Below are 57,671 nucleotides of genomic sequence, written 5' to 3' on the forward strand. Positions count from 1 at the left end.
AGTTCCGAGACGAGTGCCTCAACACCCACTGGTTCCTGAGCTTGGCGGATGCTCGCCGTCTGATCGAGGCCTGGCGTCGGGACTACAACCAGGTACGGCCCCAAAGCTCGCTCGACGGCGAACCGCCAAACGAGTACGCTCGGGACTTACAGAACTCGTGCTACCAAAATGGTCAGCAGGTCAGCACCTCAAGGGTTGTCTGGAATGACGGCACGATCAAGCAGGAGTTTTGATGATTCAGAAGAAACAAACGACTAGAAAATTACATGCGCGAGTCTTGGAATTGTGGCCCGAAACTGTAGATCTTGCCGGCGCCTACCGGACAACCGGCGAAGGGGTCTTCTTCCCGGCACTTGCTAGGTTGATGGGTGAACTGAATTTTCAATACTATGAGGACGAGCCTTTTGATGCGGCGCTGTGGGCGTTCTCCAAGATTGTCCAAAGAGAAGCTAGGCGTCTCTCAATGATGAATGAGCACACTCTGAAACCAGGCCAATTGTCATTCGAGGAGTTTGAGTCCACTTTACGGGCAGACCTCGATACAGACGAATGGAGACCTGTTTTGGAAGATGTGGCATTCTCAGGTAACCTTGATGGGAGCGGATAGCCTCACTCTTCCACATGCATGCATTGCCGTCAACAACTTGCACCACGGGTCGGGGTACAAGTTGAGTCTGCGAAGGAACGTAGGGACTTGGAGACAAGCGCAGAGAATGAACTACTTCATCACGGACGACGAGCCGACGGCGCCGCCTACTAACCCTTTTGGCGAGCAGGTCGGCTGGGTGCAACCCTCCGACGAGCGCATGCGGTTTACTGGGCATGAGCGGGACCTGCATGGACCGGGGCAGTTGGATGACCTCGACTACATGCACGCCCGGTATTGCAAACCCATGACGGGGCGGTTATTGAGTGTGGACCCTATGGACCGAAATCCCCGGAATCCGAAGAGTTGGAACCGCTACGGCTAGGTAATGGGCAATCCTCTGAAGTACACAGAGCCTCCGTGATTTCGGCAAATCAAAATATGCTTATAGATAGATCCGATACGAAAAAGGAAAAAATGGCTATTGAGATCAAAGTCAGCTTCAGAATTATGGGACACGACATTGAACCCAGAGAAATATCACACCTCCTTGGTCTCGAGCCAACTATGTCTCACAAGCGCGGCGACGTTCGCATCGGAAGGACTGCTGAGCGCTACTCAGCGTACTCCGAAGGTCTTTGGTCGTGGTGTCCGGATACTGCCAAGACTGCCCCCTTGGCCGATCATCTCCGTGCCTTGATAGATGCTCTAGAGGCCAAGGAGGAAGCGCTGCGGCAGCTGCGGGGAATGGGCTTGCGAACGGATGTCTTTATTGGCGTTTTCGGTTCCGACGGTAACTTCGGATTTGCTCTGAACTCAGAAGTTCTTGAGCGGTTAGGACAGCTGAGAGTTGCTCTCGATTTCGATATCTATGACGTTTATGCGGTCTCGTAATGGAGCTGCTCCGGCCTGCACCGTTCTAGTATTGCCCTGACAGTCGCATTCCTGCGGGCTCGCCTAAGCCGCGTAAGCTTGCACGGATCGATGGACAGTTTGGTTAAGGGGTAGTAGCTCGTTCCGTCATCACCGAAGAAACGGGGGATATCGTTTGCGGTGAGGAGACTGAAGTAACTGATGAATCCATAGAGAGTTCAAGACCTGACAGCGGTGCTGCCGACAGCGTCTTGGCTGTTCTGGGCTGGCTGTTGAGAGCTACACCTCCGCAGGGTATTGCGACTCCTGAGATGATCCAAGATCTCGCCAACACACCCGGAATGGCGACTATCCGGAATCAAACTGAACAGGCTGACTGCGCGCCTGGTCGGTACGGGACCGACTATCAGTACAGTGAGCTGCTGACAACCGGAAACGCAACGGGCCAGGCTGTCGGTGGATTTGTTGCAGATATAACGCCGGTCGATGGGGGAATGGCCGTGGTCAATGCACAGAACAACCTGGGTATTGGAATCAGCTACCCGTCTGCCAAGTAGAGGAAATCTGAGGTGCTCCCCGCAATTCGGTCCAGTCTTCAGGCGAGAGACTTGGCCGTATGACCCGACCCCATTGTTTGGACAATGAGTTCTGAGAAAATTCTCGGTCTTTCGTCCTCAGTGACCCGCCCAAGTGAGCAGCTGCGCAGCGTATTGCGCCGGAGCCCTTCCCTGAAGCGAAGCGTGAGGCCGACTCTCATTGTACTCGTGTCGCCAGGCCTTCAAGGCCCGACGCGCGTCTTCTAGGTCGATGAACCAACACTGGTTCAGGCACTCATCCCGGAGCTTGCCGTTGAAGCTCTCGATGTAGGCGTTCTCCACGGGGCGGCCAGGTCGGATGAAGTCCAGCGTCAGGCCTTGGCTCCAGGCCCAAGCATCGAAATGGCGGCTGGTGAACTCCGTGCCATGGTCGACCGTCAGGGATTCAGGTGTCTCCCGCTCGCGGATCGCTGCATCCAGGATCTTCGTGACCTGGGCCGCAGGAATCGACGGCGCGGCGTGGAGCGCAACACACTCCCTGGTGTATTGGTCGATGACCGTCAGCACACGAAACCGACGACCATCGTGCAGGCTGTCCGCCATGAAATCGAGACTCCAACGCTCGTTGGCTCGCGTGTATTTCGGCAACTGAAGCCGAGTCAGGCAGGCCGTACTGAGGCGAAGCAGCTCACCCGCCTCCAGACCGCCGTATTTCTTGCGCCATCGGTAGAAGGTCTGCTGACTGATGCCGTGCTTGCGCAACAATTCGGACACCTGGATCCCAGCCTCTGCCTGCCGAAGAATGCTGATGATCTGCTCCTCGGAAAACCGTGACTTTCGCATCGAGTTTCTCCCTTCCATGATTGTGGGAGTTTTCTCATTATGCCGCGTCCAGTTTCTGGGGCTCACGTCAGCTGCGCTACGGGCTGCTGTCCTCGAAACGACTCTTGACGGGTTCGACCCTGAACCTCTGGCTCCACCCTTCGGACACCAAGAGGACATCGCCACTCGGCAACCACCTCGAGCCTGCCGGGCCTGTCGGCAACTCAAACCTTCCGATGATCTCGGCCTCACCCTTTTCGTCCCGGCGCGGCGCATGCACTACCGCGTAGCCATCTCGCTGCAGAAGATCCACCACCCGGCCATCATCGAGAAACCAGGGCTTGAGAAACGCGTCAACGATCTCCGGCGCAAGGGTCGCCTCCCCTCCAGGCATTGGGTACCACGCTGCCAGAACAATCGGTCCTGAACCAAACATCTCCTCACGCCGGCAAAGCACCCAGAAGCCACCCTCGACGACCTGGAACGTCTGTACTTCCACACAGTCGTAGGGCAGCTTCAGCTCCGTCACCTTCGCTCCCTGTTTGCCTTCTGGCTGCACCACCGAGAGCTTGCCGTTCCAAAGCAGCCATACGAAGAGTTTCCCGGCCGCCTCGCGCACCTGAGCCCAGTTCGAGCCACCCAGGGGATCGAACTCCCCTCGAAGACCTCCGAAGCTCCAACTCCATTCGCCCTGTGTTTTCCCGACGCGACCTACCTCAAAAATCCCGAAGTCATCCTCCGGAGGGAGCCGAAACCCGATCCACCACCTACCGTCCTTCATCAAATTCACCCCCTCCCACTCCCCCTCCACCTCGCTCGCTCGAAAAACCTCCTCCAGACCACCATCCTCGCTCACTTCGAAGATTCTCGTATCACTCTGCACGTCGTGAGCATCCTTCGGCTTCTCCGGAATCTCGTTGAGGCTCACCCGCAACCGGCGGCCCGGAACGATCCACGAAACACCCTGAACCAAGGCCTGAGGAAACGTCCATTCCCTCACCACCGCGCCGTCCCGGCGCAGCTCCACCTTCGAGACCTTCCCATCGACATCCATCCAAGCCGCCACCGCCGGACCTTCATCGGACCAATCTGCCCCCGAAAGACTCCAATCCCCCGCGCCCACCAAGCGTTCTGGCTGTCCTGCTCGAGCTTCGGCACCGACCACTGCGAGCGCGACGACGAGTGCCGCCCAAATTCTCTTCTTCGACATGTTCTGTCCCTCCTAGCAACTGCCGTTGCGGTCCCTTGAACTTGGCTTCGTCATGCTCGCACAGTACTCCACTAGTTGTCCGTTGGCCTTCCCGTAGACCAGGTGGAGATGATGACCCGTCGAGAGCGCGGTTTGATACCCCATGAACCTCCCAATTTCTCTGACACCCCATGGACCTCCGCGCCGGTGGACATCCATTCGAGACCTTATCGGAGCCCTTTTCTTCTGGATACCCCATGGGAGGTGCCCTCCGGACGGTTTGACAGTGGGTTTTCTCCTGAGGGTTCATGACAGTTTCTTGGGAGGTTGCTGCCCATGACCGTCGGTGCTGGCAGTGCTCTGGGTGGGTGTTGCACCGGCGCCTATCAGGACTACACCTTCGATCGGTTTGGCAATATCGGAAAGATCCTCACCCTGCAGAACCACGTTTCGCGGACGCGCACCGACGCCATCGACTTGACCTGACCGGCTTCGGCAAATAAGTTAGTAGTCCTAATGAAAAGTCCCTCGGGCCGGCAAGCCACGACCACGCCCTTCGATCCGCCCGGTGAGCATCTCGACCGACGGCTGGCGGTGGGGCTGGCGAAGATCGCCACGGCCCTGCGCCATCGGGCCTGGCGGGAGGGCTACGCGGCCGATCTCACGCCCACCCAAGGCCAGGTTCTGCTCCACCTGCGGCGCGATCCAGAGGCCTCCCTGGCGGAGATCGCGGAGGGCCTGGGAGTGAGGCCGCCGACCGCCTCGGAGGCGGTGGGCTCGTTGGTCGACAAGGGGTTGCTCCACAAGGGAAGGCGGCCCGACGACGGGCGAATCCTCGCCCTCTCGCTGACCGCCGAAGGTCGCGCCGAAGCCGAACGCGTCGAAGACTGGCCCGAGTTCCTGGCCGAGGTGCTGGCGGAACTCACCCCCACCGAGCAGCGGGTGCTGATGAGCACCCTTCAGCGGTCGGTCCGCCTGCTACAGCAGCGCGGCGCGATCCCGCTGGCGCGCATGTGCTCGACCTGCACCTACTTTCGGCCCCACGCCCATGGGGATCCTCGGCGCCCGCACCACTGCGCCTTTGTGGACGCCCCCTTTGGCGACGGTGACCTGCGCTTCGACTGTTCCGATCACCAACCCGCCGCTCCGACCGACCAATCCGCGGCCTGGCAGAGCCTGGCGGTGAACTCGTCCCAACCCGACGCCTGAGCACTGCTTCCTTCTTTCAATGTCCGAGGCATGCTCACAACAATTAGGACTCATAACAAAAAGGAGCCATCCATGTTGATCCCCTTCACCCGTTTAGCCGCTCTCCCATCGCGCATCCTTCGCGCCAGCCTGGCGATGTTGCTGGCGGCCTCAGCACCCGTCTCAGCCGGTGGCGAGAGTGCGCAGACGCTGCCCATCGCCTCCAAGAGCACACCGCCGGCCGCCGGACCGAATCTCGAGATCACCGCCGCCTCGGTACGCTATCTCGCCGATCTCGACCTGCTGGTGTTCGAGCAGAAAGTACGCGGCAAGGCCGGCGCCACCGTTCCCGAAGCGCGGGGACAGCTCGACGGCGCGCCGGTTTTGGGCTTCGTCTTTCCCACTACCCTGGCCCCTGCCGACGTCGGCTTCTCCGGCGCCGAGGGCACCGTCGCCTTGGCTCTGACCTCTCATCCGGACTTTGACGACACGCCCCTGTGGGACGAAAACGGCAACCGCGACTACGGCGACGACGGCATCGTCTTCCACACCCACTGGGTGCTCCTCGGTGCCGACAATCGGGTACCGGGCGGCCTGGCGGTACAGCAGTTCCCGGCGGCAGAGATCGCCGAGCGCCTGCCGCCGACCCATCCCGGTATGCCCCTCTACCTCGACTCACCGGGCTTTTCTGCGGTCCTGCGGGGCAACACCCTGCGGATCCTCGTGCCGGCGCAACGGGTGGGCAACCGGACTGACTTTCGGTTCGACGCGGTGAGCGCCTATATGGAGGTTTCGCAGTCGCCGGACACCCCGATGCTGGGTGTTTACAAGGTGTACGGGGTGCTGTCCGGAGACCTCTCCCTACCCTACGAGGTCAAGCACTCGAAGAGTCGGTAGCGCATCTTTACCCGCCGAGAATTCTTACAGAGGAAAGCTGAGGTTGTAGGCATACCGCCCACGCACCACTCTGAGGAGCAAACCGCCACGCTCCATGCCGCGCAGCACCTCGCGGCCCAGCTCCTCGGAGCGGCCGGTGCCCTGGCCGTTGGCGGCGACGATGAGGTCGCCGCGCCGCAGGCCGCGCTCGGCGGCGGGAGTGTTGGGCAGAACCCGAGTGATCACCAGACCGCGGCGAGCGCCGTCGTCCACTGCCAGACCAATGCCGCGTTCGAGAAACCGCAGGCCGAGGCCACGCGGCGGGCGCTCGGCGCGCAGCTCAGCCTCGACGGTGCGCTCGCCGCGTTTCAAGGTCATGGCCAGCGGTTCGCCGACCGCCACGGAGTAGAGCGCGGTGGTGAGATCTTCGCGGCTGTCGGCCGGCCGCGGCGCGGCGCCGACCCGGCCGGCGGCGACGATCACGTCATTCGGCTGGATGCCCGCCTCGGCCGCCGGGGAACCGGGATAGACCTTCGCCACCAGCACGCCGCGATCCGCCGCCAGGCCGCGGCTCTTCGCCATCAGCGGATCGATGGAGAGAAGCCGCAGGCCGGTCCACAGCGGCTGCAGCTCGCCGAAGCGCAAGAGATCGCCGACTACCCGGCGCACCCGATCGGCAGGGATGGCGAAGCCGATGCCGTTGGCGCGCTCGATGATTGCCGTGTTGACCCCGATCACCGAACCGGCCAGGTTGACCAGCGGACCGCCGGAGTTGCCCGGGTTGATGGAGGCGTCGGTCTGGAGGAAGTCCGTGTAGAGGGCCTCGCCGCTCTCCGCCGCCACGGTCCGGCCGACGGCCGACAGCATGCCGGCGGTCACCGTGTGGGACAGGCCAAAGGGGTTGCCGATGGCGACGACCGTTTCGCCGATCAGCAGATCGTTGCTGGTGCCGAGGGGGACCGCCGGCAGATCGCCGCCGCCGGACACCTTGAGCACCGCCAGATCCGAATCCCGGTCGGAGCCCAGCACCTCCGCCTCCAGCTCGCGACCGTCGAGGGTATTGACGACGATGCGCGAAGCACCGTCCACCACGTGGGCGTTGGTCACCACGATGCCGTTCGACTCGATGATCAGCCCGGAACCGAGGGACTGGGAGGGCCGGGCGCGAGAAAAGTAGCGGCCGAAGAACGGGTCGACCTGACGCACCATGGCCTCGGCGGAGATGTTGACCACCGCCGGGGAGACCGACTCCACCACCTCGACGACGGGCGTGCGGCGGACACCCTCCACCGCACTGGGGGGAACTCCCTGAGCCAACCCCTGCACCACCCAAAGGGACACCCCTCCAAAAACGACGAGAATACTGAGGGCTCGGAACCAAAACGGACGAGAATTCATGATCGGTGCTCACGGAAGGTAGGCGATATCGGCATCACGAAGACTTCCAACGCGCGGTGACTCGCTCCGCATTCCAATTCTTCCCGCCGGCGGAAGGGGAGCACCGCCGGCCACGCCGGGAGTAAAGGGTAGATGCGCTTAGATGTATAAACGCTAAGACCCAGGAGTGCTCATGCTAGGCTGCTGCAATGAGCGGTCCCAGTGAAGAGCTGCTCGAACGACTCGGCATCCTGGCCGAACTGATTCTCTCGGCTCATCAAGTCCCGCCGGAGCGCGCGGATCGCATCCTCACCGAGCTGATTTCGGCCGCCTGGTACAAATTCGATCGCATTGACGATCCGGAGTCCTGGTTCGTGTCGGCCCTCCACGACGCCCTCGGCTTGTCGTCGAGCGGCATCCTGAACGAAGAGCCCTAGGCCGGTCTGCAGATGGGCGCCGCCGGCTCGACTACTCTTCGACTGCCAGAAAAACCGGCGACGGGCCCAGGCTGATCTTCCCTCTGCCGAGTTGCAAGGGCTTTCCGCCACGATCCATGGCCGAAACCACCGCCGCCGGCAAGGCCACCTCGCTCTCGCCGTCTTTCGACCAGGCGATGATTCCGCTCGTCCCAGAGCCGCTCTCGTAGCGCAGCAGGCAGGCGGGATCCGCCGCCGGCAGGGGCCCTAGCAGGCGGCCCCCGCGCAAGTGCCGCTCCAGGAAGGCGAGAGCCTCGAAGCTCGGCCGGCGCCGCAGTCGGCCGGACTCCGGAGAGACCAGCCCGTAGCCCCGGGCGATGAGTTGCCACCAGTAGATGCGCTCCACCCATCCGGTGCCGAAGGCGAGGAGAAAGTAGCGGCTGAGGAAGTTGGCCTGGGTTTCCTCGTCGACCGACACGCCGCGGCCGGCCGGCGAGTGCGGCCCCTCCCACAGCGGCCAGTTGACCTCCGTCACCCAGGACCGGCCGCGGCAGTTGCGGGCGGTTTCCGCCAGGGCCTTCAGGAAGGTGACCTTGCCGGCCGTGTCGAAACCTATCTGGCGATTCTCCGGCGCGCCGCGGCGGTCCACGTAGAGCAGGCTCGCCAGGGCATCGAAGGCAAGGTCCGTGTGCCGCCAATTGAGGGCGGCAGCGGTGGCGTGGATCTCAAAGTCGATCACTCCCGGGCCGACCACCTCCACCCCCGGGCGGCGGCGCAGGATGGCGGCGGCGATCTCTGCCAGGCGGTAGAACTCGCGCAGGTTCCACACCCCCCACTTGCTGCGGTTGATCGCCTGGCCGATCTGGAAGGAGCGACCGTAGGGACCGAACTGCTCGGCGATCCTTTCGATGGCGTTGCGCCAGCGCTCCGGATCGCGCACCAGTTCGCGGTTCTGCGGTAGCGAGAAGGTCAGGTCGTAGCCCTCCTCGGCGAGGGCGCGGGCCAGGGCCAGCTCCTCGGAGTGGTCTTCCTGCCAGGGATGGAGGCGAAGGAGCACCCGGCGGACTGCGAGATCCCGTACCGCCGCCAGCAGGGCTTCCGGCGCCGCCGGCCAGGGTCGCAGGCAGACGCCGGCGCCGGGCCACTCCACCGGCTGGTGGTAAAGCTCGCGGACCAACTCACGGTAGCGCTTGCGGGCCGCCGGCAGGACCGTCGCCGCGGTGCGCGCCTCGGCCGCGTGTTGAGGAAAATCGCCCAGCCGCGCGCCGAGCTTTTCGAGTTTGCCGGCGTGCTGGTGGGGCTGGTCCGAGAGGTGATCCCAAACCACCTTCTCGCGCGTCTCAGCGGCCGGATCGGCAGCCGGAATGTGGGCGTGGGCGCTGCGCGGCAGCACCAAATCGCGCAGCCACTGGACGATCCCTCGGGTGCGCTGGCGCACTGCATTCTTGGTGCGATTCTTGGCCAGGAAGGCGCGCTGGTAGGTGAGGTAGAGCCGGCGTTCGGCGGCGGAAGGCTCGCGGCCCCAGTAGCCGGTGAGAAAGGTCTCTTGATCCTGCGGCCGGAAGATCATCAGGCGGCAAAGATCGCGCGACCTCTGCGCCTTGCCCGGCGGCTTTCCGACGCGGGCGCGGTTGAGATCGATGATCCAGAGGGTCGGGTCCTCGCCGCTGGGGTTCTTATTGTCCCTCTCTTCGATCAGCACGTTGCCGCTCGACATGTCCCGGTGGCGGATGCCGGCATCGTGCATCCGCCGCAGGGTCCGGCCGAGGGCCGCCAAAAGGCGCTGTGGATCGATGGAGGGGAACCCTTCCGCCGCCGTGCCCTCATTTAGAGCCCGGAAGAAGTATCGCGCTTCGACGGTGTCGGCCAGATGCCGGCAAACGAAGTAGGACGGCCCGTCCGGACGCTCGGACTCGGCCAGCAGAACCGGTTGCGGGGTGGCCACCCCCGCTTCGAGAAAGGCCCAGGCGGCCCGCCAGCTACGCTCCGCCTTGCTGCCCTTCCAACGCCGCTCGGCGCGCTGGCGCCGGCTCTCGTTGCGGAACTGCTTGACGACCACTTCTACCGCCTCGCCGCCTCCGGTCACAGCCGGGCTCGGGAAGAGCGTCCGGTACAGGTAGTTGCGGCCCCAGTGCACGGTCTCCGAGCCGGCCGGATCGATCAACTCACCGAGGGCGCGGGCCAGTTCCCCGTCGTCCACCGGCCGCCAGGAGGGCAGGATCTCCCCGCGAAAGGCGTTGCCTTCGGAGACCTCGACGGCGAAGGGCTCCACCGCCTCCAACGTCGAGGGCTGGCCGGTGTCCTTCTCCACGGCAACCTCCGGCTCGGACACGGCCACCTAGCCTGCCTTTCGCGCCAGCGACCGTAGCGAGAGGCCGTAGGTCGTTGAAGCTGCAAGGCATCCGCGGGTTCTGCGATGAAGGCGTACTCGCAGTACGTTGAAGAGCAGGTTCCGCGGATAACGCAGCAGATTCAGTGGCATATGGCCTCGCAGTAGGTTGCTGGTGAGAAAGGCAGGCTAGACCTCCGTCAGGTTGAAGTTTTCCTGATGCAGTTCCGGATCGCTCTGCAGCAGGATCTGGCCGCCGACGGTGCGCTCGATCTCGGACAGGATCGCCCGCTCCTCCCCCTGCAGCGCTCCCGCGACCTCCGGATGCACCCGCAACAGCAGCTCCGAACCGGTGCCGGCGCCGATGGTTCGCAGTATTTCGCCGCGGATCTTCAAGCAGATGGTCGCCAGGGACTGGATGCGGCCGGAGCCGGAGCAGTGCGGGCAGGGCTGGGTCAGCAGGCGCTCGAGATTGGAACGGCTGCGCTTGCGGGTGATCTCCACCAACCCGAACTCGGAGATCGACAGCACCTTGGTCTTGGCGCGGTCCTTGTGCAGTTCCTCTTCGAGCAGGGCGAACACCTGGTCGCGGTGCTCCTGTTCGATCATGTCGATCAGGTCGATCACCAGAATGCCGCCGAGGTCGCGCAACCGGATCTGCCGCACGATCTCCTTGACCGCTTCGAGGTTGGTCTTGAGAACCGTGTCTTCCAGATTGCGCTGGCCGACAAAACGGCCGGTGTTGACGTCGATCGCCACCAGCGCCTCGGTGGGATTGATCACGATGTAGCCGCCGCTCTTCAACCACACCTTGCTCTTCAAGGCCGCCTCGATCTGGCTTTCGATGTCGAAGCGGTCAAACAGCGACTCGTCCTGCCGATAGAGTTTGACCCTGCTAACCAGGGCGGGCTGCACCTCGTCCAAGAACTCGACGATGCGCTCGTAGGTCTCCTCGCCGTCCACCCACAACACGCTGAAGTCCCGGCTCACCACGTCGCGCACCACCCGCAGGGCGAGGTCGTGATCGCGGTGTAGCAGAGTGGGCGCCGAGACCTTCGTCGCCCGCTCACGCACCCGGCTCCACAGGCCGTTCAGGTACTCGATGTCGGCCTCGAACTCCTCTCCACCCTTGCCTTCCCCGACGGTGCGCACGATCAGGCCGCCGCTCGCCGGCGGCAAGCCCTCCAGCAGTTCCAGCAAGCGGGTACGCTCGTCCTCGCCCTCGATCCGGCGGGAAACGCCGAAATGCCGCACCGTCGGCAAGAGCACCAGGTAGCGGCCGGGCAGGGTGACGTGGGTGCTCACCCGCGCGCCCTTGTTGGGGAGCGGATCCTTTACCACCTGCACGATGATCTCCTGGCCGGCCCGCAGCAACTCGTCGATCGACGCCTGCTCCGTCGACGAGAGATCCGATACGGCCTGCCGCGCCAGGTCGAGATCCTCCACCGCCTCGACGTTGTCCACCACATCGCTGACATAGAGAAAGGCGTCGCGCTCCAGCCCCATGTCCACGAAGGCCGCCTGCATTCCCGGCAGCACTCGGGTGACGCGCCCCTTGTAGACATTCCCCACCAGCCCGAGGTGACGCTTGCGCTCAACGAAGATTTCCGTCAGGCGATCGTCCTCGAGCACCGCGATCCGCGTTTGGTGAGGATCGCTCTCGACGAGCATTTTGTGGACCAAACCGCTTCCTTTCTTCCCTTTGGGAGTCCGGCGGCCCGCTCGTTGTCCGCCTACCAACGAGGATTGTATCCGCCGGGTCCCTCAACCCCAGACCTTGGTTTTCATTCGAACAAAACTGGACCAGACTCGACACCTGGTGCAGGCTGCCTGGCTTGCCCGCCTCCAAGTCATACTGAGTGCCGCTACGTACGTTGTATCGGCTCCTCACTGCCGCATCCGGAGATTCAGATGCCCACGGTTCGCTCCTACATTTTGCTCCTCGGCCTATTGATCGCCTCCGCTCTGCCCGCAGCGCCTTTCGATCCAGCGGAAATCGAAGTGACGGTGTTGGGCGTGAACCATCTATTGCAGGGAGGCCTCGAGTTGCCGTCGAAGGCGATCGACGATGCCCGCGAAGCGCTGGCCGAATTCGAGGCCGATCAGGTGGTGGTGGAGTGGCTTCATCCCTCGATCGACCCCGCTACGACTCACAACTACAGGCCTCTCGGTGACCCCGAAACCCTGGCCCGCCTCTGGGGGATCGACCTGGAGACCCTGGAGGACCAACTGCGGTCGATCCGCGAACTGCTCTCCACCGGACCGAAGAACACAACAGCGGCCCGCCTCCACCTCGGCAAACTGACGTTCCTGGCCGGCGACCCGGCGAACGCCGCCTACCAGTGGTGGCGCGCAGGTCGCTTCGGTGCCGACGTCGAAGAGTTGGGCCGCCTCACCCACGGAAACTTCGCCGGCCACGAACTCGAAGTCTTCGGCTTCCACCTCGCCGAGCGATGGGGCCTGGAAGAGGTCACCCCCTTTGACTACCAGGGCATCGATGCGGACTGGGGCAAGACCTACTCCGAGATGATGCGCCGCGCTCGTGAAATCGCCCTTGAACAGGTTCTGAATCTGTCGCCCAGTGATCCCTCCTGGGAAGAAGAGGAGGCGCGCTTCGATTCTCTGCTCAACAGCGACACCGACGCCTGGATCGACCGCTACGGCGGCGACCAGCGCTTGCAGCAGCTCCCCCGGCTAGCGAACTTCCGTCGCGAGATGAAACAGCTCTTCGGCGACCGGGCGGCGGATTTCGAAACGGCGACGCTGGGGTTCATGCAGACCACCGAAGCCAACGATGCGAACCGAGCCTCGTACTACGACTACCTGTGGAACCTTCCCATCGCCAACCTCGGGCGGAAAGTGGTGATCAACTATGAGCAGCGCAATGAAAGGATGGTCGACTTCATCGAAGAGGATGCTCGTCGATTGGGCTCGAAGCGCATCCTGGTGATCGTCGGCTTCGGCCACAAGACCTTTCTCGACACCATTTTCGAGCACCGCGGGTATCGCGTGGTGCCCTCCTCCCGCTTCGTGAAGTAGGTGGTTCTCAGCGGTTCACATAGCGCCGCAAATCAATGCCCAGGATCAGGCCAGTGGCGATGAAGTTCACCAAGGTGAACGAGCCGCCATAAGAAAGGAAAGGCAGAGGAATGCCGGTGATCGGCAGTAGTCCCACCACCATGGCCGTGTTGTAAGCCACGTGGAAACCCGAAAGGGAGACCAACCCCACCACCAGCAAGATGCCCCCGCGGTCGCGCGCGCGAAGCGCCACCCGCAAGGCGCTGAGCAGATAGAGCAGATACAGCCCTAGAACGACCAGCACGCCGACGAAACCCCACTCCTCGGCCAGCACGGCGAAGACGAAATCCGTGTGGCGGGCGGGCAGAAAGCGGAGTTGGCTCTGGGTGCCCTGCATGTATCCCTTGCCGGTCAGCTCGCCGGAGCCGACGGCGATCTTCGACTGCTGCACCTGGTAGCCGGCGCCCAGCGGATCGCTCTGCGGCGCCAGGAAGGTGATCACCCGCTGGCGCTGGTAGTCCTGCATGCTGAAGTGCCAGGTGGCGGTGCCCAGAGCGAGAACGATCAGCCCGGCCACCACCAGGTAGCGCAGCCGGATGCCGGCGATCAGCAGCATGCCGGCGGCCAGCGGCACGAACATCGCCGCGCTCCCCAGATCCGGCTGCAGCGAGATCAACGCCATCGGCGCCCCGACGATCAATCCCGCCACGGCGATCTGTTTCAGGGTCAGGTGCTCCTCGTCGACGGAGGTCAAGAAACGCGCCAGGAAGAGCGCCGTGGTCAACTTGGCGAACTCCGCCGGCTGCCCCACCCGGAAGCCCCCCAAGGTGAGCCAACTGCGGGTGCCGCCGGGACCCTCGCCGAAGAACAGCACGATCACCAGCAGGGCCAGCCCGGCCAGGTAGAAGAACACCGACATGTCCACCAGGTCGTGGTAATCGAGGGCGAGGGTGACCGCCATCAACAACAGCCCCAGCCCCACCCACAGCGCCTGCCGGGGAAGGTAGTCGGTCGCCAGTTCGGCGCTGGCGCTGTGCACCGTCGCCAGGCCGATCACCGCCAGGGCGAGGGTCGCCACCAAGAGACCGGCGTCGAAACGCGACGGCCCGGCAAAGGAGCCACGGTCCTCAGATCGCGGGCGCTGGATCGGTTTCGCTCTGGAAGTACTCTTCATAGAGGGCTCGGGCGATGGGAGCGGCACCGCCGGAGCCGCTCTCGCCGTGCTCCGCGAACACCACCACCACCAACTGCGGGTCGTCCGCCGGTGCGAAAGAAGTAAACCAGCCGTGGTTGCGGAAGTTGCCGGTCAACTCCCCCTCGACCCGCGCCCGCGCCACCACCTGCACGGTACCGGTCTTGCCGGCGATCTCCAGGCCTTCGAGGTAGGCCACCCGGTGGGCGGTGCCGGTCACCTCATTGACCACCGCCGACAGGCCCTCGCGCACCGGCCGGAGCAGGTCGGGGGGCACCGGCAAACGCGGCGGCGGGGACTGTGCGGCCTGACCCTGGACCAGATGCGGCCGCACCAGGGTGCCGCCGTTCGCCACCGCGGCGGTCATACGGGCAACCTGGATCGGCGTGACCAGCAGTGGCCCCTGGCCGATGGCGACGGAGATCGTCTCACCGGCAAACCACGGCGTGTCCCGCACCCGCTCGCTCCAGGCCGCATCCGGCACCAGTCCGGAATTCTCGCCGGCCAGATCGACGCCGGTGGCTTTCCCCAAGCCGAAGGCCCGAGCGTAGCGGGCAATGGTCTCGATGCCCAAAGTTTGGCCGAGGTGGTAGAAGTACACGTTGCAGGACCGCTCCAGGGCCTGGCGCAAATTGATCCAGCCGTGGCCGCTCAGCTTGTCGCAGCGGAAGCGGTGGTTGTAGATGGTGGCCGATCCCCGGCAGTACACCCGCTCCTGCTCGTTGATCACCGCTTCGGCAAGGCCCGCCGCGGCCATTACGATCTTGAACACCGAACCGGGTGAGTGGGCGTTGCGGATCACCCGGTTTTGCAGCGGATCGTCCGGATGGTCGAGCAATTCCTGCCACTGTTCCGGCTCCAGGCCGCGGGCGAAGAGATTCGGATCGAAGGACGGCGACGACACCATTGCCAGAATCGCGCCGCTGCGCGGATCGAGGGCCACCACCGCGCCGGTGCGCTCTCGCATCAACTCCTCGGCCGCTTGCTGTAGACCGAGGTCCAAGGTGAGCTGAAGGTTGCTCCCGGGATCCGCCGGCACGCGGTTTTGCTCCTGGAGGGTCTTGCCGCGGCTGTCCACCACCACCACCTGCTCGCCGGCACCGCCGCGCAGTTGGCGGTCGTAGGTTTGCTCAATCCCCTCCTTGCCCTTGCGCTCGCCGGGGCGATAGCTCGGATCCACGGCCAGATCGCGCGGCGAGACCTGGCCGATGTAGCCCAGAGCGTGCGCCGTCTGTGGGCCGTGGCGGTAGAGCCGCAAGGGCTGCGCCCGGATTTCCAACTCCGGATGCTCGCGGCCGGTGACGCTGATCTGGGCGACCTGGGCAAGGGTGAGATTCTGGGCGATGGTCACCGGTACGAAATCCGGCCGGTCGCGACCCTTGGCGAGTTCCGCCTGCAGCCGCTCGAGGGGCCGGCCGAGGGTCGCTGCGGCATAGGCCAGGCTCGCCGCCGGATCGTCCGCGCGGCTGCGGTCGAGGAGCAGATCGTAGCTCGGCACGTTCTCCACCAGCACCCGGTCATTGCGGTCGAAGATCAGCCCGCGCGGTGCCCGCAGAGAGGTCTTGCGCAGGCGGTTGTTCTCCGCCAGATCGGCGTAGTGGCCGCCGCGGACGAGCTGGTGGTACCAGTAGCTGATGCCGATCAGCACCATCAGCGTCACCACCAGGGCGGTCAACAACCGCACCCGAGTGAGCAGAATGTCGCGATATTCGCGAACCGCTTTCATCGATCCTTCTCCATCGCCTTACCCCAGGTGAACTCGGTCCATACGGCTGCGCCGACGGCGCGCGGAACGGCCCCGCCACCAACCGCCAAGGGCGAAGAGCACGGAGCCCAAGACCCCGCAAGCGACGGCCCGCAGCACCAGGTGGATGGGGTTCGGCAAAGGCGGCGACGGCAGCAGGATCGAGGTCAGGGCGAGCACGATGAGCTGCTGCGCCAGCACCGCCCCGGCGACCATCGGGAACACCCCCATCGCCCGCTCGATGACGATGCGCTGCACGATCTTGGCGGTGACATAGCCGACGAGCGTGTTGGCGAACCCATAGAGGCCGAAGAGACCCACGGTCATCGAATCTTGTACGTTGCCGACCAGGAATCCGCCCAGCAGGCCTTGCAGGGGGTCACCGCTCAAGGCGGTGAGCACCGTCAGCACGACAAAAAAGTCCAGGTAGGAGATCAACCCCGGCGCCCAGCGGGCGGCCACCGCGTGGGCCAACACCGCCAGCGCCAGGCCGACGAAGTAGCGGCTGGCGGTCATGGCGCGGGCACCGCCAGAGCGTCCTGGGTTTCCGACCCGGAGTCGTCCATCAGGACTGTCGGCAGCCGTTTGGGCCCCAGCAGGTAGACGTGGTCCAAACGGTCCGTGTCCACCGCCCACTCCACGGCGATGCGGTAGAAGAGATCGTCTCCCTTCGCCACCTCGGAAACCACGCCGATGGGGATCCCCCGCGGATACACCCCGTCGAAGCCGGAGGTCAGCACCCGGTCGCCGGCCAACACGTCTGCCTGGAGGGGCACGAAATCGAGTTCCAGACTGTCGGCGCCGCTCCGCACCACGCCCTGGCGGCGGGTGCGTTCAACCACCGCGCCGACCGCCGCCGTCTGGTCGTCGATCATCTGGACTTTGGCGTAGGGGCCGGCCACCTGCACCACCCGGCCGAGCAGGCCGTCGCGGGTCAGCACCGGCTGATTGACCACCACCGACGCCTGGCCGATGTAGATGAGCAGGCTGTTGAGGCCGGAGAAGGTGTCCAGAAACACCACGTCCGCGGCGGACAGATCGAAGTCCGGCGGCGGCGTGTAGGTGCCCGCTTCCTCCAGCCGCTGGATACGCCGCTCGGCGGCACGCAGGGTCATGCGCTCGATCTCCAGTTCCTCGATGCGCCGGCGTAGCTCGCGATTGCGGGAGATGATCTCCGATTGGCGGCGCAGTGCTTCTATGAAGCGCGCTGCCCGGGCGCTCACCGCCGACACCGCCCGCGGCACCGGCGCGACGATCTGAAGCACCAGGCCTTCGAAGAAATTGTCGCCGCGGCCGGAGGTGGGCGCCTGGATCGCCATCATCAGGAGCTGCCCCCCCAGGATGAAGGCCAGCAGCCAGGCGGTGCGACGCTCGTCCACGGCGCGGGCTCAGGCCCTGTCGGAAGAACGGAGGAGCGTCCGAGGGACCGCGCGGGTCACCGAATCGAGACCTTGCGCAGGAGGTCGAAGTCCGACAGCAAGCGGCCGGTGCCGAGCACCACCGAAGCGAGAGGATCCTCCGCCAACACCACCGGCAGGCCGGTCTCCTCGCGCAGCCGCTGATCGAGATTGCGCAGCAGCGCACCGCCGCCGGACAGCACGATGCCCTTGTCCATGATGTCGGCGGAGAGTTCCGGCGGGGTGCGTTCGAGGGCCATGCGCACGGCGTCGACGATGGTGGCCACCGGCTCCGCCAAGGCTTCGCGGATCTCCTCGTCGCTGATCGACAAAGTCTTGGGCACCCCCTCCACTAGATCGCGGCCCTTGATATCCAGGCGGATCTCGTCTTTCAGAGGATAGGCGGAACCCAACTCCCACTTGATCTGCTCCGCCGTGCGTTCGCCGATCAGCAGGTTGTACTTGCGTTTGAGGTGCTGGATCACCGCCTCGTCCATCTCGTTGCCGGCGATGCGCACCGAGCGGCTGTAGACGGTGCCGGCCAGCGAGATCACCGCCACGTCGGTGGTGCCGCCACCGATGTCGACGATCATGTTGCCGGAGGGCTCGGTGATCGGCAGGCCGGCGCCGATCGCCGCCATCATCGCCTGCTCCACCAGGAACACCTCCGAAGCGCCGGCGCGCATCGCCGAGTCCTTGACCGCCCGCTTCTCCACCTGGGTGATCTCCGACGGCACACCGATGACGATCCGCGGATGGACGTACATCTTGCGGCCGTGGGCCTTCTTGATGAAGTACTCGAGCATTCGCTCGGTGACCTCGAAATCGGCGATCACGCCGTCCTTCATCGGGCGAATGGACTCGATATTACCGGGCGTGCGGCCCAGCATCTGCTTCGCCTCGGCGCCTACCGCCTCGATGCGGTTGGTGAGCTTGTTGATCACGACCACCGAAGGCTCGCGCACGACGATGCCCTGATTGCGGGCGAACACCAGGGTGTTGGCGGTGCCCAGATCGATGGCGAGATCCTTCGAGAAGTAGCGCAGAAAAGAGGCGAGCGACATGAGATGTTTCCCTTATGACCGTCCGGCGCGAGCGGAGCGAAACGGCCGCGATGGACGGCCGGTGCGGAACCCTTCAGACAGGGTCGATGAAGACCTGTTTGCGTTTGGCGGTTTCGTTGCCCCAGGCGTCGCGCGCCCGGACCTGAATAAAGCTCCAACCTTCATTGGCGAGTTGAATGGTCTTGGTGAAGGAGCCGTCGGCGGCGACCAGGATCGGTTCTCCATCGACCTCGACCAGCGCTCCGGGCTCGGTGCGTCCCGTCACCAGCACAATACTACCGTAGGCGCTGGCCTCTTCCAGCTCCAAAGGTGGAGGAATTTCGTCGTCTTCCTCCTCGTCGAGGGCCAACGAGGCGATCTGAAATCGCCGCGGCTCACTCCAGGGCCCCAAACCTTCCTCCGCCGACACCGCCGCCACCCGCCACAAAAAACTTCCTGGCCCGCGAATCCCGATCCGGGCGCCGGAACGCCGCCGGTCCTCGACGTCGATCACGTTATCGACGAACAGCGGATTGCGCGACACCTGCAGGGCGTAGCGGCTGGCCCCGGCCACCGGCCGCCAGGCGAGGGACATCTCGCGGGCGCGGTCCGCATCGAGTTGCAGATCGTGCGCCGGTTCGAGGATCTCCACCCGCGCCGGTAGCGACCTCACCCGACCGAGGTTCTGATCCACCTGCTGCACCCGCTGCAACTCGCCGAGCTGGCGGGTTTCGCCATCCTCGGAGGCTACCTCCACCGAACCCTCGAAGGCGCTGAAACTCGCCCGGCGCAGATCCGCCTCGTAGCCCACATAGGCCTCCGAGGCCTGGCGTACCCGCGCCGACGCGGAGGGCATTTCCACCACCGCCGGAAGCTCCGCCGTGTCCAGGTTGACCCAACCGTACTGCATGGTCAGGGTGCGCTCGCCGCCACCCGAGCGGGAAGTGTCCGAGACGATGAACGAGGTGTTCTTGCGCACCGTGTAGAGCGTGCCGTCGTTGAACAGGATCTGGGCCGAGCCGGTATCCGAGGTGCGCACGAAGTCGCCCGGGCGTAGCTGGGTGCGCGAGCGCGCCCCCTGCCAGCCGCCGGTCTCTCCGCGGCGAAATTCGACATTGCCCTGCACCGCGATGAAGCTCGCCTCCCCTTTGCGCCCGGCCCGGTCGAGGGTGTCGAGAATCGCCAGCAGCACATTGCGGCTCAAGGTGCCCTGGGTGACGGCGCGCCGGAAGTCCTCACGCTCCTCCGCCTGTCGCGCCTCGGAGAGGTATTGCAGTCCCGTTTCGTACTCGCTGCGATAGCGCAGCGTGGAGTCGTCCCGCCGCACCCGCTCGGCCAGTTCCCGCGCCTGGGAGATCAGATCCCGCGCCTCCCAGCGCAGCGCATAGCGCTCCCAAGCGCGGTAGCCGAGGAGGGCGCCGGCCACCAGCGCGATCAGCAGGAAGAACATCGCCCAGCCGCGCAGCGTGTCCACCGACAGGGTGTACCATTTGCGCTGCATCTGCAGCGAGGGGTGGGTTTTGCGGTTCTCGTTCATCGGTGCCCGTTGTCGGTCCGTCGCGCCCCGATCACTTTTTTTCCCAGTCGTCGCGCGCGCCGGATCGGCAATTCGTCACTATATATCGATGATTCGCTTTGGTTCGCTTGCCGCCTAGCGAGGCCGCTGGTAGAGTCTTCGCCCCCGTGAAAGGAGTTCTCCAATGCTCAAGGTCTTCCGCGACAACCTCAAATATCTAAGCTGGGTACTGTGGATTGTCGTCGCAGTCTTCATCCTCTTCGTCTTCGTAGACTACGGATCCGCCGGACGCGCCATTGGCGGCAACGCCAATTGGGCCGCCCGGGTCGGCAACGAGGAAGTCAGTTTCGACGAGTTCCGCTACGCCCACCGCAGCCTGGAGCAGCGCTTCCGCCAGGCCTACGGCGAGCAGTTCACCGCCGAGCTGGCGACCCAGTTGCAGCTTCCCCAGCAGGCCCTCCAGCAGGTGGTGGATCGCAAGATCATGCTGCTCGAAGCCGAAGCGCTGGGCATCCACGTGAGCGACGAAGAAGTGCGCGACGCCATCTACGAGATGCCCTGGCTGCAAGACGATCAGGGCAACTTCGTCGGCAAGGAGGAGTACCGGAAATTCCTCGAACGGCGGCGACAGCCGGCCGATGCCTTCGAGAAGGACATCCGCGAGGGCTTGAAGCTCGACCGCCTCACCGACGTGCTGACGGCCAGCCTCTACATCCCCGACGAGCAGGTCGAGCGGTCCTATCGCGAGCAGATCGAGCGCGCCGCCATCCGCTTCGTTCAGCTTCCGGCCGCCTCACTGCAGGACGAGGCCAAGGCGACGCGCGAAGAACTTAAGGTGTACCTCGAAGAAAACCCCGAGGACTTCCACCTGCCGGAGCGTCGCAAGATCGCCTTCCTGCTGGTCGACAACGGCCGCGTGCGCAACGAAGTCGTGGTGGACGACGCGGAGGTGCGCGAGTACTACGACGCCAACCCGGACGAGTTCACTCAGGAAGAGCAGGTGCAGGCGCGCCACATCCTGGTGCGCACCACCGACGAGCTGGACCTCGAAGGCGCCAAGGCCAAGCTGGCCGAGGCCCGCGCCCGCATCGAAGCTGGCGAGGGCTTCGCGCAGGTGGCCGGCGACGTCAGCGACGACCCAGGCAGCGCCGGGCGCGGCGGCCACCTCGGCTTCTTCGGCCGCGGCCGGATGACCCCGGAGTTCGAGAAGGCGGCGTTCGAAGCGCCGGTGGGCGAGCTGATCGGCCCGATCGAAACCCCCTTCGGTGTCCACCTGCTTGAGGTCACCGGCAAACTTCCGGACGGACTGCAGGAATTCGAACGGGTCGAGGCACGCATTCGCAGCCGGCTGCTCTCCGAGCGGGTTGTCTCAGCCACCGAAGAAAAGGCCAACGCAGTCGCCGAACAGCTCCAGGTGGGCTCGACAGTGACCGTCGAACAACTCCAGGAACTGACCGAAACGGAAGACGCCATCTCCCTCAACCAGCCGGACCCCTTCGGCCAGGAGGACCTCATCCCCGGCCTGGGCCGCGCACCGGAATTCTCGAACGAGGTGTTCTCGATCGAAGCCGGCACCCTCGGCCAACCGATCAAGGTGCCCCGTGGCTACGCGCTGCCCCTGGTGCTCGAGGTGATGGAGCCCCGCGCGCCGCAGCTTTCCGAAGTGGAGGCCAAGGTGCGGCAGGCGGCCGAACGGGCCAACCGGCAACAGCTCGCCATGGACCGCATCGCCGCCGCTAAGGCGGACATCGACGCCGGCACCAAGACCTTCGACCAGGTCGCCGAGGAGCTGGAACTGACCATCGAAGAGAGCGGTGAGTTCGGCGGCGGTGGAGCCATCCAGGGGCTAGGCTTCAGCCCGCGCATCTCCGAGGCCGCCATGTCCCTCGACCAGGGCGCCATCGCTGGACCCTACGGCACCACCCAGGGCGCGGTGCTGTTCGAGGTCACCGAGCGCACCCAGTACGATCCGACGGCCTTCGCCGAAGCGAAGGAACAGACCCGCCGCAGCGTCGAGGGCCAGGAACTCCAGCGCTTGCTGGTGTCCCTCCTCCAGCAGCGGCGCCTGGAGCTGGACGTGTCCTACTCCCGCCGGGTGCAGGACATGATCACCCAGAGCAACGAAGGCACCCCGGCCGCCGGTTAGAACAGAGTGACTGGTCGGCAGGACGGCATCAGCCCTGGCGCAGGATTCTTCGTCGCTGGTAAGGCGGGCCGGTGCAGGCGTAGTGGTGCCTACGTCGAGCCGGCGCAACGCAGCCAGCGGCGAAGAAGACCAGCCAGGTGATCGGCTACCTGAGAGGAAAACTCCTCTCCAAGACGCCCGAAACGGCGATCCTCGATGTCGGGGGTGTGGGCTACCAGGTCCACATCCCCGTTTCCACCTACTACGAGCTGGAGCGCCTGCCGGACGGTGCCGAAGTCCGCCTGCACATCCACACCCATGTGCGGGAAGACGACCTCTCCCTCTTCGGCTTCTGGACCGAAACCGAACGCGGTCTCTTCCAGCGTTTGATCGGGGTCAGCGGCATCGGTCCGCGGCTCGCCCGGGTGGCCCTCTCGGGGATGGCGCCGGGAGACCTCGTCGCCGCCCTCGCCGCCGGCGACATCGTCCGCCTCTCGAGCATCCCCGGCGTCGGCAAGAAAACCGCCGAGCGCATGACCCTCGAACTGCGCGACAAGGTGCGCGACCTGGGGATCGAAGAAACCCCCAGCACCCCCACCGGCCCGGCCAGTGACGACCTGGTCTCCGCCCTGGTCAACCTCGGCTACAAGCAAACCCACGCCGAAAAAGCCGTTGTCCAAGCGAGGCAAGAGAACCCGGGCGGCGACTTTTCGGATTGGCTGAGGGCGAGTTTGCGGCGGTTGTCGCGGGCGTAGCGGGGCGGTTCGAGGCTCTCGGGCCGGGGGACGGTGACGGCTACCACCTGCCGCTCGCGCCACCGCCGGAGGAACTGCCGCCGCCGAAGCCCGAACCGCCGAACGAACTCGAGCCGCCGAACGAACTCGAAGAACGATCGTCCGAGAGTCGAGGGGTCCGATACTCGCGGCTCTCGGAGTGTCGGCAGTGAGCGCAAACCTTTTCCACCCGTACTAGGCCCCCGGTGGAATAGGTTGCGGACTCCAGCGTCTTCTTGCGGCTCCGCAAAGTGCGGGCGGCGCAGGACGGGCATCGGCGGTATCCGCTGAACCACCTGGAGCGCCGTCGGATTTCGACCTCCCGGCAGGCGGGACACCACCTGACCCGATAGTCGACACTGCGCACCGATTCCTCGGCCTGCTGCGCCTCCGTGAGATGCTCGTCGTCTCGGACTTCGTCCAACAGCATCCACTCGGCGCCGCAGCTTCGGCAGCGCTTCGAGCGACCGAAATACCACATCGCCGAGGCGATAAGCGCACCGGCACCGGCGACCACCCCTCCCACGAGCGCTCTGAATCCGAACCGCCCGCTGGGTACCGAAGATCCGCCGTCCACTGCGCTGAACAACTCAGCAGGAGCCTCGGCAGAGGTGCCGCCGCCGAGCGGCGCCGCTTCGACACCCGGCAGTTCGAGGATTCGCTCCGCACACGCGCGCGCGCCGTCAACGATCGCCCGCGCCGGCTCGCCGCGGCGAAAGCGGGGAAGCATGATCCGGTTCATCACCTCTTGGCTGGCGCGCTGTTGCTCGACCGAGTCGATCCCATCGCCGAGAACGATCTCGGCGGCACGGTCATCGAGCGCCGCGAAAACCAGGAGCCCGTTATCCGCACGGGCGTCGCCAACCTCCCAGGCGTTGAAGAGTTCCACCGCGAAAGCACGGGCGGGGACTCCCGAAGTATCCGGCACCACCACCACTGCCAGCTCGGCTCCGAGCGCGCCCGCCAAGCGATCGCCGATCCGGTTGAGCTCATCCACCTGTTCCGGCGAAAGAGTAGACGTAAGGTCGACAACCCAACCCTCGGGACGCGGCGTCGGAATCTCCTCGACGGTTGCCGCCCAGGCTGACGCCGTCAGCGCGAGCAAGGCGCCGAACGCGAGAAGGCGAAGCGAATGACTGAAGGTTCGTGGCGTCATCGTCTCTCAGAGCAGTTCAATCAGCTCTACGAAACGTCCGACGCTTTATTCCGGCTCCCTATTCCGGCTCGATCTAGACGACGCGCAAACGACGGCCCGCTGAAAGCTCGAAACCCTCTCCTCCACCTCACCCGACCCGGTTTCGGCTGAGGACTCTTCCACCGAAACAACCCACGAGGCTCGCGAGCAAAAGAAAGCGATCCACCAGATCGCGATCCACCGGGCCGAAGCCCAAGAGATCACGACCCGCCGGATCGCGCGGTTTCCTCGACGGTACCGCTGGGGACAACGAGCGGGTGCCCCGCCTCCACCAAAAGACCGGCCGGCGGGGCTGAAAGGAAGATCTTCGAGTCAGGTCAGCGGCTGGACTTTGACCTCGTGTTCACCGTGGGCGTCCTCGATGATGACCGTGTCGCCCAAATCAACGAGGCCGACCTGCGACGAGTAGCTCGCCGTGTAGTACGAAACGATGAAGTAGACGATGCCCGGCACCACCTCCATCAGGCGATAGCGGTTGGGCTGCCCGTAGACCGGGACGAAGAACATCTTCCACGGCGCGTCACCGTAGTAGCCGCTGGCGAAGAGATTGAGCACGTTGGACGGACCGGAGCCGTAGGGCCGCTTGTAGGCCCGGTATTCGAGCCCCTGGGCGGTACACAGGCGGGTCTGCTCCGCCTGATCCGGCCGCGCCGTCTGGATGTTGTCGTGATCGGTGTGATTCATACTCCCTCCCATGAAAGTCGAGGATCATTCCTCGCGCTCCAGGGAGAAATGTCGAAAGCCAGGAAAAACGTTTCTTCGCAGGTTCCCCCGGCTCCTGCTAACCCTTCTTGAGTTGAGCCTCGATCTTCTTGCCGAGATCCTCCACCGAAGGGCACCCGCCGAAGGTCTTCAACACCTTCAGCCCACCGCTACCGGCCTTGGGGCGGGCCAGCACGAAGCTCGGCGTGCCGTGGAGCTTGAGCCGCTCGGCCAGGCGGATGTCCTCCCGCACCCCCTCCATGATCTCCTCGTTCTCCAGGCACGCGGAAAAAGCCTCCATGTCGAGAGCCAGCTTGCCGGCGTACTCCTCGAAGTCCTCAGGCCGGTAGCGCAGATAGGTGAAGATCCGGTCGTGGTACTGCCAGAATTTGCCCTGCTTTCCGGCACACTGGGCCGCAACCGCCGCATCGAAAGCGCGCGGGTGCATCTCCAAAGGGTGGTCCAGGTACACCAACCGCACCTTGCCCGTCTCGACAAAGGCGGCTTCCAGTTCCGGTAGCACCTCTTTCGAGCACCGGAGGCACGCCGGGCACTGGAGATCTCCGAACTCCACCAACACCAGCGGTGCATCGTCCGATCCCTTGACGGGATCGTCGCTCACCTCGATCGACTTCGCCTGACCCGCCAGCGGGACCAGGAGGAGCACTGCCAAAGTCACTGCCGATTTCCAGAACATCTTGACCCCTCTCGCTCAGTTAACGAGCGAGAATATACAGCAAGAATGCAGACAGCCTAGGCTGGCTCCAATGGAAGCAAGGAACGACTTCGCTCCCAGGCGACTCGCAGTTGGCTCAAGAACTCTTCCTTCGGCAACGGGGGCCCGTCAGCGGACAAGAAACCGAAGGTCGGCGCCAAGGGCAGCACATGCACCTGAACGCCGTCTGTGACCGGATAGAGCACGAGCACTTGAAGAATCAGATCCTGAATCACCAGCAATCGGGCTTCGAAGGTGACCCCGTTGTGGTCGGCGAACCTTTCGGCGATTCGCAGAGCTTCTATCAGGTCATCGCCTCCGCGCTCAGCCAGGTATTTGAATTGATCTTTCCCCTCATCCGATGACAAGCCGACGGCGCCCAGTTCCTTCCCACGATCATTCAACAGTATGACCCTCGTGCGGGAAAAGAGAGCGGACTCTGTGGAGTCCAAGAAGCGTTCCACGTCTGAGTAGGTGACAACTGCTTCAGACAGCGCACCGCGAGCCTGGATTTCATCGAAAGGAACCTGATTAAGATAGCGCGGAGACTCGTCTTCGAGCAGAGCGAGAAGGTCAAGAATCTCGTACATCGCCTCAACTTGCCCTTCTCTGAGTGAAGCCAACTGGATCGGCATGTCCGAAATCCCCCTACGTCAAAAAGTGAAGATAGTCGAGATCGAGCTCTAGCTCCGGATGAGAATGACAGACCTCAAGATCCTTCAGGGGATACTCGTCCTCGGCCCCACGCCAAGGGTCGAGAATCCTAATAAAGACGTTTTGGGTCGGCGGAACGAATCTCAAACCAACGATGAGGCAGAAGTGAACGGTTGAGCCAAGCTTGAAACTGCAGGGGATCGCATGACGGGCCAGGCTCCGTTCCAAGTCGTCCAAGCTGACCTGAGAGCACGGTAGACCTCCAGGGTGTCTCGTCCTCGTTCCGATGGTGGTCAGGACAGGTCCGAGATCGGCAGGCTGGTTACACAGGTCAGGCGCGGGCGGAGGTGGAGCCGGACAATGGTTCGGCCTCACCCCCACTGCAATCTCTTCTTGTGTCATCGGATCGCCCTGCGTTGGATCCCAGTGAGCCGCGAAAACGGCCTGAGCGACGGCAGCCCAACACCACCAACGTTTCTTCTGGACTTCCATGGTAATGGCGCCATGATGGGGTTGAATCAGGCGATCCGGAACATTCGACTGAGTGACCCGAAACCCAGCGAGATAGTCGGGCGCATCTGCAACGCATTTGGGCAGCATTGTCTTTGCAGTTCCCTAGAAGTCCTGCGCCTGATCCAAAAGTCCTTCGCACTCACAGCCCACCGTGCCTCCGCCCTTCCAAACACTCACGAAGGCATGTTCCACCGGAGTCGTTTTGAAAATCGAACTGCCGTCGACTTCGGGGGTCGGGAGCTCATGATAGGTACCGAGATGTTTTGCGATTGGCTTGTTCTGTGAGAGATCGATCATCTTGTAGATCCAACGAAAATCATGATCCATCGCTCGCCCGGCATTCGAACTATGCTCCCAGCGCAGAATATCCTCGGCACAGAAGTTACCGACGTAGAAGATCGCATCTTCAGAGATCTTGCGAGAGAAGACCTGCTTCGTTCCCATCGAGCCTCCAGTGTCAGGATCCTCCATCCATCGATCGGCCGTTGCTACGAATTCCGCTTCGTCCTCCACTCTCACTTTCAGCGTCAAGCCTCGAATGACCGGTTCGAGGCTTTGTTCGAACGCGGATGAGGACCAAGCAACGCTGCAGGGGCCGGCGAGTCGATACGGAGAGACTGTGCCCGTCTCGACCAGCACCTGTGCCGCGACGAAATCGCCCGGGGTCGCACTCAACACAGAGGGATCAGCATGGAGCCAACCTTTCTTGCTCTTCGTTTCGATGGCCGTCAGGTCGGGTTCCGCCGGGCTCGTTCCGAAATCGAAGGTGAGGCGCGAACCGAGAAAGTGGTTCGGAAAAGAGATATGAGTTTTTCCATCGACGCTTCGCTGCTCGAAGAGCACCGGCCAGTGGGTAGACGGCCGGCTGCCGTCGGCGACTTGGTCCGGGGACTGTCCGAGTCGGGTGGCGTTTGGGAGTACCACCATCAGCTTCTTGGAATCGGTGTGCGGTACATACAGGTTCGCTCCCACAAAATGGACTTTCACAGTGTGCATCTCACCCCTCCTCGCCCCGCGGTCCACAAACCGGCTTCGGTGCCGGCTGCGTTGCGGCGGCAACAAATCGAAAGACGGACAGAGTTTCTGAGGTTTGCAGTTCGGGCACTCTATTGGGTTCTCGAGGCGGACTCGGATCGGCCCGTGACTTCAAAACTCGCCCACACGCTGACCGGCACATCCGCTCGGAGCATCTTTCGCCGAGCCGATTCGAGCGCTTCGGCCGCTCCCTGGCCGCCGGCGAGGCCGCGGTGGATCTCGACGGCGAAGGGGCGGATGCGCTGATCGTCCACCGGCCAGCGGCTGGCGATCACCGCCTCGGCACCGGCGGCCAGAAAGGCGTTGACCATCGCCTGGAATCCCGCCGTGCGGAGGCGGCCCGCCGAGGCGGTGCTGCCGCAGGCGGAAAGCACCACCACCTTCCACGGTCCGGACGACAGACCGTGAACGTCGCTCGCCAGCAGCAAGCCACTCGCTTCCGCCGATGGACGGGCGAGGGGAAAGAAGGTGTTCCAGGGATTGCGCGCGGTGGCAACGCCGTGGCCGGCGTAGTGCACGATGTCGGCGTCGCCCAGAGCGGCCACCACCGCCGAACGAGTGGCGTCCGCACCGGTGAGCCGGCGGGAGGCTGGGTAGATCCGAGCAATGTCGGCGACCTCATCAGCCGCTCCGTGAAGGGATTCGAGGGATCCCGTCTCGGCGGGATCGAAGGCGGGGTCACCGACCAGCAGGACGCCCCGCCGTTCGTGCGACAGGCCGCGAGGCGGCCTGAAGCCGGAGAAGAAGAGCAGTCCCGGCGTCGAAGCGATCCCCCGGTCCTCGGCGAGCCAGCGGCCGGTTGCCGGGTTGCGCAGGGCGGCGAAGGGCACGCGATGGAGGATGCGGTCGGGTGCAAAGACCAGGCGAGTCTCCTTCGGCAAGGACTCGATCCACGGAGCCACCAGGTCCCGATACAGGCTGCCTGCCAGAACCTCGAACCCCTCTCCGCCGGCCCCCGCATACGAGATTTCGAGGGCGAACCGTTCGATCCGCCGCGGCAGATCCCCCAGCGACCGCATCTCGCCGCGGACTACGCCCTGGTGAATCACCCAGGTCAACAAGGAGTCGCCGGTGACGGCGTACTCGATCAAGGCGGTGCCTTCGGGCAGCGAGGCGATGGCGCGATCGAGCGCCCCCGGTGATCCCTCCGGCGGGGCCGCCATGGAACTACGGTTGCCGGTGAACAGCTGTACGCGACGGGCCCGTTCGGTGACCGCGAGGGCCGCCTCCATCCGGCCGCCTTCGGCTTCGAGGCGGATCCACTCATCGAATCCGGCCTGCGCCCGCTCGAAGTGGCTGAAGCGGAACACGGCGGGGGGCAGCTCGACATCGCGGCGCTCAAACTCCGCCGCGACGGCCGCGAGGTCGGCGCGAGCCCTGCCGTCCTCACCCAGGCGGCGCCAGGCGAGAACGCGAGAGAAAAGGGTTGTCGGCACTTTCCATCGGTAGTCGCTCGCTTGGTAGTAGGACAGCGCCTCGCCCAGCGCAGCGACCGCGGCGGCGGGTTCAGAGTGCACCTTCAGAGCGCCTCGCGCCTCCTGCGCATCGGCGACCAAGCGGGCGCGGAGCCCCGGGTCGGCCAGCCGGCGCGCTTCGCCCAACCCGGTTTCCAACTCGTCCGCCGCCTGCTGGGTCCGGCCGAGGTCGCCGAGCATGCGCCCAAACCAGATTCTCGACTCGACGGAGGTGGTGGGGCGCTGGAGACTCTCCGCAACCCGCAGGTCAACCTCGCGCAGCGTCAGTCCCGCGAGAGCGAAGCCCTCTTCGCTGGCTGCCAGGGATGCATCGAGTAGCAGGTTGTGGAGCGATAGGGAGGCGCCGGTTCCCAGCACGAACAGGGCCTCGCGCCGACTTCGCCATGCCTCGTCGGAGAGCCCCAGAGCGAACAGACTCTCGGCCGCGAGCGCGCGAGCACCGGCGGAACGATCGAGATCGCCCAGTCGCGCGTAGATCTCCGCCGCCGTGGCAAAGGAGGCTCGAGCATCGGCAAAGGCTCCGCCGCGAGCCTCGATCAAACCTTGCGTCCATCGGCGGGACGCGGTGAGCGCCGGATAGTCGTGGGCCGTAGCCTCTTCGCTCAGGCGCTCGAGCAGGACCCGAGCGCCGGCCGGATCGCCGGCGGTGTTCCGCACCGCGGCGACGGCATGCCGCGACCAGTGCCTCAACGGCTCGGCGAAGTTCCCGGCGGCCTCGGCGGCCCGCAAGAAGCTCGACTCGGCGCGGCGCGGCTCCCCCCGCCGGCGGTACCCGTCCCCTTCGCCAAAGGCCTGGTACGCCCGAGCGAGGATCTGCCGGCGGTCGGCCGGGGCCTCCCGCAGCCGGCGAACGGACTCGGCAACGGTCGGCTCGCCGGCCAGCAGGAGGCATGCACCCAGGTGCCCCAGGCGGTCGAGGCGACGCTCGGCAGCTTCGCGGTCGCCGGCCATCGACGCATCGGCCCATGCCGGGAACAGTTGGGATAGAGCGTTTCGGGTCACCCGGACCGGCGACCGAGCGCAGAAATCCAAGACTTCGGCCGGCGGCTGATCCTGCCCGTCCCCGCCCGCCCACTCGGCCAGGGGGGTCCCGTCGGAGGGGGTGGTTGTCCGGTCGATCGAGCGAAGCCGCGCCTCCTCCTGCCAGGGCGAATCCGGCTGGGCGTCCGCCGCGGCTCGCCAGAGATCGCCAGCGACCAGGGTCAAGCCGAGGCGCTCGACGGCGAGAGCCCGGTTGAACCGCGCGGCGGGATCGTCCGGGGCTTCGGCCAACGCTCGCTCGATCAGATCGAGAGCGGCCACGAGATCCGCCGGCCGATCGTCGCGATGGGCTCGCGCGAGAAGAACGACGGCCAGATCGTTGAGCCCCGCCGGGTTTCTCGGATGAGCTTCGGCCATCCGTTCAAGATGCTGGACCGCCCGATCGAGTCCGCTTTGCTGCAGGGCGAGATAACTCCGACCCATGGCGAAGTCGTACTGCGGTTCCCCGTGGGCCCCCCGCAGCCGGAGATGCCGGAGCCCTTCGGCGAGGGTCCTTCCGGCGGCCGAATCCGGGTCGAGCGGCGGAGAACAGGAAACCTTCGGCAGCACCCTGCCGTCGCTCTTCGTCTCGCTGCACGGGAAATGCTCCACGGAGCCCGAGAGGCGTCCTTCCACCGTCCGGGGAGCCTCGCGCCGCGCGATGGCGAGCAAGGTGGCCGGATCGCGAGGAGATTCGCCGCAGCCAGCGAGTATCGATACAAGACCTGCCAGAACCACGGCACGACTCCAAACCGACAGCCTTCGCCTCAAATCTTCCCGAAGCTGCAGTGGAATCACTTCGGGAGTGTACCGAAGAGTCTCCTCGGTGTCGGGCACAACGGGAGTGCCCCGATTATGATATTTTTATAATATAAAATTAAATCTAGTTATCTGAAATTAATAATGACTTGTCCATCCCCGGCTCATCGGTCACAATCGAGAAGTTTCTTTTCCTAAGGATCTAGGCACCGGCGGGCCGGGCCTTTCCGTCTGCCACCGTTCGGTGCGGGAGGGGGTTCTTTGGCCGGTGGCCCACTCGACCTGCTGATCGTGGGGTCGGGCCCTGCGGGGCTCGCAGCGGCGAAGCGTGCGCAACACCACGGGATGACCTACCGGGTCCTCGAAGGATCGGACCACCTCGCCGACACCATTCACCGCTACCAGAAAGGCAAGCACGTGATGGCCGAGCCCGGCCTGATCCCGCTGCATGAGGGCGTGCCCTTCGCGGCCGGCTCGCGGGAGGAGGTGTTGGCCGCCTTGGACGAGTGCGCCGCCGCCAACGGCCTGGCGGTGCACTTCGGCGAACGGGTGACGGCGATCGAACGGGCGCAGGATGCGGCCGGATTCCGGGTGACGGCGACCTCCGGCACTCACTCGTCCAAGGCGGTGGTGCTCGCCATCGGCACCCGGGGCAATCCGCGGCGCCTCGGCGTGCCGGGGGACGATCTGCCGCAGGTTTCTCACCGCCTGGTCGACCCCGACGAAGTGGTGGACGAGGATGTGGTGGTGGTCGGCGCCGGCGATTCGGCCCTGGAGGTCGCCCTGGCCCTGGCCGATCGCAACCGGGTGTCGGTGATCGTGCGCAGGGCGGAGATCGTGCGGGCGGAGGAGAGCCTGGAGCGAGAGGTCCTGTCGCGCAACCAAGCGGGAGGTCTCACCGTCCATTTCTCGACCACCGTGCGCCGCATCGCGCCGGGCGAAGTCGAACTCGCCGGCCCTGAGATGGATTCGACGGTGGCGGCCGACCGGGTCTTTTTGATGCTCGGCGCCGAGCCGCCGCGGCGCTGGCTAGAGTCCATCGGGGTAGCGTTCTCGGGTAGCGGCCGCGAGGCCCGGCCGGTCCTCGACGCTTCTTACCAGTCCGCCGTGCCGGGTCTGTACCTGATCGGCGCGGTGACCGGGCGGGACCTGATCAAGCTCGCCATCAACCAGGGTCACGAGGTGGTGGAACACATCCTCGGCCATCCGGTCGAAGCGGCGGACGAACCGGTGCTGCGCGAGCGGCTGCCGTTCTGGGACGGCACCGCAGACCAGCGCATCGCGGCCCTACGCCGGGAGGTTCCGCTCCTCGCCGCCGCCGGGGAGGCCGATCTCCGCGAGCTGTTCCTGGCGGTGACCGCCCGCGAAGCGCCCGACGGCGAGGTGGTGGTGCGCCAAAACGATTACACGGACAGTTTCCAGGTGATCGCCGCCGGCACCGTCGAGGTGTGGGTGCGAACCGAGGGCGCCGCGGAAGACCGCCTCGTCGCCACTCTGGGCGCCGGCAACTTCTTCGGCGAAATGAGCCTAATCTCAAACCGCCGCCGCAACGCGACGGTGATCTCCCGCGGCGCGCGGCTGATCGAGATTCCGCGCAAGGCGATGCTCAAGCTGCTGGCCCTGTCGCCGGAGGTCAAGGCGATGGTGGACCGCGCGTTCCTGGTGCGCGCCTTTCAGGGTTACCTCTTCCCCGGGGTCGACGACGACACCATCTGGCCGCTGGCCTCACGGGCCGAAGTGTCGACGGTGGACAAAGGAAAGACGCTGTTTGAAGAGGGCGATCCGGCAGACTCCCTCTACCTGATCCGCAGCGGCATGGTGAAGGTTTCGAAGCGCTCCGGCGACCGCGAGATCGTGCTGTCCTACCTGGTGGCGGGAAACTTCTTCGGCGAGGTGTCGCTGCTGCCCGACGCGCTGCGAACGGCCGCCGTGTCCACCATCTTTCCGTGCGAGCTGATCCGCCTGGGCCATGCCGAGATCGCCTCCTTCTTGGCGGTCCATCCGGAACTCGCCGGCGAGTTGACCGGCAAGCTCGAAGAGCGCCAGCTCGCCACCCTCCGGACCGAGGCCACCCCCGGTGCCGGCCAGGTGCTCACCGACCTGATCCGCGAGGAGGTGGTGATCGGCACCGACGCGCTGATCATCGACCACCACCTGTGCGTGCGCTGCGACCAGTGCATCCGCGCCTGCGAGGGGGTGCACGACGACGGCCAAGCGCGGCTCTCGCTCACCGGCATTCAGCTCTACAACTTGCTGGCGCCCAATTCCTGCTGGCAGTGCGAGAACCCCCTGTGCATGCTCGACTGCCCGCCGGACGCCATCGTCCGCAACGCCCGCGGCGAGGTACAGATCAAGAGCAACTGCATCGGCTGCGGCAACTGCGAGGCGAACTGCCCCTACGGCAACATCTTCATGGTCCACACCCGGCCAGAGCCGTCCTTCGGCGGCTGGCTGCGCAAGATCTTCGCTCTAGATCCGGCTCCCGCCGAGAGCGACGACGCGGGCCGCGAGGTGGCGGTCAAGTGCGATCTGTGTGCCGATCTCCCCGGTGGCCCGGCGTGCGTGCGGAGCTGCCCCACCGGCGCCGCCATCCGGCTGACGCCGGATGAGTACCAGCAGACCCTGGAAGAGCTGATCGTGCGGCAGGGAGAACCGTGAGGAGTGCCGGACGGCTGTGGCGCCGCATCAGCCTGGCAGCGCTGGTGGTGCTGGTGGCGCTCTATGTCTGGCAGGCCCAGGAAGCCTACGCCCACGGCGGCTCGGCCCTGGGACTCATCCTCGGCTTCCTCGCCCTGGCGCTGATCCTCTTGCTGCTCTTCTACGGCGTGCGCAAGCGGCGGTATCGCAACACCGCCGGGCGCATGGAGACGTGGCTTCAATCGCACATCTACCTGGGTGCGTTGTGCTTGGTGGTGGCCCTCCTCCACACCGGTTTCCGCTTCCAGGACCGCCTGGCCCTGGCGGCCTTCGCGGTGCTCGCCGCGGTGGTGCTGAGCGGCCTGCTGGGAGCGATCCTCTATGCCTCCGTACCGCGTCTCCTGACGGAGGTGGAGAGCGACCTGTCGGTGGCTGAGATGGACGACCGCCTGCACCAGCTCGCCGGGTCGATGGCCCGCCTGGCGGCCGGCAAGTCGGCCCTTTTCGGCCGCATCCAGCGCTCGGTCCTTGCCGAGTCGAGGCCGGGACGCTTCGCCGGGTGGCGGTTGGCCCTGGGGCCGAGCAGGGCGCCGGCCGCCTCCAAGGGCGGCGATCCGCCGGCCTGGGAGGCACTCCTCGACCGGGTAGACCCCGCCGAGCGCGAGGACCTCCGCCGGCTACTGGTGCTCTCCCGCCAGCACAAGGAGCTGCACCAGAAACTGCGCTACCAGCAGCGCTACCGCAACCTGCTCGAAGCCTGGCTGTGGCTCCACCTTCCGCTGTCGCTGGTTTTGCTGGTGCTGGTCCTGGCGCACTCGGTGACGGCTCTCTACTACCGAGGCGTCTGAGATGCCTTTCCTCCTCCACCGCACCGCCGCGGGCCAAACGCGGCAGAAAGAGATCGACGGCGAGGTTCTCTCCATCGGCCGCGGCGCCCAAGCTGACCTCCGCCTGGACGATCCGGCGGTGGCCTTCGATCACGCCTGGATCGAGACGGAGCGTTCCGCCGGCGGCGTGACGGGCTGGGTGTTGATCGACCGGCGGAGCGTCACCGGCACCTATCACAACGGCCAGCCGGTCACCCGAACGCCTCTCGCAGCGGGCGACCGCATCGAGATCGGTGGTTTCCGGATCACCGTGCGGCGAACCGATCCCGGAGAGCCTCTCGTCGTCCACCTGGAACGGCCCGCGGACGGCCAGGGCGCTGAAGACACGGGCTCCTCGCCGCCACCCTCGGCGAGACCGACGGCCGCGGCGACGGAGTCCGCACCGCCGGTCGCCCGCATCGACTACGTCCGCGCCTACGCCCTGGCGCGGCCCGGGCTGACCAAGGCGAGCCTCACCCTCGGCCTCACCGCCCTCACGGTTCTGCTGCTGGCCGGCGCCCTCCTCGCCGGCCACCGGGGATGGTTCATGCCCGGCATCTCGTCGGCCCACGGGCGCATCGTCGCGCCGGGGCCACTACTCGGTGGCGAAACGGCGGATCCGGCCTCCGTACCCCTCTCGCCTCGGGTCGCAGCGGCGGCGGAGCTGGGCTGCCTGGCCTGCCACCAGCCCTGGCAGGGGGCGGTGGACACCGGCTGTGCCGAATGCCACTCCTCTGAGGCACTGCCGCACGCCGCCGGCGTGGTGGCGACGCCCTCCTGCGCCACCTGCCATCCGGAGCACCGACCCGGCCAGCCGCTGATCGAGCAGAGCGAAGAGACCGGATGTGTGAACTGCCATGGGAACCTGACAGTGGCCGAAGGCGAACCGCGCATCGCTTCGCGAATCACCTCCTTCGCCGCGGATCATCCGGAGCTGACCGTCACACCGCTGGCCGCCGGAACCCGCGGGGCGAGCGTTTCCCTCGATGCTCCGGGCGCCCGCGGAACGGATCCGGGCCGCCTCGCCTTCAACCACCGAATCCACCTCGCCGCCAGCCTGACCAACCCTCAGGGGAGCGTTCAGCTCGCCTGCGCCGACTGCCACACGGTGGCCGCCAGCGGAGGCACCGAGGGCAGCGGCCGCATGGCCCCCATCGCCTTCACGGATCACTGCCAGAGCTGCCACCTTCTCACCTTCGACGCCGACCTGCCGGATCGCCAGGCGCCGCACGGCACGCCCCAGGAGGTCGAGGACTTCCTCGTCGGCCTCTACAGCCGGGCGGATTCGGTCGGTGCGGATCGATCACTGCGTGCCCGACGCTTGGGGTTCATCGCCCGCGGTGGCCGGCAGCGCTTGTCGCCGGGGATCGACCGCCAGGTGGCCGACGCCGCACGCACCCTCTTCCGGTCGCAATGCGCCGTGTGCCACCGGATGGACCTCGACGCCGTTCCGCTGCCGACGGTCGAGCCGCCGGGCCTGCCGCAGCGGTGGTTCGCTCGGGCAGGCTTCTCGCACCTCGACCACGGCGAGGTGGGATGTAACGAATGTCACCGCGGCGTCGCCCAAAGCCAGAAGACCTCCGATGTCCTGCTGCCCGGCATCGCCGAGTGCCGGAGTTGCCACGGCGCCGGGCCGACGACGGCGGACAGCGCGACACCGGAGGCGGCCCGGTGGGGCGGCCTCCTGGGATGTGCGCAGTGTCACGGCTATCACGCCGGCCACCCACCGACGATCGCTTCCGGTGGTTTGGCGGGTGTTGACACTGGCGCGGTCGGAGGTTAGCGTTTTTGAAACGACTTTGATGACACAGCCAGAGGATGGCTTGAGGTGATCCGGCGCGGCCGTTGCCGTGCCCTGCTGGTCTCCGGTGGGAGCGTGATGTTGCTGTTGGCTCTCGGTGCCGGTGGCGCGGATCCGAAGGAGGGCCTCGGCTCCCCGGCTCACGGCGCCGGGGAAGTCTTGCCTCGCGGACCCACCCACGGTGAAACTCCGGCCGGCGTTGGGCCGCTTCTCCCCCGTCCCATTCTTCCCGGCCCGCTCGACCCGGGCGGCACCGAGCCGGACCCTCTCGACCCCCAGGACCGCCGTTTCCGTCCGCGCGGCCCGCGCAGCGCCGGCGGCCCGCAGGTGTGTGCCGGCGGCGCCCGGGCGCTGGCCGGAAGCGAAGCCGAAGCGCTGGTCCGCGCGGCGGCCGAAGCCCTGAGCGAAAACCGGCTGAGCGCTGCGGTGGTCGACCGCCAGGGGCGCCCGCTGGCGATCTACCAGAAACCGCGGGGCACTCCCCTCGCCGACGCCGACCTCGCCGTCGGCCTGGCGCGCACCGGCGCCTTCTTCTCGAACGATCAAGCGCCCCTCTCCTCGCGCACCGTGCGCTTCGTCAGCGGGGTGCACTTTCCGCCGGGCATCCAGCGCACCCCCAACGCCGCCCTCTACGGCATCGAGAACACCAATCGCGGTTGCGACCTGAATGTCAGCTACCTCGGAGGCCAGGCGCTGCCGCCGGCCCGCTCGGTGGTCAACCCCGGACGGTGCGACGTCGACTTCGACACCGGCTGCGGCACCGGGCCGGTGACCGGCAAGAACCAGCCCTTCGACGATCATCCGCCCGGCGCCCCCGGCCTTCACGCACCGGCCGCCGTGCCGGTCAATCCGGGGGGTCTGCCCATCTATCGCGGCTCGTCGCTGGTCGGCGGTATCGGAGTGTTTGCCCCCGACGCACCCTCGGACCACGCCGAATTCGCCGCCCTCACCGCCTTCGGTCCGCCGGGGCTGTCGCCGCTACCGCAGCCCTTGCCGGCCCCGGGAGTGGTGTTCATCGACGGCATCCGGCTGCCCTTCGTCCGGCAGGTCGACCGGCCCGCCGGCAGCTCTCCGGGCAGTCCACAGGGCGGTCCGCTGCTGATCGGTCCGCTCAGCGGCCGCTGCGCGCCCGGCGGCTGGCTGGCCGGCCCGGCGGCGGGCAACGATCTGGCCGCCGGCGAGGTGGACCAGATCATCACCCAATCGGTGGCGGCGGCCGAGCGCACCCGCGCCGTGATCCGTCTGCCCCTCGGCTCGCGGGCCCGCATGGTGTTCGCCGTGTCCGACCTCGACGGCGAGATCCTCGGCCTCTTCCGCATGGCGGACGCGACGGTCTTCTCCGTCGACGTAGCGGTCGCCAAGGCGCGCAACGTGGTGTGGTTCAGCCAGGGCAACCTGCCCGGCGTGCCGCCCGGCACGGCGGTGACCAACCGCACGATCGGCTTCGGCGCGCAGCCGATGTTCCCGGTGGGGATCGACGGCACGGCGCCGGGGCCGTTCTTCGGTCTCTTCCGGGACGACTATGACCACCCCTGCAGAGAGGGCTTCGATCCGGCGAGCCGCAACCGCAACGGAGTGGTGTTTTTCGCCGGTTCGATTCCGCTGTACGTCAACGGGCGGCTGGTCGGCGGCCTGGGGGTGAGCGGCGATGGGGTGGAGCAGGACGATTACGTGGCCTTCCTTGGCGCCGCGGGGTTCCGGCCGCCGGAAGCCTCCTGGGCAGATCGCGTGGTGCTGCGCGGGGTTCGGTTGCCGTTCTTGAAGTTCCCGCGGAATCCGGAGGGATAGGTGCGGACTGGGGCTCACCGTGAAGCGCCTTTGAGCCGGGGCGAGAACCCCCTCGCCGCCCGCGCGCTTCGCCCGTGCTCAAGTCGCTCCATCGGGGAGCCTCTTCCCTCTTCGACATCGGTACCCCGTTCTCGCTCCTGGGTGGTCTTGATCTGGGTGGTGGGGCTCATCGTGCCGATGGGGATATCGGCGCAGGGGAAGGTTCGGGTCGAGGTCAACGAGAGCCGGGCTTTGTTCAGCCGGTCGGTGCAGCCGGTGGTGGAGGGAACGACGGATGCTCCGGCGGGGTCGCTGGTGGAGGTGGAAATTGACGGGGCGGTGCACTCGACGGAGGTCGGTGAGCGGGGCGAGTGGCGACTGATGTGGCCAGAGGAGATGGCGGCCGGTGGGTATCTGGTCGAGGTGCAGGTGACCGGACCGGACGGGGCGACCGGTGAGGCCTCGGCGCGCCTGGTGGTGCAGCCGGAGGAAGGCTTGCCGCGCCGACCGCTGGTGGCCCCTCCGGTGGACTACGCACCGCCCTACCGGCCGGCGGTGGATGATTTCCAGGCCTTCACGGACCGCTGGCGGGTGGTGCCGCCGCCCTATGAGCTATCGGCCACCGGCTCGCGCTGGGATCCCTACAACCAGAACGTCCTCAAGGGTGACCTGCCGATTTTCGGCCAGGACGTATTCCTGGTGCTCACCGGCATCTCGGACACGCTGGTGCAGGGAATGACCCTGCCAACTCCGAGCGGGGTGTCGGCGGCGGAGCCGGGATCGATCGACTTCTTCGGCGAGGAAGGGCAGCTGTTCGTCAATCAAAACGTGGTGCTGTCGGCCGAGCTGTTCAAGGGGGCGACAGCCTTCAAACCCTTCGATTGGCGGATCAAGGCGACGCTGGTGGGCAACGTCAACCACCTGGAAACGCAGGAGAACGCGGTGGTCAAGCCGGACGTCCGGCGGGGCACCGACCGCACCGACGGCCGCGGCTCGCTGCAGGAACTGTTCTTCGAGAAGAAGCTGGCCGACCTTTCGACCAGCTACGACTTCCTGTCGGCGCGCATCGGCATCCAGCCCTTCGCCAGCGATTTCCGCGGCTTCGTCTACACCGACACCAACCTCGCCGCCCGCCTTTTCGGCAACGCCGCCAGCAACCGCTACCAGTACAACCTCTACTTCGCCGAGCGGCTGGAGAAGGACACCAACAGCGGCCTCAACCTGATCAACGAATGGCGCGATCAGCAGGTGGCGGTGGCCAATCTCTACCGCCAGGACACCTTCGCCCCGGGCTGGACCCATCAGTGGTCGGTGCACTATCTGCGCGACGAGCCGAGCCTGTTCTTCGACCGGAACGGTTTCCTCGCCCGGCCGGATCCGGTGGGCTCGGCGACGCCGCATGAGATCGAGGCGTACTACCTGGGCTGGACCAGCTTCGGCCACGCCGGCCGCCTCAATATCGACCACGCCCTCTACTACGTCACCGGCGATGATTCCCTCAATCCGATCGCCGGCGAGGACATCCTCGGCCGCCGGGACGATGTGGACATCGAGGCCCTGTTCGGCGCCGTCGAATTCTCCATCGACCGCAACTGGTACCGCCCAAAGTTCTCCCTCCTCTACGCCTCCGGCGACAACGATCCGGTGGATCGGGACGCCGAGGGCTTCGACGCCATCTTCGACAACCCGGCCTTCGCTGGTGGCGGCTTCTCCTTCTGGAATCGCCTCGGCATTCGCCTCGCCGGCACCGGGACATCGCTGGTCAGCCGCGGCAGCCTGCTGCCGTCGCTCAAGACCTCCAAGGAAGAGGGCCAGCCCAATTTCGTCAATCCCGGCCTGGTTCTCGGCAGCGCCGGCCTGGATCTCGAACTCACCCCCGAGCTGAAGGCGATCGTCACCGCCAACTACCTGCGCTTCGACACCACCGAGACCCTCGAACTCCTCCTCTTCCAGGCGCCGATCGACGAGGAGATCGGCTGGGACCTCTCCGTCGGTGCCCGCTGGCGGCCCTTCCTGAATAACAACGTCGTGCTCTTGACCGGCGTGGCCGCCTTCCTGCCCGGGCAGGGTTTCGAGGACATCTACGAGTCCGATGACGCCCTCTACCTCGCCTTCACCAACCTCACCCTGACCTTCTGATGCGCGACGATCGCCGTTCCTCCCCGCCCCGGACCGGAGCCGCGCCGGGATTCGTCCGGGTGCCCGTTCCCTTCGCCGTTCCCTTCGCCGCGCTGCTGCTTCTTGGCGGCCTCCTGGCGACGACCCTGTCGCTCCAACCGAGCGGTCCGATTCGGGCCAACGAGCCGCCGCCGACTCCGCCGTCCGTCCTCTTCGTCCAGAGCCGCGAGGCGGCCGCCGCCAAGAGCCGGGGTTGCCTGACCTGCCACGGCGGGATCGAGAAGATGCACGCTTCGGAGGCCGTCCAGCTCGGCTGCACCGACTGCCACGGCGGCGACGCGGCGATTCTCCGCCCGGCCGCCGGCGGGCCTGAGCGCGCCGCCTACGGCAAGGCCCGAGAGCGCGCCCACGGCGTGACCTATCCGGCAGGCTGGCCCCGCCGGTCGGACGGCACGCCCTCCTCCGCCAATCCGGTGCGCTCCTACACCCTGCTCAATGAGGCGTCACCGGAACTGGTCCGCTTCGTCAACCCGGCGGACCTGCGGGTGGCGCCGGAGGTGTGCGCCCCCTGCCACGGCCCGCTGGTCGACGCCGTCCGCAGGAGCCCGATGGCGACCAGCTCGATCTTCTGGGCCGCCGCGGCCTACGCCAACGGCATTCTGCCGGGCAAGGCGGCAATCCTCGGCGAGAGCTACGGCCGGGCCGGCGAAGCGCAACGAATCGTCGCCAACTCGCCATTGGGACCGGACCCAGAGAATCCCAACGCACTGCCCTTCCTGTTGCCGCTGCCGCGCTGGGAGATCGTCCAGCCGGGAGAGTACTTCCGGGCCTTCGAGCGCGGCGGCCTGATCCAGCCCTCGGCCTTTCCGGAGATCGGCAATCCGCCGCCCTTCGAGGATCCCGGCCGGCCGGACATCCGCCTTTCGAACCGCGGCCGCGGCACCGGCCTGCGCATCAGCCCGGCGCTGATCAACCTGCACAAGACGCGGTTGAATGATCCGCACCTGTCCTTCCTCGGCACCAACGACCACCCCGGCGACTTCCGGTCGAGCGGCTGTGCCGCCTGTCACCTGGTCTACGCCAACGACCGTGACCCGGTGCATTCCGGGGCCTACGCGGGGAGGGGTCACCTCGGCGAGAGCGCGAGCGGCGACCCGGCGATCCCCAAGGGCGAGAGCGGCCACCCCTTGCGCCATCGGCTGACCCGTGCCGTGCCCACAAGCCAGTGCATGAGCTGCCACATGCACCAGCCGAACGCCTTCTTGAACACCTTCCTCGGCTACACCATGTGGGACTACGAGACGGACGGCGAAAACCTGTGGCCGGAGGAGCAGCGCTACCCCACTCCGGCGGAGCGGCGCACCGCCCTCGCCGCCAACCCCGAGGGCGCCGTGGTGCGCGGTCTATGGAACGACCCGGAGGTGTTGGCGGCGGTCTCGGAGCTCAACCCAGAGCTAGAGCACACTCAGTTCGCGGACTATCACGGCCACGGCTGGATCTTCCGCGCCGTCTTCAAGCGCGACCGCGCCGGCCGGCTGCTCGACGAGGCCGGCGAAGTGGTGCCCTTCGATGATGCGGACCGCTTCCGCCGCGCCGTCCACTTGAAAGACATCCACCTCCAACGCGGCATGCACTGCGTCGATTGCCACTTCTCCCAGGACGTCCACGGCGACGGCAACCTGTACGGCGAGTACGGCGCGGCGATCGAGATCGGCTGCGAGGACTGCCACGGCACCGTCGACGGCCGCGCCAGCCTCACCACCTCCGGCCCGGCGGCGCCGCCGGGGGGCACCGACCTGGCCGCCGCCGTCACCCCCGGCGGCGAACGGCGCTTCCGCTGGCGCGCCGGCGACAGCCGCGGTGACGAAAGCGGCGGCGGGGGCGCCGTTCTCCTCCAGCGCTCGATGCTCGAACCGGGGCGCGAATGGGAAGTGCCGCAGGTAGTGGACACGGTGACCCCCGGCCACCCACGCTACAGCGCGGCTGCGGAACGCGCCAAACTGCTCCAGCGCGACGGCACCCTGGCGACAGCGGGAGCGCTGCGGGCGGACCGCGAGGGCGAGGGCGACAAATGCGAGCTGGCCCACGATAGCTCCTCGATGACCTGCTACGCCTGCCACTCCTCGTGGGTGACCAACTGCTTCGGCTGCCACCTGCCGCAGGAGGCCAACGTGCGCTCGGAGTCGATCCGCTACGAAGGGGCCGAGAGCCGCAACTACGCCTCCTACAACCCGCAGGTCATCCGCACCGACGCCTACATGCTGGGAATCGGCGGCGACAGCCAGAGCAACAAGATCATGCCGGTGCGCTCGTCGAGCGCCCTGGTGCTGTCGTCCACCAACGGCAACCGCAAGCGCTTCTACGTTCAGCAGCCGCCGATCTCGCGGCCGGGCTTTTCGAGCCAAGCCTTCAACCCGCACGTCCCGCACACGGTGCGCGGCGCCGGCGAGACCAAGGGCTGTAGCGATTGCCACCTGTCGGCGGCCGGCGACAACAATGCCTGGATGGCGCAGCTCCTCACCCAGGGCACCGGTTTCGTCAACTTCATCGGCCGCTTCGCCTGGCTCGGGCTGGGCGAGAAGGGCATCGAAGCGGTGGCGGTCACCGAATGGGAGGAGCCGCAGGCGGTGATCGGCAGCTACCTCCACCGCCTCGCTTACCCGGACTTCCACGCCGGGCACGAAGGGCGTGACGGCGAGCTCAAAGAGGCCCACCACCATCACGGCGGTGGCGAGGTGCAGGACCTCCAACTGCGCGGCGAATACCTGTTCACCGCCCAAGGTCCCGGCGGCTTCGAGGTCTACGACGTCGCCAACATCGACAACGAAGACTTCTCCGAGCGCATCGTCACCGCCCCGGTGTCGCCCCTCGGCCAAGACACCCACGTCGCCACCCGCGACGCCGCAACGATAGCCCTGCCCACCAACATGCCGATGGCCTTCAACCGCACGCCGGGGCCCGAGAACCGCGAGCAGCCGATCCACCCGATCTATCGCTATGCCTTCGTCGGCGACCGCGAGGAGGGGCTGATCCTGGTGGATGTAGCCACCCTGACGGACGGCGAGCCGCGCAACAACTTCCTGGAGCGGGCGCTGACCTACAACCCCGACGGCCTGCTCGACGGCACCGAGGCGGTGACCGTCGCCGGCACCTGGGTGTACGCCGCCGCCGACCGAGGCCTGATCGTCCTCGACTTCGCCGACCCGCTGGCGCCGCAGGTGGCGGCGGTGGTCGAAGACGGCCTCCGCCGACCCACCGCCGTGGCGGTGCAATTCCGCTACGCCTTCGTCACCGATGGGGACGGCCTGGCGGTGATCGACATCACCGACCCGCGCCAGCCGCGCCTGGCCGCCCGCGCGCCGGACGTCGGCGCCGCCCACAATGTCTACTTGGCCCGCACCTACGCCTACGTCGCCGCCGGCGAGGAGGGCCTGGCAATCGTCGACATCGAACGCCCGGAGGCGCCGCGGGTCGAGCAGTGGGTGCGCGACGGACTGACGGACGTGCGCGACGTCCAGGTCGGCGCCACCAACGCCAGCCTCTATGCCTACATCGCCGACGGCGCCGGCGGCCTCAAGGTGCTCCAGCTCACCTCGCCGGACACGGTGCCCGGCTTCCTCGGATTCAGCCCGCGGCCGGCGCCAAAGCTGATCGCCCAGCACCACACCCACGGCCCGGCCCTGGCTCTGTCTCGCGGCCTCGACCGGGACCGGGCGGTGGACGAAACGGGCCACCAGGTGAGCGTCTTCAACCGCATCGGGGCGCGGCCCTTCAACTTGGAGGAGATGCAGCGCCTCTACCTCAAGGACGGCAAACCGTACACCGTCGAGGACCGCCCGGTGGACCGAGAAGAGGCTGCCGATGACGAAAGTGAAGCCGCCGGCAGCGACTCCGCCGCCGCACCGGCAAGGAGCGAACGATGACCCGATCGAGCCCGTTGTCCGTCCTCTCCATCGGCTTCGTCGGGCTGGTCGCGTCCCTCGCGATCGCGCCGCTCAGCTCTTCCCAGGAAGGGGCGCCGCCGCCGGATCCCGCGCCAAACACCGAGATGCCCGCCGCGACGGGGACCGCAGCGCCCACCGCCGGGTTCTATGTCGGCGTCGCCACCTGTGCTTCTTCCACCTGCCACGGCAGCACCCGCCCCTTGAGCAACTTCGGCGTGTTGCAGAACGAGTACTACACCTGGCTGCAGGAGGACCGCCACGCCCAGGCCTACAACGTGCTGTTCGACGAGCGCTCGCGCATCATCATGCGGAATCTCCGCGGCGGTCGGGCCCATGAAAGCCAGCGCTGTCTCGACTGCCACGCCCTCACCCCGCAGCCGGAGCAAGCGGCACGGCGCTTGGAGATCGAGGACGGGATCACCTGCGAGAGCTGCCATGGACCGGCGAGCGGTTGGCTCGAAGGGCACCGCTCCGAGGGCTGGAGCCACGCCGACTCGGTGGCCGCCGGGATGATCGATCTGCGTCAGCCGGCGGTGCGCGCCGGAGTCTGTCTGGACTGCCACCTGGGCTCCGCCGACCGCACCGTCGATCACGAGCTGATCGCCGCCGGTCATCCGGCCCTGGTGTTCGAGCTCGACAACTACGCCGCGGCGATGCCGGCCCATTGGGCGCCGGCCGGAGGGCGCTCCGACCCGGCGCGCGGCGACGAGATGCTCTCGAGCCACGGCGCCGCCGCCTGGGCGGTCGGCCAGGTGGAAACCCTGCGCCGGGGGCTGGAGCTGATCGCCGGACGCGCCGCCGCAGGCAACTGGCCGGAGTTTGCGGAGCTCTCCTGCGGCGACTGCCACCACTCCCTGGCCGAGGAACGCTGGCGGCAGCCGGTGACGGACCGCCGGAGAGTTGGCCTGCCGCGCTGGAGCCCGGCTCGCTGGGCGGTACTTCGGCCGATCGTCTCCGCCACCGCACCGGGCCGACTGGCCGAGCTGGACCGCCGCATGGCGACGGTGTCCGGCGTCGTCGAGCGCTTCGGTACTCCGCCGCGGCAGGTCGCCGACGGGGCGAGGGCCGCCGCCGCCGCTCTCGCCGGCCTCGACGAGCCGCTCCTCGCCGGCCCGTGGGACGAGCCGCGGCTGATCGCCCTGCTGGCGAAGGTGGCGGACCCCTCGGCGCCGGACTACGACACCGCCGCCCAGACCCTCCTCGCCTGCAACACCCTGGTCAGCGAGCTGATCGCGCGCCGGCCGGAGCTGGTGGAGTCGAGCGGCCTGGTGGCGAGCCTCGATGCCATGGACCGCGCGGTGCAGTCGCGCGCCGCCTATGACCCCAACCGGTTCGCGACGCTCACCCAGCGTTTCGCCGCCGAAGTCCGGGAGCTGAGATGAACGACCGAGCGACCCCCCACCCGCCGCCATGCCGCCGAGCCGGATGGATTCTGATTGCGCTGATATGCGTCGTAGTGGCGGCCGCCGCCAGCGGACCGGCCGTCGCCCAAACAGCGAAAGCTAAAGGGGCGGACGCTGAAGTCGCCTTTGCTTTCGGTGTGGCCGCCTACCATCGTGGCGACACCGAAGAAGCGGTCGAGCGGCTGTCCGAAGCGGCGGCCGCCGACCCCGAGGACGGCACCGCCCGCTACTGGCTGGGTCTCGCCCTGCTGGCGGCCGGCGACGGCGCCCGGGCGGAAAGCGAGCTGACCGCCGCCCGCGACTCGCAGCGGCCGCCGGCGGTCACTCCCGAGCGCCTGCGGCAGGATCTCGATCGCGCCCGCGACCTCGCCGCCGGCCGCGACGCCTCGTCCGCCGCTCCGCCGGCCCCCGTCCTCAGCGGATTCTCCCGTTTCGGCGAACTGCCGGTCTGGGAACTGGAAGTGCGCGGCAGTTGGGGTGACGATTCCAATCCGCTGCTCGTCGCCGATGGGGTGTTCGCCTTCGCGCCGGATGGGCGGGTGGTGCAAGGAGCGGAGTCGGACCGAGTGACACAGCTCGGAGCGCGATTCGATCTGCGCCCCGTGCGGAGCGCCGGTGGTTGGACCCTCGGCTTGGCCTTCGGCGCCAACCAGGCGTCCTTCGACGAATTCGGTTTTCTCGACTTCACCCGCCTCGCCGGCACCGCTCACCTCGCCTGGGGCGGCGATCCGGCGGGCTTCTTGGGCAGTCCCCTGGGCGCCACCCGAGTGCCGATCGGCCATCGCCGCTTCGCCCTGCTGCTACAGGGTGGCGTGGCCGAAGACGAACTCGACAGCGTCGCCTTTGTGACCACCACCCGCCTCGCCGCCTCGGTTTTCTGGCGCCAAGGGGCGACGGGCACCACCCGCCTGGCGGTGGCAACCTCTGACGAGGATTTCGAAAACGATGGCAGCGGCGCCTTCGAAGCCAGCGGCACCACCACCGAGGTAGAAGTCGAACAGACCTTCTATCTCGGCCCCCGCAACCGCTACCTGCGGCTGGCGGCGGCGGTCGGCGAGCGGGACGCTGGGGCGACCTTCGACGCCTCCCACACCCGCGGCCGCGCCGAACTCGCCCTGCCGCTGTCGGACCGCTGGACCCTCGGACTGAGCGGTTCCTACGAGACGATCGACTTCGACGCCATCGAGTCCAACCCGCTGTTTTTCATCTTTCCCGTCGACGAGATCCGCGAGGACACCAAGACGGGGTTCTCCGCCGTCGTGTCCTGGGCGCTCACCCCGCGTCTCTTGCTCGTCGGGCGCGGCTCGCGGACGGATCGCGATGCCGACCTCGGCCCGGTGGCCGAGCAATTCTTCGACTTCGACTACGAGCGCACGGTGGTCACCGTGGGCTTTCGCTGGTTCTTCCAGCCAGGAGGTGCATCATGACGGGTCTTTCTTCCCTCCGCCGCGGAGCCGGTCGCGCATCCGTCTTGGTGGTGCTGATGGCGCTCCTGTCGGTCCCCGGCCTGACCGTCCGCGCCGACGCTCAAGTCGGTGAGGCCGTGGGCACCATGATCGAGGTCATCCGCGAGGTCACCGGCACCCCGCCCGGCGGTTCACCGGCAGCGATAGCGGTGGGCGACGGGGTGGTTCTCAACACCGTTCTCGAAAGCGGCCGCGCCGCCGGCGCACGCATGACCCTGGAGCCGGCCGGATCGCTACAGCTCGGCCCCGAAGCGCGGCTGGTGGTGGATCGCAACACCGTCGACGCGGCCACCGGCGCCACCGAGTCGGGTCTTTCGCTCCTTCTGGGCAAGATCCGGCTGGCGCTGTCGAGCGCCTTCCGGGGTGAGGTGGAGATCGATACGCCAACGGCGACCATTGGGATCAAAGGCACCGTCCTCACCGTCGACGTGGCGCCGTCCGGCGACACCGTCGTGTGGGTGACGGAAGGGGTGGTCGAAGTGCAGTCCAAGGCCGGCGGCGAAGCGGTGACGGTTTCCGCCGGTGAGCTCTCCACGGTCGCCAGCGGCCTTCCCGCCACCGGCCCCACCCCCTTCGACCCGGCCACCGGCGTCGCCGCCGTCCGGGTACTGCCGCCGATCTTCAACCCACCCGGCGAAGATGCCCTCGACGACTCGCCGACCTTCACCGAAGGCGAACAGCTTCCACCCGGCCGCGACGTCCCGCCGCCAACGGGTGTCACCGTCCGGCAGAGCGAGCCCCAGCGACCACCGGATCCACCGGCACCATCCAACAAGCCCAACGGCTAGGTGCTGCACTTGTGCTACACTTCATCCACTATGCCCGCCGCCAACCCAAGAGTCTCCGCAGTGATCGACAACGAACTGGCCGAGTGGCTACGCCGCCGCGCCGAGTCCGAGGGACGGTCCGTCTCACTGCTCGTTCGCGAAGTGCTAATGAGTTTCCGCAACGAGGAAGAAGATCGCTATTGGGCACGCGAAGGTGAGGAACGCCTGGCGAGCTTCGACCCTCGGAAAGCTTTCTCCCACGAGGAGGCTTGGGGGGACTAGAGTCCCGCATCATGGCGAACCCTCGCCTCCGCTACCATCCCAGGGTCATCGCCCGCGACATTCCTCGACTCGACGGCTCGAGTCGTCGTCGGGTAAAGACCGCCATCGAGCGCAAGCTCGGCACCCATCCCGAACAGTTCGCCAAGCCCTTGGCCTACACCCGTGCCGGGTTGTGGTCCCTACGGATCGGTCCCTGGCGACTGATCTTCGCGCTACGCACCGACGAGGTGTGGATTCTGCGGATCGGGCACCGTCGCGACGTCTACGACGACCTTCGAAAGCGTCTTCCACCACAAGGAGACTGACCCCTTGCGCGTCGCCTTAGGTCTGGGCGTCGCGGCCTCGCTGCTGGTTCTGGGTCTCGAACTCAGCCGGGTGCTGGATCCCGTCGAGGCGGTGGTGACCGATCTCCAGATGCGCCTGCGCGGTCCGCAACCGGCGGATGAGCGGGTGGCGATCGTCGCCATCGACAGCGAGAGCATCGATCTCTTCGGCCGCTGGCCTTGGCCGCGCACCTGCATCGCAGCATTGATCGACCGGCTGAGCGAAGCCGGCGCCAGCGTGGTGGCGATGGACATCGTCTTCTCGGAGCCCACCCGCTCACCGCCGGGGGTCGATCTATCCGCCGAGGATGACGCGCTGGCCCACGCCTTCGAGCGCAGCGGAAACGTCGTCCTCGGTTACTTCTTCCGCCGCCAGCCGGCACCGGCGGCCAGCGGATCCGCTCCGTTCTCCAATCCCGCGCCCCTCGCCTGTTATGCCCCATCGGCCGAGCCCACCTCTGGCAATCCGCTCGCCGGCTGGTCCTTCCAACGGGTGCTCGGCGAGGGCTTTCCGGTACCGGACCGACCGCGGGTAGAACCCAACCTGCCGGACTTCGTCGAGGCGGCGGCGGCCCAGGGGTTCTTCTCCCACGAGCGCCGCGAAGGGGTGCAGCGTCACTACGAGCTGGTCAACGCTCACGCCGGCGGTTACTACCCGGCGCTGGCCCTGGCGGCGGTGGCGCGCTACCTCGACTCGGACCTCGAACTGCGGCGGCGCCCGGGCGGCCTGCCGGAGATCCGCATCGGCGCGCGAAGGGTGCGGGCCGACGAGGCCGGCCGGTTGTGGATCAACTATCGCGGCGGAGCGGGGACCGTGGCCACCCACTCGGCGGCGGGCGTCCTCGCCGGCACCATCGAGCCGGCGATGCTGGCCGGCAAGCTGATCTTCCTGGGCGCCACGGAAACCGGCATCGGCGACGTCGCCGCCACCCCTTTCGGCGCCGAAATGCCGGGCGTGGAGGTGCACGCCACTGCCGCCGACAACCTGCTCAACGGCAGCTACCTCCAGGACACCGCCGTCCAGTACGGCCTATCGCTGGCGGCGCTGCTCCTCATCGGCCCGCTAGTGGCCTGGCTGATCGCCCGCTCCGACCACTACTTCGTCGCCTCGTTGCTCGCCATCCTGCTGGTGTTGGCCTGGCCCGTCGCCTGCCACCTCACCTTTCGCATCGCCGGCTGGCACCTACAGGTGGTGCCGCCGGTGCTGGCCGGCGGCATCGCTCTGGTCGGCGTGCTGCGCTTTCAGGTCGGCGCGGTGGAGCGGCGAGCCCGACACATCCGCCGCACCTTCCAGCGCTACGTCTCGGCGGCGGTGGTCGAGGAGATGCTGGCGGATCCCGACCAGGAACCGAAACTGGGCGGTGAAAGCCGCGAGTTGACGGTGCTGTTCTCGGACATTCGCGGCTTCACCACCCTGGCCGAAGGGCTCGACTCCGAAGAGGTGGTGCGGGTGCTCAACGAGTTCTTCACGCCAATGACCCGCCTGGTGCTCGACACCGGCGGCACCCTCGACAAATACATGGGCGACGCTCTGATGGCCTTCTTCGGTGCACCCGTCGCTCAAGCAGATCACGCCCGCCGCGCCTGCACCGCCGCCCTCACCATGGCCGAAGAACTCGACCGCCTCAACGGCCGCTGGATCGCCGAGGGACGGCTGCCGGAAGACTCCGAAGTGGGTATCGGCATCGGCGTCAACAGCGGCGAGATGTCCGTCGGCAACATGGGCTCCGACGACGTCTTCGACTACACGGTGATCGGCGACAACGTCAACCTCGGTTCGCGCATCGAGGGGCTCAACAAGTACTACCGCACCGAGATCCTCGTCTCCGGCGAAACCGCCCGTCAGGCCGGCGACGACGCTTTTCTCTTCCGCGAGATCGATCGCGTGCAGGTCAAGGGCAAGCACCAGCCGGTGAGCTTGTGGGAGCTGCTGGCCAAACGCCCGTCTGCGCCCGCGGCCGAGGAACGAGCGCAACGATTCGAAGAGGCCTTGGCGGCCTATCGGGAAAAGCGATTCGCGGACGGCGAGGCCCTCTTCAACGAGCTGGTGGCGGCGTACCCGGAAGACGGTCCGGCGGCGGTCTTTCTGGAGCGCTGCCGCGCCTATCGGGAGAATCCGCCGCCGGACGACTGGGACGCGGTGGAGGTGCTGACCCAGAAATGATCCCCGGAAAGGAACCGCGGACACGCCATGCGAAACTGGAACCCTTCTGAGTTCGAGACGTCTGACTTCGAGGTAACCCGGGCACACCGACCGGTGCGCCGTCGCCTGGCCGGGCTCGCCTTGACCATTGCGGCCGTTCTCATACCCGCCGGCGGTTTCGGACAGGGGCCCGGAGCACCTTCCCCCGGTACCAAGCTCATCGCCGAGGACGCTGCCCCTGGCGACCTCTTCGCTTGCGCCCTGGCGGCGGACGGTTCCACCGCCGTGTCCGGCTCGCTGCTCGACGACGATCTCGGCTCCGACTCCGGTTCCCTCTACATCTTCTCCCGCTCCTCCGCCGGCACCTGGAGCCAAACCGCCAAGGTCACCGCCACCGACGGCCTCCCTGGCGACCAACTAGGTTTCTCGGTGGCGATCTCCGGCAACCGGGTGGTGGCGGGAGCCCCCTTCCGTAACGAGGCCGGCCCGACCTCCGGCGCCGTCTATGTCTTGCGCAGGGCCAACGGCTGGAGCCAGGAAACCAAGTGGATGCCCACCGGCCTCGGAGCACGCGACGAACTGGGCCGGGCGGTGGCGATCTCCGGTTCGACGGTGGCCGCCGGCGCCCCCGGCGACGACGACCGAGGTTCCTCCGCCGGCGCGGTCTACGTGCTCGATCTCGACGGCGGTGCGACCACCAAGCTCACCGCGGCGGACGGCCGGGTGGGCGACGGCTTTGGCTTCAGCCTGGCCCTCGCCGGAGGCCGGCTGGCGGTGGGCACTCCCTTCGCCGATCCGGCCGGCGCTCAGTCCGGCGCCGTCTACCTATTCGAGCGCCAAGGGGACGGTTCCTGGACCCAGACCGCCAAGCTCAACGGGACGGCGGGAAGCCTCTTCGGCACCTCCGTCGCCCTCGCCGAGGCGGCGGGCCCGAACGGCCGCCTGGCGGTTGGGGCGCGGCTCGACGGCGGGGCGGGAGCGGTGTACCTCTTTTCCGGCCGAGCCGCCGCCTGGCCGCAGGAAGCCAGGCTGACACCCGCGGATCAGAATTCCGGTGACGAGTTCGGAATCTCCGTCGCCCTGACCGGCGGTTCGCTGGTGGCGGGAGCCCGCTTCGCCGATGGCGGCGCGCCCAACGCCGGAGCCGCCTACGTCTTCACCCTCGACAACGGAACCTGGACCGAGCCCTACCGGCTCGTCTCACCGACCCCCGGCGCAGGCGACGAACTCGGTTTCGCGGTGGCGGTGGCCGAAACCACCGCCCTCGCCGGCGCCTACCGCGACGACGACGGCGGCAGCGACGCCGGGTCGATCTGCGCCTTCGAGGACGCCGTCACGGGGTCGCATGCGCCGGACCCGGATCCCGATGGTCCTGGCCCAGATGGACCCGGTGGACCGGATGGACCGGGTGGACCGGATGACCCCGACCCGCCACTGACCGCCGATTTATCGATCACCAAAAGCAACGGTACGGACCAGGTCACCGCCGGCGGCTCCACCACCTACACCATCACCGCCAACAACGCTGGACCGGACGACGCCGAAGGCGCCCGGGTGACCGACGCATTCCCTTCCATCTTGACTTGCGATTGGTCCTGCGAACCGGCGGGCGACGCAGCGTGCGGCAACGATGGAAGAAGCGGCAACATCAGCGAGATCGTCAACCTTCCCGCAGACAGCAGCGTCGAGTACACCGTCGACTGCGCCATCGACTCCTCGGCCACCGGCACCCTCACCAACACCGCAACGGTGACACCCCCGGCCGGCGTCACGGAGGCATCCCCAGGCGACGAGAGCGCAACCGATGTCGACACCGTTAGCCCGCCGCCACCGCTTCAAGCCGACCTCAGCGTCACCAAGACGGCGGACCGCGCGCAGGCCGCTCCCGGCGGCGACCTGAACTACACCGTCACCCTCCAAAACCTTGGCCCGGACTCGGCGCCCTCCGCCACCGTGACGGACGAGTTTCCTGCGGCTTTGACCTGTACTTGGAGCTGCACTTCGGGAGATGGCAGTGCCTGCGGCACCGACACCGGCAACATCGACCAGACCCTCGAGCTGCCAGCGGGCGACACCACGATCTACACGGCGAACTGCAGCGTGCCGTTGACCTTCACCGGCACCTTGAGCAACACCGCCAGCGCCACCACCTCGTCCGCGGTCGACGATCCCGATTCCACCAACAACACCGGCACCGTCGATGTCGAAGTGGTGGCCCTGCAAGCGCAACTCGCCCTCGCCAAGACCGTCAACGCGGCAATCGCCATCGAGGGCGAAGACCTCGTCTACGACCTCACCGTCACCAACAATGGACCGGACCCCACCCGTGACCTTCGCCTGACGGACCCCATACCCGCCAACCTCGACGGGGCGAGCTGGACCTGCGCCACCGGAGAAAGCGGCACCGGCAACCTCGACGTCCTCCTCGACCTGGCCGCCGGCGGCACCGCCACCTGCCAGGTCACCGCCACCCTGCGACCGGGCTTCTGCGGACGCATGATCAACAGCGCCGCGGTGACCTCGCCGGCGGGCACCATCGACTCCGACCCGAGCGACAACTTCGCCGACGCAGAGACCCTGGTCTTTCCCCAACCACCCCGAGCCTGCGCCTCGAAGCGGCTGCTCACGGGCCCGCACACTCCGGGCTCCACCGTGCTCTACGAAGTCCTCCTCCTCAACTCCGGCCCCGACCTCCCCGACGGCCCGGCAGACGAATTCGTCGACCTCCTACCGCCGCAACTCAACCTCGTCAACGCCACCGCCGACAGCGGCAGCATCATCCCCGCCAACCCCGTCCTCTGGAACGGCCCCCTCCCCACCGAGCAGGCCGTCACCATCCTCATCGAAGCCCTCCTCGTCGGCGGCATCCCGGGACAGGTCGTCGAGAACCAAGGTATCTTCACCCCTCCCAACGGCAAGCCCCCCGGACCGACCGACAATCCCATGACGCCGGACCTCGGCGATCCCACGGAATTCGAGGTCGCGAGCGTCGTCGAGATTCCGACGCTGGGATGGTTCGGGCTGGGATTGCTAGCGGTCGTACTGGCCGCATTCGGCTGGCGCCAAATAGGGGCGCGGCTGTGAGTTCGCCTACTTGCCGACAGCGGCGGATTGATATCGTCGGCCGTGCCCATGGAATGTGGACGTGCCATCGGAATCGCCTTCGTTACCGTCGCGGCCGTTCTCGCCACCGCCACCCCAGTGGCAGCCCAGACCCCGCGCGTGCTTCTGGTCGGCGACAGTTGGGCAGCGTTCTTCTGGCAAACCCAGGCGCTGCGCCAGACCTTCGCCACGCACGGCTATCCGGAGTTCGTCGAGCAGGGCGCGGTCACCGCCATCTCCGGCAGCACGGCCGCCGAGTGGACTGATCCCGCCCTCCTGCAGTTGATCACCGACGAGCTGGCTGCGAACCCGACCATCGACATCGTCCAGATCACCCTCGGCGGCAACGACTTTCTCAATGGCGAGCCGGACGGCTGGTACGTCGGCATCCTCGACCCGGAGGCGCTGTACGCCGACATCGTCGCCGACGTCGCCACGGTGGTGGACCACACCCTCGCGCTCGACCCCGACCTCCAAATCCTGGTCAGCGGCTACGATTACCCCAACTTCGTCGAGTCCCTCGGGCGCATCCTCGCCTTCGTCTGCATCCCTCTCTGGAACGGCATGAACCAGCCCGACCCGACCACCTTGAACCAGGCCAGCCTCGCGCTCGGCGACGAGTTCGACTCCCTCGCCGCGACGCGTGAGCGGGTCGACGTGATCCCTCACTGGGGGCTGATGCAGTTCGTCGTCGGCGATGGCGCCCCGCCGCCTGGCGACCCTACCCAGCCGAGCCCCATCGAGGCGATGGCGCTCCAATCCGACTGCATCCACCTGAGTTCAGCCGGCTACCTCGCGGTCGCCGAGAGCCTTTGGCAGAGCTACTACCAGCAGGCGCTGACCGAGCCGATTTTCGCCGACGGCTTCGAGGACGGCGACGTCGGCGCCTGGAGCGGCAGCGTTCCCTGAAGTCGGTCAGGGGATTCCGACCGGATCAGCGGCGGCAGGCGACCTCTTCGCCGTCGCGCCTTCAGTGCGCGGCACGGCGGCGAAGGGCGCCGGGGTCGACGGTTACTGGAACAACGCGTCGCTGGCCGACCGCTCCACCCGATCCCGGAGGTCTTGCTGGCGCTGGAGGGCGCCGCGCTGGCGCTCTAGCCTCTGCTGCTGACTCGCCGAACGCTCCCGGGAACCGGCGAGGTCGTTCGAGGGGTTGAATTCCCCGGAGAAGATCCCCCGGTTCACCGTCGCCCGGTCGCTCGCCCGGGGGGCGACGCCTTGCGCATGGGCTTCGAAGGACCTCTGCTCCGCCGCCAGGAAGTTCAACTGCCCCTCGGCGTCACGAATCTCCCCGCGGGTCTGTTCCATCCCTTGATCGATCGCGCCGAGGGAGGTTTTCGCTGTCTCCTTGATCTCCTGCTGCGAAACGGCCTGCGGGTAAATCATCTCGCGGGCTACCGTATCGACTCCGAGGATCAGCGATCCCGCGCCCACGGCGACGGCCACGGGAGGCGTCAAAGTCACCACTCCAGCGGTCGCCGCCAGGCCGACGGCAGTGAATCCAACGGCCACCAAGCCTTCCTCTGCCGGGCTGATGGACCGACCGGTCGGGTCGATGTACTTGATCGGGTTGGCTCGGGCGTAGCCGTAGAGGTTCCAATCGCTACGCAGCGGATCGACGTTGGCGAAACGCCCCCAGGAGTGCACATAGCTTCGCCCCAGCATGTAGTACATGACTCCGTGGCTGTCGAGCTCGTGCCCGGCGTACTTGGAGTGCGGATCCTCGGCCCCCCAGCTCAAGGCTTCGGACCCATACGGGTAGTAGTCCTGGGCGCCGACCTGGTTTCCCTGCCCATCGGTGACGACGCGCGGCGAGCCGACGTGATCCTGGTGGAAGAACCGCTGGACGCCGCTGCCGTCGCGGGTGGCGATCAACCCACCGGGGCCGTGGACATAATCCTTGCGGAACTCCCAGGTCTCGCCCGGCTGGGAGGGAGACCGGTAGTGACCGAAGCCTTGAGTCCGGTGCTCCCGCAGGATCGTTCCATCGGTGTCCCGGAAAGCCCACCAGCGATCGCCGGTCGAGGTGTCCATGGTGATCAATCGATAGTTGCCGGGCGCGTAGGCGTACAGAAACTCCCCCTGCGGCAACTTGCGGTAGAAGCGACTGATCATGTTGAGACCGTCGTGGTCGAGATCGAAGAACGGATCGGCCGCCGGACCCAGGAAGTCGAAGTTGCCGGCGCCATCGTAGAAAGTGTTCGGTGAGCTGCCTTCCTCGCCGACCCGCCGGTTCTTGTTGACGTTGATGTCGTGGTGGACCACGGTGCCGTCCTCGCGCTCGATGCGCACCAAGTTGTCCGCCGGGTCGTAGAGGTATTCCTCCCAGCGGGAGGGGTCGCGGGCGGTGCCTCGGGTCAACCGGCTCACCTTGTCGTAGGTGTACTTGTCGGGACCGATTTCCCAGATGTTGCCGGCGTCGTCATAGCGGTAGATTCCACTGTCGAACACGACAAAGCCGTTGCCGTTCCGGTGCCGAATCCGAGCTGGGCGTCGTATTCCCCGAGTCCCCTGGGTGAACTCCGTGGACGCGCCGTTCGAGTAGTCGACCCCGGAGAGCTGATAGTTCCAATGGTAGGTGTAGTCCGCCGACATCCCGAGGCTGGAGCTGACCGCCACCGGCAAGCGCTGGTCCATGGTTCGGGTGACCGTATGCGCTGGTGCCTGCTCGTCGAACGGGTCGTTGCAGAAGCGGCGACCGGTCTGCGGTGTGGTGATGCAGGTCGGGTAGGTTTGCTCGACCACCTCGCCGAGGACGTTGTAGGTCCATTCCTGCTCGAAGGTGTGGGCGAAGATGCTGGACGGGTGGTTGTTGTGGAGCCACCGAAGTTGGGTGGTGCGTTTGCTCATCCGCCCCATTTTGCCCCGGTAGACATAGGTCTCGGCGATCGCCCAGTCCGCTGCGCCGCCGGGGTAGTTGTGGCGGATGCTCTCGTAGACCTTTCCCTTCCGGTAGTCGCTGCCGACGTTGTCGTCGGCCCAGAAGTGCTCCTCCCAGACGCGAGCGCCTTCCCTCTTCTTCAGCAGCCGGCCGTCGCCATCGTACTCATGGGTGAGCGTGATCCGGCCGTCGAACACCTCCCGTGGATTGCCCAGCGCATCGGGCTTGAACGAGATCATTCCGCCGCTATGGACCGACGCGCCGATCTCCGGGTGAATCTCCCACAGCAGCAGTCCCCGGTTGTCCCAGCCGAAGAAACGTTTCTGCGAGAAGTCGCCCTCGCGCCGCTCGACCTCGACCACGTTGCCGCTGGGGTCATACCTGTTGATCACCAGGTAGGCCGGGGTGTCAATGCTGGTGGGCCGGCCCAGCCCGTCGAAGGTGGTGGTGGTCACCGCCTCCTCGGTCGCGGTCTCCGAGGTGCGAAGGTTGAGCGTCGACTCCAGCTCGCGGACCCCGGAGTAGGAGAGGCGCTCGTCGGTCTGGTCGGCGCGGAGGATCTGCGACGGTCTGCCGAAGGCGTCGAGCCCCCGGTAGCGAGTAGTGTTCTGGACATTGTTGACCTGCCCCGCCCGCTGCACCGTGGTGACCGCGGTGACTCGCCCCAGCACGTCATAGACCGTTTCGCGCTCGGAGTGTCCCGGGTCGGCCTGGCCGATCGGAGTGCTCTGGATCTCTCGGCGCAGGCGACCGAAGTAGTCGTAAACCAACTGCTCGTCGGCGTAGCGCTGGCCACCGAAGACCCGCTCGATGAAGACGCTCGCCTCGCCCCCCTCGGGGTTTCGATAGTCGATCTTCGTTTGGGCCTCGCCGAGGGACGCTTCCGGTGAGATCTCCACCGGCCGCGCCAGGAGATCGTACTTCCAGGCGGTCTCCTGGTCCGCAGGGTTGAAGGTGGACGAGGGAAGACCGCTGTTCTTGTCGATAGCGGCACGGAAGCGGTTCGGAAAACCGGCGATGTGGGTGCTGGCCAGCCGGGAGAACTCGTAGCCGTGGAGGAACTCGAACTTATTCGTTCCGTGGGTGCCATGCACGGCGCAGGT

At 66.6% G+C, this 57,671-nt stretch carries 43 protein-coding genes (1 of these 43 running past the window's edge); 25 read left to right on the forward strand and 18 right to left on the reverse strand.

The features are described from left to right. The 4 genes from AAF481_17335 to AAF481_17350 all read left to right on the forward strand — a co-directional run. Window positions 1-233 (forward strand): transposase (locus AAF481_17335; GenBank protein MEM7482941.1); only part of this gene is annotated, 233 nt, incomplete at its 5' end. Beyond that, window positions 233-607: a hypothetical protein gene (locus AAF481_17340; protein MEM7482942.1), complete on the forward strand. Its 375-nt coding sequence runs from the start codon at window positions 233-235 to the stop codon at window positions 605-607. The genes AAF481_17335 and AAF481_17340, both read left to right, overlap by 1 nt. Window positions 608-713: 106 nt before the next feature. Next, window positions 714-971, forward strand: a complete 258-nt coding sequence (locus AAF481_17345; GenBank protein MEM7482943.1) for a hypothetical protein — start codon at window positions 714-716, stop codon at window positions 969-971. A gap of 92 nt (window positions 972-1,063) precedes the next feature. Next, entirely contained in the window at window positions 1,064-1,480 is a 417-nt protein-coding gene (locus AAF481_17350; GenBank protein MEM7482944.1) for a DUF4279 domain-containing protein, read from the forward strand. Between the two features lie 653 nt (window positions 1,481-2,133). On the opposite strand, the gene AAF481_17355 is transcribed toward AAF481_17350, so the two are convergent. Then, on the reverse strand, window positions 2,134-2,838 hold the full coding sequence (locus AAF481_17355) for an IS3 family transposase (GenBank protein ID MEM7482945.1): 705 nt from the start codon (window positions 2,836-2,838) through the stop codon (window positions 2,134-2,136). 76 nt (window positions 2,839-2,914) lie between these two features. Beyond that, window positions 2,915-3,745 (reverse strand): hypothetical protein, encoded by an 831-nt coding sequence (locus AAF481_17360; protein ID MEM7482946.1) that lies wholly within the window; start codon window positions 3,743-3,745, stop codon window positions 2,915-2,917. Between the two features lie 597 nt (window positions 3,746-4,342). On the opposite strand from AAF481_17360, the gene AAF481_17365 reads away from it, so the two are divergent. The 3 genes from AAF481_17365 (at window position 4,343) to AAF481_17375 (ending at window position 6,091) form a co-directional block, all read left to right on the forward strand. Next, on the forward strand, window positions 4,343-4,492 hold the full coding sequence (locus tag AAF481_17365) for a hypothetical protein (protein ID MEM7482947.1): 150 nt from the start codon (window positions 4,343-4,345) through the stop codon (window positions 4,490-4,492). Window positions 4,493-4,522: 30 nt separating this feature from the next. Then, complete coding sequence (locus tag AAF481_17370; protein MEM7482948.1) at window positions 4,523-5,215, forward strand: MarR family winged helix-turn-helix transcriptional regulator; 693 nt, start codon at window positions 4,523-4,525, stop codon at window positions 5,213-5,215. A gap of 72 nt (window positions 5,216-5,287) precedes the next feature. Then, window positions 5,288-6,091 (forward strand): hypothetical protein, encoded by an 804-nt coding sequence (locus AAF481_17375; GenBank protein ID MEM7482949.1) that lies wholly within the window; start codon window positions 5,288-5,290, stop codon window positions 6,089-6,091. 24 nt (window positions 6,092-6,115) lie between these two features. On the opposite strand, the gene AAF481_17380 is transcribed toward AAF481_17375, so the two are convergent. After that, window positions 6,116-7,468, reverse strand: coding sequence for a trypsin-like peptidase domain-containing protein (locus tag AAF481_17380; protein ID MEM7482950.1), 1,353 nt, complete (start codon window positions 7,466-7,468; stop codon window positions 6,116-6,118). A 188-nt stretch (window positions 7,469-7,656) separates the two neighbouring features. On the opposite strand from AAF481_17380, the gene AAF481_17385 reads away from it, so the two are divergent. Continuing rightward, the gene (locus tag AAF481_17385; GenBank protein ID MEM7482951.1) at window positions 7,657-7,884 is read left to right on the forward strand and encodes a hypothetical protein; all 228 of its coding nucleotides are present in this window, start codon (window positions 7,657-7,659) and stop codon (window positions 7,882-7,884) included. A gap of 31 nt (window positions 7,885-7,915) precedes the next feature. Here AAF481_17385 and AAF481_17390 read toward each other — a convergent pair whose 3' ends face one another. Next, window positions 7,916-10,195 carry a lipopolysaccharide kinase InaA family protein gene (locus AAF481_17390; protein ID MEM7482952.1) on the reverse strand — a complete coding sequence of 760 codons (2,280 nt, stop codon included), beginning with the start codon at window positions 10,193-10,195 and terminating at the stop codon, window positions 7,916-7,918. 186 nt (window positions 10,196-10,381) lie between these two features. Further along, on the reverse strand, window positions 10,382-11,875 hold the full coding sequence (locus AAF481_17395; protein MEM7482953.1) for an Rne/Rng family ribonuclease: 1,494 nt from the start codon (window positions 11,873-11,875) through the stop codon (window positions 10,382-10,384). Window positions 11,876-12,103: 228 nt separating this feature from the next. Here AAF481_17395 and AAF481_17400 point away from each other — a divergent pair, with 228 nt between their 5' ends. Then, window positions 12,104-13,231, forward strand: a complete 1,128-nt coding sequence (locus AAF481_17400) for a DUF5694 domain-containing protein (protein ID MEM7482954.1) — start codon at window positions 12,104-12,106, stop codon at window positions 13,229-13,231. Between the two features lie 7 nt (window positions 13,232-13,238). Here the strand turns inward: AAF481_17400 and rodA are convergent, their stop codons facing one another. The 6 genes from rodA to AAF481_17430 all read right to left on the reverse strand — a co-directional run bounded on the left by rodA (window position 13,239) and on the right by AAF481_17430 (window position 20,123). After that, window positions 13,239-14,384: a rod shape-determining protein RodA gene (gene rodA / locus AAF481_17405; GenBank protein ID MEM7482955.1), complete on the reverse strand. Its 1,146-nt coding sequence runs from the start codon at window positions 14,382-14,384 to the stop codon at window positions 13,239-13,241. Then, window positions 14,338-16,128, reverse strand: a complete 1,791-nt coding sequence (gene mrdA / locus AAF481_17410) for a penicillin-binding protein 2 (protein MEM7482956.1) — start codon at window positions 16,126-16,128, stop codon at window positions 14,338-14,340. Before mrdA ends, rodA begins: the two co-directional genes overlap by 47 nt. Window positions 16,129-16,146: 18 nt before the next feature. After that, window positions 16,147-16,662, reverse strand: coding sequence for a rod shape-determining protein MreD (mreD, locus tag AAF481_17415; protein ID MEM7482957.1), 516 nt, complete (start codon window positions 16,660-16,662; stop codon window positions 16,147-16,149). Next, window positions 16,659-17,525, reverse strand: a complete 867-nt coding sequence (mreC, locus tag AAF481_17420) for a rod shape-determining protein MreC (GenBank protein MEM7482958.1) — start codon at window positions 17,523-17,525, stop codon at window positions 16,659-16,661. The genes mreD and mreC overlap by 4 nt, the downstream gene beginning before the upstream one ends. Before the next feature lie 56 nt (window positions 17,526-17,581). Continuing rightward, window positions 17,582-18,607: a rod shape-determining protein gene (locus tag AAF481_17425; protein ID MEM7482959.1), complete on the reverse strand. Its 1,026-nt coding sequence runs from the start codon at window positions 18,605-18,607 to the stop codon at window positions 17,582-17,584. Window positions 18,608-18,680: 73 nt separating this feature from the next. Further along, entirely contained in the window at window positions 18,681-20,123 is a 1,443-nt protein-coding gene (locus AAF481_17430; protein MEM7482960.1) for a FecR domain-containing protein, read from the reverse strand. A 163-nt stretch (window positions 20,124-20,286) separates the two neighbouring features. On the opposite strand from AAF481_17430, the gene AAF481_17435 reads away from it, so the two are divergent. Further along, on the forward strand, window positions 20,287-22,248 hold the full coding sequence (locus tag AAF481_17435; GenBank protein ID MEM7482961.1) for a SurA N-terminal domain-containing protein: 1,962 nt from the start codon (window positions 20,287-20,289) through the stop codon (window positions 22,246-22,248). A 137-nt stretch (window positions 22,249-22,385) separates the two neighbouring features. Next, on the forward strand, window positions 22,386-22,982 hold the full coding sequence (gene ruvA, locus AAF481_17440; GenBank protein MEM7482962.1) for a Holliday junction branch migration protein RuvA: 597 nt from the start codon (window positions 22,386-22,388) through the stop codon (window positions 22,980-22,982). 40 nt (window positions 22,983-23,022) lie between these two features. On the opposite strand, the gene AAF481_17445 is transcribed toward ruvA, so the two are convergent. From AAF481_17445 to AAF481_17470, 6 genes are all read right to left on the reverse strand, one after another. Beyond that, the gene (locus tag AAF481_17445; GenBank protein MEM7482963.1) at window positions 23,023-24,156 is read right to left on the reverse strand and encodes a TPM domain-containing protein; all 1,134 of its coding nucleotides are present in this window, start codon (window positions 24,154-24,156) and stop codon (window positions 23,023-23,025) included. A gap of 351 nt (window positions 24,157-24,507) precedes the next feature. Continuing rightward, window positions 24,508-24,879, reverse strand: a complete 372-nt coding sequence (locus AAF481_17450) for a hypothetical protein (protein ID MEM7482964.1) — start codon at window positions 24,877-24,879, stop codon at window positions 24,508-24,510. A gap of 97 nt (window positions 24,880-24,976) precedes the next feature. Next, window positions 24,977-25,594: a thioredoxin domain-containing protein gene (locus tag AAF481_17455; GenBank protein MEM7482965.1), complete on the reverse strand. Its 618-nt coding sequence runs from the start codon at window positions 25,592-25,594 to the stop codon at window positions 24,977-24,979. A 56-nt stretch (window positions 25,595-25,650) separates the two neighbouring features. Then, complete coding sequence (locus AAF481_17460; protein MEM7482966.1) at window positions 25,651-26,247, reverse strand: hypothetical protein; 597 nt, start codon at window positions 26,245-26,247, stop codon at window positions 25,651-25,653. A 634-nt stretch (window positions 26,248-26,881) separates the two neighbouring features. Next, on the reverse strand, window positions 26,882-27,775 hold the full coding sequence (locus tag AAF481_17465; protein MEM7482967.1) for a hypothetical protein: 894 nt from the start codon (window positions 27,773-27,775) through the stop codon (window positions 26,882-26,884). A 110-nt stretch (window positions 27,776-27,885) separates the two neighbouring features. After that, a complete protein-coding gene (locus AAF481_17470; GenBank protein ID MEM7482968.1) occupies window positions 27,886-30,981 on the reverse strand; it encodes a CHAT domain-containing protein in 3,096 nt (1,031 codons plus the stop codon). 348 nt (window positions 30,982-31,329) lie between these two features. Between AAF481_17470 and AAF481_17475 the strand changes: the two genes are divergently transcribed. From AAF481_17475 to AAF481_17540, 14 genes are all read left to right on the forward strand, one after another. Beyond that, complete coding sequence (locus AAF481_17475; protein ID MEM7482969.1) at window positions 31,330-33,726, forward strand: NAD(P)-binding domain-containing protein; 2,397 nt, start codon at window positions 31,330-31,332, stop codon at window positions 33,724-33,726. After that, window positions 33,723-34,553: a hypothetical protein gene (locus tag AAF481_17480; protein ID MEM7482970.1), complete on the forward strand. Its 831-nt coding sequence runs from the start codon at window positions 33,723-33,725 to the stop codon at window positions 34,551-34,553. Before AAF481_17475 ends, AAF481_17480 begins: the two co-directional genes overlap by 4 nt. 1 nt (window position 34,554) lies before the next feature. Next, window positions 34,555-36,354, forward strand: a complete 1,800-nt coding sequence (locus AAF481_17485) for an FHA domain-containing protein (GenBank protein MEM7482971.1) — start codon at window positions 34,555-34,557, stop codon at window positions 36,352-36,354. A gap of 45 nt (window positions 36,355-36,399) precedes the next feature. Continuing rightward, window positions 36,400-38,160: a heme-binding protein gene (locus AAF481_17490; protein MEM7482972.1), complete on the forward strand. Its 1,761-nt coding sequence runs from the start codon at window positions 36,400-36,402 to the stop codon at window positions 38,158-38,160. Window positions 38,161-38,301: 141 nt separating this feature from the next. Beyond that, window positions 38,302-40,278 carry a hypothetical protein gene (locus AAF481_17495; GenBank protein MEM7482973.1) on the forward strand — a complete coding sequence of 659 codons (1,977 nt, stop codon included), beginning with the start codon at window positions 38,302-38,304 and terminating at the stop codon, window positions 40,276-40,278. 59 nt (window positions 40,279-40,337) lie between these two features. Continuing rightward, window positions 40,338-44,180 carry a hypothetical protein gene (locus AAF481_17500; protein ID MEM7482974.1) on the forward strand — a complete coding sequence of 1,281 codons (3,843 nt, stop codon included), beginning with the start codon at window positions 40,338-40,340 and terminating at the stop codon, window positions 44,178-44,180. Further along, window positions 44,177-45,583 (forward strand): multiheme c-type cytochrome, encoded by a 1,407-nt coding sequence (locus AAF481_17505; protein MEM7482975.1) that lies wholly within the window; start codon window positions 44,177-44,179, stop codon window positions 45,581-45,583. The genes AAF481_17500 and AAF481_17505 overlap by 4 nt, the downstream gene beginning before the upstream one ends. After that, complete coding sequence (locus AAF481_17510) at window positions 45,580-47,031, forward strand: tetratricopeptide repeat protein (protein ID MEM7482976.1); 1,452 nt, start codon at window positions 45,580-45,582, stop codon at window positions 47,029-47,031. Before AAF481_17505 ends, AAF481_17510 begins: the two co-directional genes overlap by 4 nt. Next, window positions 47,028-47,858: a FecR family protein gene (locus AAF481_17515; GenBank protein MEM7482977.1), complete on the forward strand. Its 831-nt coding sequence runs from the start codon at window positions 47,028-47,030 to the stop codon at window positions 47,856-47,858. The genes AAF481_17510 and AAF481_17515 overlap by 4 nt, the downstream gene beginning before the upstream one ends. A 60-nt stretch (window positions 47,859-47,918) precedes the next feature. Then, window positions 47,919-48,119 (forward strand): antitoxin, RHH family protein, encoded by a 201-nt coding sequence (locus AAF481_17520; protein MEM7482978.1) that lies wholly within the window; start codon window positions 47,919-47,921, stop codon window positions 48,117-48,119. Window positions 48,120-48,130: 11 nt separating this feature from the next. Continuing rightward, entirely contained in the window at window positions 48,131-48,424 is a 294-nt protein-coding gene (locus AAF481_17525; GenBank protein MEM7482979.1) for a type II toxin-antitoxin system RelE/ParE family toxin, read from the forward strand. A gap of 4 nt (window positions 48,425-48,428) precedes the next feature. After that, on the forward strand, window positions 48,429-50,606 hold the full coding sequence (locus AAF481_17530) for an adenylate/guanylate cyclase domain-containing protein (GenBank protein MEM7482980.1): 2,178 nt from the start codon (window positions 48,429-48,431) through the stop codon (window positions 50,604-50,606). A gap of 27 nt (window positions 50,607-50,633) precedes the next feature. Beyond that, a complete protein-coding gene (locus tag AAF481_17535; protein ID MEM7482981.1) occupies window positions 50,634-53,669 on the forward strand; it encodes a hypothetical protein in 3,036 nt (1,011 codons plus the stop codon). Between the two features lie 48 nt (window positions 53,670-53,717). Further along, window positions 53,718-54,596 carry an SGNH/GDSL hydrolase family protein gene (locus tag AAF481_17540; GenBank protein MEM7482982.1) on the forward strand — a complete coding sequence of 293 codons (879 nt, stop codon included), beginning with the start codon at window positions 53,718-53,720 and terminating at the stop codon, window positions 54,594-54,596. Between the two features lie 102 nt (window positions 54,597-54,698). Here AAF481_17540 and AAF481_17545 read toward each other — a convergent pair whose 3' ends face one another. After that, window positions 54,699-57,671 carry the 3' portion of an RHS repeat-associated core domain-containing protein gene (locus AAF481_17545; protein ID MEM7482983.1) on the reverse strand. It continues 2,250 nt past the right edge of the window, so only the last 2,973 of its 5,223 coding nucleotides appear in the window; the start codon falls outside the window, past its right edge; it ends in the stop codon at window positions 54,699-54,701.

The organism is Acidobacteriota bacterium (genome assembly GCA_039030395.1).
In the GTDB taxonomy this organism is placed as follows: domain Bacteria; phylum Acidobacteriota; class Thermoanaerobaculia; order Multivoradales; family JBCCEF01; genus JBCCEF01.

Excerpts from the sequence above, each read along its gene's own strand:
- AAF481_17450 (MEM7482964.1), bottom strand. The coding sequence starts at position 24,879 with ATGAATCACACCGATCACGACAACATCCAGACGGCGCGGCCGGATCAG.
- AAF481_17505 (MEM7482975.1), top strand. The coding sequence starts at position 44,177 with ATGACCCGATCGAGCCCGTTGTCCGTCCTCTCCATCGGCTTCGTCGGG.
- AAF481_17460 (MEM7482966.1), bottom strand. The coding sequence starts at position 26,247 with ATGCCGATCCAGTTGGCTTCACTCAGAGAAGGGCAAGTTGAGGCGATG.
- AAF481_17370 (MEM7482948.1), top strand. The coding sequence starts at position 4,523 with ATGAAAAGTCCCTCGGGCCGGCAAGCCACGACCACGCCCTTCGATCCG.
- AAF481_17345 (MEM7482943.1), top strand. The coding sequence starts at position 714 with ATGAACTACTTCATCACGGACGACGAGCCGACGGCGCCGCCTACTAAC.
- AAF481_17430 (MEM7482960.1), bottom strand. The coding sequence starts at position 20,123 with ATGAACGAGAACCGCAAAACCCACCCCTCGCTGCAGATGCAGCGCAAA.
- AAF481_17510 (MEM7482976.1), top strand. The coding sequence starts at position 45,580 with ATGAACGACCGAGCGACCCCCCACCCGCCGCCATGCCGCCGAGCCGGA.
- AAF481_17535 (MEM7482981.1), top strand. The coding sequence starts at position 50,634 with ATGCGAAACTGGAACCCTTCTGAGTTCGAGACGTCTGACTTCGAGGTA.
- AAF481_17445 (MEM7482963.1), bottom strand. The coding sequence starts at position 24,156 with ATGACGCCACGAACCTTCAGTCATTCGCTTCGCCTTCTCGCGTTCGGC.
- AAF481_17425 (MEM7482959.1), bottom strand. The coding sequence starts at position 18,607 with ATGTCGCTCGCCTCTTTTCTGCGCTACTTCTCGAAGGATCTCGCCATC.
- AAF481_17525 (MEM7482979.1), top strand. The coding sequence starts at position 48,131 with ATGGCGAACCCTCGCCTCCGCTACCATCCCAGGGTCATCGCCCGCGAC.
- AAF481_17385 (MEM7482951.1), top strand. The coding sequence starts at position 7,657 with ATGAGCGGTCCCAGTGAAGAGCTGCTCGAACGACTCGGCATCCTGGCC.
- AAF481_17485 (MEM7482971.1), top strand. The coding sequence starts at position 34,555 with ATGCCTTTCCTCCTCCACCGCACCGCCGCGGGCCAAACGCGGCAGAAA.
- rodA (MEM7482955.1), bottom strand. The coding sequence starts at position 14,384 with ATGAAGAGTACTTCCAGAGCGAAACCGATCCAGCGCCCGCGATCTGAG.
- AAF481_17375 (MEM7482949.1), top strand. The coding sequence starts at position 5,288 with ATGTTGATCCCCTTCACCCGTTTAGCCGCTCTCCCATCGCGCATCCTT.
- AAF481_17340 (MEM7482942.1), top strand. The coding sequence starts at position 233 with ATGATTCAGAAGAAACAAACGACTAGAAAATTACATGCGCGAGTCTTG.
- AAF481_17465 (MEM7482967.1), bottom strand. The coding sequence starts at position 27,775 with ATGCACACTGTGAAAGTCCATTTTGTGGGAGCGAACCTGTATGTACCG.
- AAF481_17400 (MEM7482954.1), top strand. The coding sequence starts at position 12,104 with ATGCCCACGGTTCGCTCCTACATTTTGCTCCTCGGCCTATTGATCGCC.
- AAF481_17435 (MEM7482961.1), top strand. The coding sequence starts at position 20,287 with ATGCTCAAGGTCTTCCGCGACAACCTCAAATATCTAAGCTGGGTACTG.
- mrdA (MEM7482956.1), bottom strand. The coding sequence starts at position 16,128 with ATGAAAGCGGTTCGCGAATATCGCGACATTCTGCTCACTCGGGTGCGG.
- AAF481_17365 (MEM7482947.1), top strand. The coding sequence starts at position 4,343 with ATGACCGTCGGTGCTGGCAGTGCTCTGGGTGGGTGTTGCACCGGCGCC.
- AAF481_17350 (MEM7482944.1), top strand. The coding sequence starts at position 1,064 with ATGGCTATTGAGATCAAAGTCAGCTTCAGAATTATGGGACACGACATT.
- AAF481_17515 (MEM7482977.1), top strand. The coding sequence starts at position 47,028 with ATGACGGGTCTTTCTTCCCTCCGCCGCGGAGCCGGTCGCGCATCCGTC.
- mreD (MEM7482957.1), bottom strand. The coding sequence starts at position 16,662 with ATGACCGCCAGCCGCTACTTCGTCGGCCTGGCGCTGGCGGTGTTGGCC.
- AAF481_17380 (MEM7482950.1), bottom strand. The coding sequence starts at position 7,468 with ATGAATTCTCGTCCGTTTTGGTTCCGAGCCCTCAGTATTCTCGTCGTT.
- AAF481_17355 (MEM7482945.1), bottom strand. The coding sequence starts at position 2,838 with ATGCGAAAGTCACGGTTTTCCGAGGAGCAGATCATCAGCATTCTTCGG.
- AAF481_17455 (MEM7482965.1), bottom strand. The coding sequence starts at position 25,594 with ATGTTCTGGAAATCGGCAGTGACTTTGGCAGTGCTCCTCCTGGTCCCG.
- AAF481_17540 (MEM7482982.1), top strand. The coding sequence starts at position 53,718 with ATGGAATGTGGACGTGCCATCGGAATCGCCTTCGTTACCGTCGCGGCC.